Here is a 53930-nt window from a genome sequence, read left to right as displayed (position 1 = left end):
TTTAAAACCTTGAGTATTTTATCGTAATTTGCTTGAAAGTTGTGCATATGAATTATAGTGTCGTAACTACAATTTACTGCCTTTTAGCAGTTTGCGCAACTTTTTCTAAATGCACAACGGGTTAATAGAATATTTTTTTAAAAAAATGTTTGCAGAGCCAAAAGAAAGTTTTAAATTTGCACCCGCAATGACGCATTGGTCTATGGTGTAACTGGCAACACGTCTGGTTTTGGTCCAGAAGAGTCTAGGTTCGAGCCCTAGTAGACCAACAGCTACAAGCCCTGAGTATTCAACTACTCGGGGCTTTTGTTTTTTTACTGGTACAACATTGGTACAACAAATAATCAATTTCTTCTGTTGGTTTACTAGCATTCGATACGCTGCTTTTTAATCATTTATGCTGTTAATAAGTTTTCTGAAGGATTGTTGTATTCCGATTGGCAACCGACAGAAATTAGACCGTATTTTTAGCCATTCTTTTTCATCAACAGATGGTTCTTGTAAAAGTTGAGAATCACTAGTTTGATCATCAAACCCATCGAAAAAATATTCCATAGAACAATTCAACGCTTTTTTCAGCTCGTACAAGCGACTACTTGAAATACGGTTCTTTCCTTTTTCATATTTTTGGATTTGCTGAAACGTAACACCTATGGCTTTAGCTAACTCATCCTGAGACATTTCAAGCGAGTTACGCTTTATTCTAAGCCTTTTTCCAACATAAATATCCACTGGATGTTCTGACATATGTGATCTCCTCCTGATTTTTGTTAAGGGGAGATACATCCATAAAATGCCGGATGTCGTCAAAACCTGCCACTCACGTTACAGGTGCGATGCTTTTAGCGTTAGCCTGGACAGCACATCGCCATCCGGCTGCTTTGAGAAACCGGAGTTTAGGCAATACTGACCGTTCGCGTAACTCTAAGAGCCGCGTGAGTGAAATAACAAGGGTTGACGATCCCCACAACCCACTATATGCGAGCTGCATTGTTACTATTGAGTATATTCAATCAGAACTCAAGCAAAATATGATCTTCAGGGCTGTACTGATGGATAACTTATTACTCCGCGTTTTGTAAGCGCTCCGTAGCAAGTTACCCACAGCCACAGACAACATAGGTGTTTTCATTATCAGATGATTTCCGTTTGTTTTAACAAGACCATTACGCTATCCTCTTGCTAATTAAAATACTAGCAAGGCCATGACGTATGAACCTTCAAACCATACTTAATGACATCATTAAAAATGCATTTCCAGAGCTTATGGATGAAGATATCGCCATAGAATGGAAAAATCTGGAGGATGCATTGATGGATCAGGGCGGCTTGACCGGACATGGATATTTTATTGAAGTCGATGAGTCGCTAAAAAAAGCAAATGAAGCCATCATCGTTGGCGGCATCGCTCATGAACTTTGTCACATATTGGCTGATTTAAAGGTAGGGAAATGGCAAATACTACTGGACAGAGTAGCCTATCGAATCTTTAAGAGATACCGAACGTTAGATGAGAGAAATACCGATCTTCAAGCGATAATTCGTGGTTATGGATCATCGGTGTTGTTGTTTATGAAATACTCTGAAAATAAAGGTTATAATTATTACAAGGAAGATGGGTTGTCTATCCGCGAGATTGAGGCGATTCTGAATAATGGTCTTAAATAATATTCATTTGTCCAAGCTACAAGGAGTTTGGGGACAAATTTTATGTACGCTCCTCCCGCGAGTAATGGAGGTTAGAACTACCACCTTGGTTCCCTACTCATATCGAGTAAAAGTATCTTAGCAAAAAAGTCGTTTTAAGCCTCGTACAGAGGGGTAAATAATTGACTACTGTTTTGCTACAAACACCACATTAACCCTCTCAACGGCAAGATATGTGGCTTCAGTTGGCCTTAAAAGTTCCCTCACCTCTCGATCAATTCCTGCTAAGCCCTTGAGTTGTTTCCACGGATTCGATATTGGTTGGTTTATACTCGATTTAGTTACATACTCCAGCTAAATATAACTTATGAGCGAATAGCGAATGCATTAATGGTATTGCGAAGCAATGGGAGAGCGAAGCGAGGGTCGGTGCTATGTGTGCCAGGTCACACAAGTTAATATCTAATGGCGTTAGCCATTCACTTTTATTAAAGATTTTTATTCTAAAAATTGTTGTATTTAATTAAGTTATCCACATCTAGTTTCTTGTTCTTTATTCTAAAGTTTGTTCTTGTTCTTGTTCAGGGAGCAAATTATAATTAAATATCAAGTGCTTATTTTGTTGAAAACTACATTTTGTCACTCTAAACCTACTTTTAGTCACAGTTATACTACATTTTGTCAGCGCTAAACCTACTTTTAGTCACTCCAAACCTACATTTTGGGATCGTTAAAAGTAAGTTATCCACAATTTAGAGCTATTAAAACTACATTTTGTCACAAGAGTTTTTATGAGTGTCTTGAGATTAATGTGAAACTACATTTTGTCATATTAGAAATATTAAAGGCAGAATGAGTTAAAAACACTTGTTTTTCAGTGTGTTATATGGATGTCGTTTATTGCTTAAAACTACATTTTGTCACATATCGTTGATTACTTATTCCATCATTCAAGCTAAAACTACATTTTGTCACTAGACAGTTCTTTATCTAGGTTTTCTAGCTATTTAGTGTCTATTTATGTATGTAACAAATAACTACCTACTACATTTGGTATTGAGAATCAAACTAGAAAATTCTTTAAAACTACATTTTGTCACAGAATTTTAGTTGTAAAAACTTCTTGCTACATAAATATAAAATGATGTAGTTTATGATTATGTCTGATCAACTAAGAACATTAGATGTGAAATCGACTTCTGGAACCATTGTAAAACCAGGGGAATTAGTTGATGTGGTTGAAGTCACTCCCCTCACCCTTAATGACCGTAAGATATATAATCTTCTAGTAGATAACGCGAAACAAGATATTGCTAAACCAGTATTACATTCAATTGATAAAGAGGCATTAAGATTATCTCGAAATAGTGATGAACGGGTTGATAGTTCAATTATGCGTTTAATGGGAGCAATTGCCCATATCAAAACAAAGCAGAATGGCGAATCAGCTACACTTAGAGTTCAACTACTTGGGAAAAATATTGAACACGAAAGAAATGACGGCAAGTTCTATTATTCGTTTGATCCTGATTTAAGAGACGCATTGAATGATAGTACAGTTTTTGCAAGATTAAAGAAAAATGTAATGCTTTCTTTCACAGGAAAGTATGGTCTAGCTTTATACGAAATGGTTGAAAAGCGAATTAATATGAACAAATGCCAAGAAGAATTTTCCGTTCAAGAATTTCGAAACCTTTTGGGTGTTCCAAAGGATAAATTAACAACTTGGTTTAACCTTAGAACAAGAGCTATTGAGCCTGCTGAAAAGGAAGTAAATCAGTTATCACCAACATTTCGGGTTAAAATACAGGGTATGTCTACTCCTGGAAAAGGTCGAGAAATCACTCATATTGTATTAAAATGGTGGCATACTGCACCAGACGGTCAGGATGAATCAGTCAAAGAACTTACATATTCTAAACAAGGCCGTAAGGCTCGTCGAAATGGAACGGTTGAACAGTTAATTGAGGAACAACAATCAAAACTGTCACACTTATTATCAGATCAGGCAATAGAAACTGCTCGCAAAATTTTAATAAATCGTGGCTATCGTGATGGTGTTCAGCAAGCGATTATTATTTGGGAAGAAAAATTTCAAGGTCAAGCAATCCCTGAAAATCCCAATGGGGCATTCATTCAATTCTGTAAAAAGATTATTGTATACTAATCATAAGCGAAATAACTTTAGTTACTTATGCCACAAATCATACTATATTAACTCATTTCTTATTAACTAATATGATATGAATTAATTTCCTAGGAATACATATCATATTAACTCACAACGTATGAGTAGTGTGTTATTCAACAACACCTGAACTAGATTAAGATAGTGTTTTTATGGTTGGATCAACTGTTTCTGTACAATAGGAGTATAACCAGTAAAACTTAGTTGTGCTTACTATGAGATAATAGTTCATATGATATGACATCATTTATTATGAACACATATATTATGAATTCATAGAATATTAATTCATTTATGGAGTAAAACTATGACAACCATTGTTTTTGCAACCCCCAAAGGTGGTGCAGGTAAAACTACTTCGGCGTTTATTCTAGCTTGTGTATTTGCGGACAAAGGAAAAAAAGTGACAATTATTGATGCTGACCCAGAGCATTATTTAACTGAATGGGAGAAGGATGGAGGTAAAGTGCCAAATCTTTCTATTGTTACAAATGACAGTGAGAAGGAGCTTATCAATCAAATTAAAGAAGCTAAGGGAATAAGTGATCTGGTGATAGTGGACTTGGAAGGAACTGCGAATCTTTCCATCTTATACTCCGTCGCATATGCCGATTTAGTCATAATTCCAACACAAAGATCAAAATTTGATCTACGTAAAGCAGCAGAAACAATAAAGGCGGTTGGTTCAGTTGCCAAACAAGCAAATCGTAACATTCTTTCTGCATTACTCATTACACGAACCCCAGCTGCAATTAAGTCACGTGGTTATCGAACAATGGCAAAGAATATTCGCGAGAAGGATATTACAGCCTTTCAAATTGAAATTAATGAGTTAGAGGCTTTCAAGGCAATATTTGATTATAGTAAAAGTCTATCTCAATTAAATTCTTCTCATGTTAGTAATTTAGAATCAGCAAGAAGGATTGCAGCATTGTTTGCAGCTGAAGTGGTACAAATTTTAAAACAGGATAAAACGCATAATCAAAAAAAGAAGGAGCTTGAAGCAGTATGAGTGACCTCAAAGAAAAATCAGATACCCCGATAGACCCTTTAAGTGGTTTAGATTTTGAATTACCGTCATCTAATTCAGATCCATTGGGACTACCACAAATGAATTCGGAACCTAATATTCCAGAAGAAAAAATAATTTCCTCACTTAATCAGGATGAAAAGTTCAGAAGTAGGGAACCCTTAAAAAAGGCCATAAAGAGCAAGCCAAAAACCTACTCTCTATTTCCCAACGATCTTGCCGTTATAAGAGATTCACTCAAAGAATATGAAAAACTAGCAGGTAAAGATTATGATGAACAACCATCGGCATCAGATATAGTGCGTTCAGCATTAGAAGTTTTCAGTCTGCTAACTCCTCAAGAGAGGATTAGATACATTACAGAGAACTATAGAGGTAATAAAAAATAAATTCATAGCATATTAATTCATATCATATGAACATTTGTCTTATTGATTGACCAACCACTCATTCAGATCAACGTAATCAGCGTATAGTGAATGCCTATGATCGATTTGATAGGTGAGGGAACTGAATTGTTTTCTGGCATCATTGGCTTTGGTATCTAGCCACGTAATGATGGTTCGGTAGTTCTGGCTTTGAATGAAATCAATTGTATCTGGTATGAATGATATGGAATTTAGCACCAACACGTCATTGGGTAGATGATCCTGCTTGCTCATCACTATGGCAGACATAAAATCGAAGAAGCCCTCGAAGATTTCAATGGTGGTGTGATCCTTACCTTTGAAGGTAGTAAAGTATTTAGGTGAGCTGCCGAGCTTGGCGTATTTATTCCTAATCTCAAAACCGCCTTTGTCATTTTCAAAGCCAAGTGCAAAATACATCTTCTCATTTTGATGCAGCATGTAATTTACTTCACTTACGATAGATCGTTTGGCAACAGGTTTTTGTCCTACCTGATAAGGTGCTATCTGGTTCGTATTCAAAGGTGTTAATTCCATAGTTGCAATCCGCTTAGGAATCTTACGTGATGATAAATACTGAATGAGGGCAGGGTGCTGTAACGGCTTGACGGATTCAATGGTAATACCTGATTCACGATCTATGTGAAATGGTATTGCCTTTATAATATTGCTGGTATCCGTATCAAAATAGGGTTCCAGATAGTCAATAATGTCATTCAGGTCGTATTTGCTCTTGTATTCCTTTACAAACTCAATGACATTCCCTCCTTTACCGGGGCCAAAGTCATACCACATATAGCCATTCTTACCACGTTCTACCTTAAAGCTTGGTGTTCTCTCCTTGTCACGGAATGGTGATAAATACCAATATTGCCCCCCATTTTTTCGTATGGACACTGGTTGATGCCCTTCTTTTGCAAGGAGTTGCACCAGATCCACTGACTTGGCTTTTTGATACTCTTCTTTAGTTCTAAATTTCATAATCCCTCTGCTTTATCGATTAAACGCAATCATTATTCCAAAGAGGTGAGGGGGCTATAACACACCCTCATCCGCCAATGAATAATAGCCCTCTCTTGTGATAATCATATGATCTAGTATCGTAATTCCTAGTACCTCTCCTGCGTGTTTCATGCGTTCGGTGAGTTGTTTATCCTGTTCACTAGGCTTCAGAGTACCACTTGGGTGATTGTGACATAGGATGATACCTGAAGCATGAAGCTTTATCGCTGTGCAAAATACTTTGGCAGGATCAGCCAGCGCATAACGAATACCTCCCGTAGATATGGTGATAATTCCTAGTACCTGATTGGCGCCATTCACATATAAAGCTTTGAAGGTTTCAAACGCATCGATAGTCCCATGATCCCAACTTTCTTTAAATAATCTGTAAGCATCCTTTGACCATCCTATCTTAATACGATCATTGGCTTTAACTCGGTTGATATAGGAAAGCTTCACTTCGCTTACTACGCTTAGGTTTGTTTTGTTTGTTTTCATGATGTTCTGTTTTCGTTAGACATTTTTCTGCTAATGCGAAACAGGGCAGGGCGTGGTTTGCGGTACAACATGATCCTATTCCAAATCAACACCGCTCTCCACGGCGTGACCTAGCTTTGCAGCAAAAATGTCCTAACGGAACATGTAATTAAAAAAAGGGGATTGGTGTATCCCCTTATAATCGTGTAGTCCATCATCAATGGGTACGTATATACGTATCCACTTTGATAAAATGGGTACTGCCACTCTCAACAGATTTCTTGCGTTTGGTAATATGAATATTCACACGCGTTCGTCCGTTGTGTTGATATTGATAAGGAAGTGATTCGCTTTTCAATATCTCCAGTAGTTCTTTCACATCGATAGACCAAACCAGTGTGGTTGGCCCAAACTTCCAATGTGGCTTGGCATTGCCGATAAAAATGTCATCCGCCATATGTTAATAATTAATCATTAAACAATAAAAGATGGGATTAAAATGTAATCCCCTTAAATCAAAACGGTATATAGCGCATTACGCTGTAACCGGTTCCTTAGCTTGCGTTTTAGACCCCCGCTTGTTTCGAGAACTCGTCTTTTTCGTAGTGGTTTTCCCTTTCTCCGAATCTGACGTATTCTCAGGAGTATCTTTAGCAGTTTCTGTTTCAGCTTGAGTATTCTCAGTCTGATTTTCAGAAGATGCTTGATTCTCCGATGAAGTCTCCTCACTTGCTTCCGTGTTAGGATCGTTGTCATTATCTGCTTTACGTGAATCTGGAATAAACGTGTTTACTTCCAATGAGTGGGAACGTCCGTGTTTATCTTCTTTTCTCCACTCGATTACTTGAATATTCAGACGTTGTTTGCCTTTATATTCATAGACATACTTCTGAACTTTTTCGCTATTCAGCAGTTCAATTAATTCATCTACGACAATACTGCCGTTTAAAATTGAGTTACCAAATTTTTCAGATGCAGTTAAGCTTGATAAAAAAATCTTCTCCTTTGACATGATAAAATGATTTAAAAAATTACACATTCAGTGAATGTAAGACTTGCAACGTACCGTAATTGGATACACCATCGTCTATTCATAAGTGCTAATAAGCAGCTATAAAACAGGAATGTTTAGGTTGGAGTAATGCCTGGCATTACTATAGCATATCAATCTATGATTGATGCAAGTTTACAAGGCGCAATCTATCGGGGAAACAAAAGGAGTTCAACAGTTTTTTACTGTGAAACGTAAGAAAATAATTAGCTGTTGAATTTAGGATTCGCTTGAAGCATTTCGTGTGCTTTGTTTATAATCTCGCCGGGTGTAATTTCAAGAGCTTTTGCAATTTTTATCAGATTACCCACTTTTGGAGATGACACTTTACCTGCGTCATAACGCTGAAATACATTACGTTCCAGATTAGATACAGCGCATACATCGCTCTGGGACATGTCCTTCTCTTGTCGATAATAACGAATAGCTTGTCCTATGGCTTTAGCGATCAATATTTCTTGACGTTTCTCGCTCTCTTTTTCTTTATCTGTCTTTTTCACCATGCGCTCAAATTTAGACAGAAATGCATTGCTAAACTACTTACATATTGTTGCCTTATAAATATAAGGCTTATGTTTGTAAGGCTTATATTTAGTTGTATATTTGTATTGGAATAGTGACCTTAAAATCATCCATCTATGAAAATTACATGCTATCAACGCCTAACACACTTTTACGTCATACTCTTACTAGTATGCATCTCCTGTACTAAAGAGCACCACGAAAAGACACACGCTTCTATAGATTCGCTTGAATCATTAAAAGCTGCCTTTGATGAAGATCGGATTACCCATTTGCATTATAGGACATCGAAACAAAGCAATATTCTGAATGATGAAATCATGACGATGAAGCTGATTTATGATGAGGTTGGGGAATTATATTACCTACAATTAACCTCTCAGTCTGCGGAAGGAGAGCTACATCATGCAAAACTTACACTGGATAAAACCGTACAGGGCAGTATCGCAGAAGATATGCTGTTTGCTCCGTGGGTGAACACGATCATTTCTATTGATGGTAAGAAGCATCATGGATTACATCCTTACAGTATGCTATTTGAATCTGGAATTTCCAGTTCGGGCTTACACATTCTGTCGGATTCATTGCGTATTGATTTCCATTAAACCCGTATACTATGTCCAGATTATTGCACTTATTACAACCCGTATGTTATGTTTGTCTGTTGGCGAGCCTTATAGGTTCAACAGCAACCTTATCCGCTCAACAATCTATTACACCTTCCCAGATTGATACGTTACTCCTCTCTAGTACACAGAAAAACAAGATTATTCATATTAATGGAGGGCCATTTGGCAAAGGTCGTGAGATGCTTTCTTTTATCGATTATCTGAACAAGCATAAACCCTCTCATCTGGAGATTACAGTGATTTTAGTGACAGTGAATAGTCTGAGGGTTCATCACAAGAAATTGTTGCAGTGGCTAGACGAACGGGATATCCATATTAATTACTATGTCATGCATTTCAGTGATTTTCTGGAATCAGGTTTGTATCGGTCTATACCCACAACCTATATAGTAGATAATCAGGGTAATATGTGCCGATTTGTAGATATAACAAATGTTCATAAGAAGAACATTCTGCATCACGTAAGTAAAAATGTGCCTAAAACCATTAAAGCGATAGATAACATCTATAAACATCCATCCAAATAGCCCCCAAGCTATGCATTCATACGTGAATGTCGCCAAAGCCTCCTGCTCCCCATTGCAGGGGGCTTTTTTGTAGTTTGGCGTGATGTTTGTATCCTTTATGTTGAACGTAAATATTTGGGGTTATGAATGATAAGCAAAAAGATCACGATAAGAAAAAAGGCATTGCTCAACGGCTTACAGAACGAGGAGCCAGAAGCAAGCAGGAGCGCGTAGAACAAATCAAACGCACAACGGCACGTTATAAAGAGCATGTGTCCAGAGAAGCACGTAGTATGAAGCATAATATTTCAGAAAAGACACAAGCTTTAATGCGCCAAAAACAAATGCAGGCACCAAATCCGGCACCTGCAAAAGAAAAAGGAAGGGAACGTTGATCTAACGTTCCAGCATCTTTTGATCGAAGGTAACACGGAGATAGGTCTAATCTTAGTTAATTAAACTCAATTTTTTAGTTACCTTTCTATATCTCTGATGTTAACCACTTCTACAGCAGGAGTTTCTTTAGGAGCAGATATTTCATCTAAATCGACATCTCTTAGGTTGGCTATTTCTACGGAGTTCTCATCTATTTCAAAATTGTCTGAATTGGTTACCTCAACATTATTAGCTTTCATACTCCCAAATTTTTCTTCTAATGCATTTGTCATAATATTCTCAATACCATCAGGAGTTATACTCTTGAACTCCGTATATAATTTTTCCACACCTTCGCGGTATTCTTCAAAACTTCCTCCATTATTACGAGCATCCACTAAATCAAATAACTTAGCGTTCATTTGTTCAGTAGCTAAATTCATCGCTTCAGTTGCTTCTGTAAGCTCTTCAGAAGAAAGAGCTTTTTCAAAGGCTTTTACTTCCGTTTTGAATTCTTCACTATTCTTTATTGCCTGCATAATATCATCAAGTGAAGTTGTTTCTTGTGATTCCGTTATTTCATCGGCTTGCACAATCTCTATAACATCTGTTATTTCTTCATCCAATCTATCTTGCAAATCGGGAATGTTTTTTGGGGGTAACATTGTATATCTCCTAACAGTAATAATACATCTCTAAGGATATAATTAAAAGGTTAATAAAGGGTTAACTACGTTAATTTTTGTCAGACCATTCTATCCCTTGGTTTTTCTTATAATATTCTGGACGAATCTCTTTAACCTTCCACTTATTCTTTTTCTTTAATGATTTTTTCAAATCGTCCAAGCTAATATATTCAAATAGGTAGGTTTTAAGAGGTGATGTTTGAATAAGCGATATGTTATTTGAATCGTCTTTCTTGGAAGCAATATAGATACTCAGTTCATAATTATAAAGTTTCCCCGCAAGCCCCATAAAAGGAGGCAAAACATATGATACGCTACTTGATGTAAGTGTATTTTTCTTTTTCGTTAACGCTTGTATTCTGTTAATGTAATTATTCGAGACTAGCCCCTTGTCTTTTAATATGTTGATATCATTAATCTCTAGAATTGTATATTTTATCTTCGATGCTTTTTTTCCATATTTCGACTTCTGTTCGAGTTTTATATAGAAACAAGGATAGCCATAGGTTGCTATACTATCCGCCATTTTCTTATCAACTAGCGCTGCTTTATAAGCAATATTAAAGTTGACATGAATAGGAGTATTATATGCTAGATATGTTTTTCCTAATGGGTTAACAAGATTAACCGTTTTAGATACTAAATTTTTCTTGTTCTTAAATCTTACTCTGAATAGAGGTTCAACCTTATTTTGATAGGTTGGATAACTCAACTTAAAAGAACCTAGCCATTCCCGATAATCATTGGTTATCTTACCTCTGCTCTTGCGCACAATGTCATTAGAATCATATTGTTCTCGGTTATTTTCTTTTTCAATCCTTCTTTTCCGTTCTCTTTCTGCTTGTTCTCTTAAGAGTTGCTTTTTATTTTTTTCATACTCTCGATATTTTCTTTTTTCTCTAGAATAATTAGTTTTATACGTTTCTAACGATTTAGAGTATTGATGTTGTAAGAAAGCAATTCCAGTTAATTCAAGTGCTCCCTCGAAAGCATCACCCCAAGAACCATCATTTTCTGATGTTCTGAGTGAGGATTTTTTAACATAACGTAAGCCCTTACATTTTCCGCATCTCCCAGTACCCACGTTATCTTTATCGCAATAACTACAAGCACATTCTGAACAAAAAACACCTAGACCATTTTTATCTCTATGTGTTATTGTTTTCCCATCACATTTCCAACAGGCAACACGTCCAAAACCAAAACATCTATCACAAATATCTTGCGCAGAAGAATATAGTGAGATGAAGCATATTAGTAAAACAATTCGTATTTGATTATTTGTTACCCCTTTCATTATGTGAATTATTAAATATTAGAAAATAAAATACCCCAGCTTCAGATGTTTAATCCGAAGTGGGGTAATTAATCTCTTTAAAATTAATTATAACTGTTTGATTATCAAAATAAATAAGGTTAAATCATCGCTCCAGCATCTTTTGATCGAAGGCAACTCTAAGATAAGTCTGGTCTTCATTAAAGATGCGGCCTGACGATACAAATATCGACTCCACCACATAGTTGTTCCTCGGCCCTCCGGTAGCGAGCAGCCGAAATTCTTTCTCCGGCAGGATATAACGGTAATCTTCCGATGCATTGGCGCTATGTTTACCTGCACCCATTCCTGTATTAAACCCCATACGCATTTCGTAATCTTTACCAACCAGGTTAGAGAATAATTTCAAGGTTTCTGGATTGGTGCTACTTAGCATATAGATATTCCCGCAATTATTGATGAATTGATCCAGTAAATGATCCGATTGTGGCCCAAGCCTTACCTTGATAGCGGCCAAACTTTGTGATGCATAGATGCACATGGCTTGCTGACTACGACACACACTGGAAAATGCCACGGTTTGCTTGTTAATGGTCAGTTGTGCTTCGTCGGTAAAACAAAACACGGCTCTGTTGTTTTTGGAAAGGTCACGCTTCATCACATCTTTCTGCCATAAATACATCAGCATAGATGTCACCAAATTACCTTGCTCATGATACACAGAACTTGGTAAATCAATGATGATGATCTTTCCATCGAAGGTCATATCCATCGAGAAGTTGGATTCTACATCATCCAGTAATTTGGCCATGAGTCCGATAGAAGCGGGGAAGAGTGTTGCGTGAATACTGGCTACAATGTTTGAAGAAGTGCGTTGATCGACTTGCGTCATCTCGTCCAAAAAGTAGGATACGCACTGATCAAACTCTTCATTATCTTCACTCTCAGGGTTTTCCATTGCCAGATTAAGGTAATACATAAATTGAGAATGGGAGATGAAGTTATCATCACTGATATCATCGGTATTTTTGGGCATCGAATGGAGTATCTGGATCATCTTCTTGACCGATAAAGATACCTTCGCGTAAATCAGCAAAGTAATGGCTGCCAAACAAAACTTGTCTACATGGGTTTGCCAGAATGGGTCTTTGGAAACGGTGGCAGATTTGTTCACCATTTCGCTGAATGTCCGAAACATCTCCAGCACCGTAATCGCCTCATTGGAACCTTCCGGTGTTTGCTTTCTGGCATATTCCAGCCAGTTTAATCGAAATTCACCCAGTGCATTAATGATGATACTGTCGGATAAACGATTGGCATAGGTAATGGGTTTCAGGATACTAGGTAAGTCATCTTGCTTGGCAGTATTAAAAAGTCCTCCCATAACCGGTGAAGCGGTCATAGCCCCGGTAATCAGCGATGACAGAACTCCTGAAGTCTTTCCTGATCCCGGACTACCGAGTATTATGGTGTTATTGGCAAGATCCCTGGCAGTGATATGTTCTTGCCCATATTGTTGAATGACAGCATCCAGCGGTCGCTCAACGAGTGGTTCTAACTGTTGTTTCATGGCTTAGGATTTTAGTCGTTATACATTAGATCAATAAATTGGGAGAATCGGATAAATTCCAGTTCCGGCGGCATATCCACTGCATGACTCTGCCTAAATAACCGTATGATCTCTGCTGTGGTCAGAATGGTTTCTCGTACGCTTGGCAGGAGCATGATTTGTCTATTTCTTGGGTTATAATAGGCATCTCTGGTTCCTTGTCTGTAGGTGAGCTGGTATCTGAGTCCTTGCAGATAATTGGCGAGCTGACATACCGTATATGTTCTCTGATGTCTCATAAGCGTGTGTTTTAAACGCCCTGCAGGTGCAGGGCGTAAGTTATATAGCCTTTCATTTTGAATCCGATTTTCTGGTTGGCTGAGATACGGTTGCCCGCTTTGATGGGCTGGCACTGGTTTTTCTTGAACCAGACTTGGTATCTTTCATATTTTCCTGAGTCAGATTCCCTAAAATAAGCGCATCATTTTGGTCATGTTTCAGGTCATCGTGATTTTTGATGATAAACACTCCCGTTACACACATACAGATGGCAATCAGCTTTATGAACATGCCTAAGTTGGGAATATATTTACCGATCATCATCGCTACTACGAATACGAATAGCGGTTCAATAAACGCGTTGATACGTTGCGGGTTCTGCTTGAAGTACGGCAAATTGAGTTTACTGATCCAGTCAAATACGTACCCATCGCCCGGTGATCGTGTGTATCGATAGGGAATGGTACGTGCATCCATCTCTGCACGTATCAGGTGATAGATAGATAAAGCTACATAGGCTACTCCCAGAATCAAAAAACTGGAGAGATCAATCTTTTGCCCGATAAACGGAATTTCTGCATACCAACTGGTAAATCCTTCAATAACAAGTAGAATCAAAAAGGTAAATAGGGTGCTTTCCGGCTTAATGATGCGACAGCCAAAATTGCGTCTTACGAAAACGTATCCAATCATCGATATGAGGAATGCTATACCAAGTAACTTGCTATTGGTTACGTTGAGTACCACGTTCTCTAAATGATTTGGTTCATCACTATGAAGTTTAAAATTAGGTTTCATGATTTCTGTTTTTTAAGGTTAAACACGAATAATCGGGAGGCAGTTGCTCCCTTCCACTGGGTATGTGCCGATTGGATCGGTGTTCCGGTGGTTTCTACCAGTAAGGTGTTTCCTGATAGATGGGCTTTATAGGCAACCCCGTTTGTTTTAGGGATACGGCAATGCTGTACTGCGCCCGTTAATACATCAACAATCCATAACTGTCCGCATAATCGATCTTTCAGAATAATATGGCTCTTGTTATTACCTATGATGCGAACCGCTACTTGCTGTTTGCGACACGGATCAATGATGGGAAAGGGTTTCCAGTTGACGGTATTATTCTCAGATAGATATAGCTGGTCACGATAGGTCACAGCCATATGCTTGTCGAGCAGTGCAAACCCTCGTATAGCGATCTTATCATTGTTTCTAAAGGGCTGAGGACATTTCCACCAGCCTCCAGCACTTTTAGAGACAAACACCCCTTCAGAGCCTTGTACCCACACGCGAGAGGTTTTATCGACGACCAGGGATTCCAGTGAACCTTCAAATACTTCCTGCGCCGAATTATAGTCTTCCTGGGGTTTGATACTGGTGCGCCATATATTGTTAAACCCTAGTGAGTAAGCTACACACAAAGAATCATCTATGACTGCATGAACCCCTTCCTGAGATGTGTTAGCTATACGTGTCCATCGCTTCCCGCGATCGGATGACCAACGTAAATAATGATGATCTTTCGGACTGCCACTGGTTTCAGGAATCATCCGTATATACCAGATGCCTTTCACCGCACCCTTTTTGAACCTGTTGGCAATATGAAACCGGTTATTATTGACGGGTTGATACGTATTGATATCCAGCAGTTCCTTTCCGGTATTAACAATCACCTGACCACTATCGATGACAATTCCTCTAACGGGTAGATGCGCTCTGACCAGTGTTTGCGCACCAAATAGCTGATTACATATGGGTTCTGGTGTTAACCGAACTTTGAGTAATTGCGAGGCTTTTTCCTGTTGCTCATGAGCCTGTTTGGTGCCGGATACGTCACTTAGAACACTATCTTCAGGCAAATGTGCTGTAACATACAGATCCTCGCCCAACGGCACAAAATTGCGATAGTGATAGACTTCAGGCAAAAACACTTGCTGTTTTTTACGAGTTCTCAGATCCATTATAAAGTGGTGTCTGAGTCCCTTGGCAAATATCAATCGATGTCCATCCAAAGAACGGATCATTACCATACTGAGATTATCATGCTTAGTGGCACTTACTGCAATCTCTCTCCATTTCTTTCCGTCAAATTGATGCAAATAGTGGGCTGCTACGGAAATCAGTAAATAATGCTCATTGGCAAGGATGCGTATGCGACCTTTCAGATTTCCATCAAGCTTGTGGGTAATATTAACAAAGCTTTTGCCTTGATCCTGTGACATATAAAGTTTTCCAGAGTCACATACGACATAGAGCGCCCCCTGAAACCATCCAATCCCGTCAATGCGATGCAGACGCTTGTCACCCAGCGCCGTCGCTACTCCGGTTTGCAACTCCTTTTTGTAAAGGGTAGAATGATAATTGCCAGTTTGAGTCGCGCCATAAAGCACATCATGTTTGGTATCGACTGCAAACAGGGTGGCGCGTGTACCGCCTTTACCACTGATACGTTGCCAGTTTCTTCCGTCCTTGGTGCGATATACTACCCGATTCGCATACATGGATTTTCTATGATACGGGTTGATGACTGCATAGATATAATCACCGGCTTTAAACATCTCCCACACCATATGATGTAATGTCTTGATATAATGATGATCCGAATAAAAATATACGGCTTCATCGGTTCCAACGACCAGATCACCGGAGTTTCCAATCGTTTGCACACCCACTAGTGGCCTATCATCCGGTCTGTCCTGAACCACATAATTCAATAGTTCCGATGTTTTTTTTACTAATGCAGGTGAGGGGGCGGCACTCGCCGCCACGCTCACTAGCAATGCGATGGCACTGATTCCTAGAATCAATGCTATCCATGTGAGTTTTTTCATCCTGTATTAGTATTTAGGTTCCGCTCCAATTCGAAGAAAGAAGTTTACATAGAGTTTTGTGGCAATGTCCCTTGCACACATGGCAATGGCACGTTCGTAGAAGGTTTTTCTTGTTGGTGCTCTATCTGGTTGATTATCTAAATACTTTTTGTATTTCCCCTTCACAATATCTGTGCTTCCAGATCCTTTTTGCCAAACCGTTACCCACTCATAAGTATGTTCACTCACTGTTGAGTAAACCACTTTTTTGCTTCTTAGATCAATCACTTCCACATTCACTTTTGCGCGTGTATTATAGCCTGATGTATAGGTGATAATGGTTGCCTTCTTGGTAATGGTTTTTCCATTCTCATCCATAACTTCTTTACTATATTCCTGCTTGTCGGATGTTTTGCCGCGTGTAATCAGTTCCAAGCCGTTGGTCACCATTTTGACATGGTAATCTGCGCTTTTGGTATTGACCATTTCGACAAACGGCAAACGATTGAATCCGGTATTCTGAATCAACTGGGCTTTGACATCTTCATCAAGCGTACCGCCAAATCCACCATGACCGTGATAATGGGCTGAAAAATACACGGTGCTGGTCGCTTTCTTCTTTGCTGACTCATATTGCTGTTTTGCATCTTTAAAATCGGTCACATAATACTCACTGATTTTGTACGCCATTGCTGCACGTTTATAATCTTCTTTGTCGTTGCTTTTGGCTCCTTGCTGTTGGTAGTAGTTACCTCCAGCATAATAATCATTGGCACTATACTTACGATATGTAGAGAGGGTTCCGGCCAGTTTTCCGAGCATATGATGATCTACCGGATTAACGGTGATCTTTACTTTGGGATGATCGAGCTTCTGTAACATAGCATTTACATGATTCATGCGATTTGCATACCACATGCGGTAATACATGGCCTTACTGCTTTTCCAGTTGATGTACTTAGGAACATTCGGGTAATCGTTCAGATTCTTTTCAAACTCTTTTTGAGCGCGGGCATAATTACCAGAAGTCAACACGTCTAATGCACGTCGTTCAGCACGCTTCTTCGGTTTCATTTCCAGTGCTCTTGCTGCGTAACCTAGCCCTTCAATAAATTGTTCTTTCTTGATAAAGCGTCTGGCTTTTCTGGCACATGGTTTAGAGGCTTTACAATGTGGCCCCCATGCCTGATTCCAGACTGCTGGGTGATCGCTATAGGATAATTGAGGGATGACATCGACGGAAATGGTCTTTTCCTTCCCAACCTCCTTAGAATGGCTCCCAGGTACTTCAACCTTTTGACCATGAGTCGTTCCGATTGCAATGAACAGGGCAATTGCTACTATGATTCGCGCTTGCCCATATAGTGATAGTGTTTTCATGTTATTGTTTTTTAAGTGTAGTTAATATGGTTCCAATGGATTGATTAAGTGCTGTAAGCCGCTTTTTGGACTCTAGAAGTGATTCATCTTGGGACAAATCGGGTAATCGTTCAAACAGGCGGACGATCCGTTGTGTATGGCCTTTGAGTTTGATCAGGCTGATGATGGTGTTTTCCATCTCCTCTTCTTTAGAAAATGCCAGTTGATCGGCAAGCCCTTGATGTTCCATAGCAGCATTTTCGATAAAGGCATGGAGTGTCTTGTAGAGTCGCTTCTGTTTCTTATGCTTTTTCTTGGTTTCCAAATCCTTTAGATCATGCATAATGTTAGAAATCTGCTGTACTTTATGACTGAATTGATAGATTTTGGTACAGTAGTGACATTCATTTTCTCGTTTGAAGGCTTCAGCCACTTCCTTAATCGAGAAATTAATATCCTGTGCATGGGTAGTTACCGTCGTTAGGATAATGACCCCAGTCATCAGGATGGATTGCTGTAATCGTTTTGTTTTCATTGTAGTACGTGATTTTAATTAGACATTATTTTCACCCCACAAGAACCCTGATTTTGAACAGAATAGGAGTACATTAAAAATTTGTTAAATGTTTCATTGGCAAAGAAAAACGAATAGCGTCTTTATCTATTGAAAACACTGATAGTGAGGGGGTTATTTGCGGAAAACCGTAATTGTTAATGCAGATAAAAAAGTGTTGATCCGTATGATAAATGTTTCATTTTGTGTAATTTAGGTGTCATAACATTAATCATTAACCAACGTGGGACGTTCTAAAGGCAAAGAAATTCCCCCACAAATGCTTGATGATCTGTATCAGGCATTTACAAATAATCATCTGACTAGCTTAACTCAGAAAGCCGACTCAGTGAACCGCGTTGTCCATGAACTCCTTAAAAGTGGATCGTCCTATCAACGGGTGATCTTGAATAACGGGAAATGGTGGCAACGCAAGCGGTTTGCAATTCGGGAAGAAGAGATACCCGATACATTCATCACGGCTAAAACGATAGGTCTAGTAGAAAACCGTATACCTGTTGCTATCAAGACATTGTTTATACTGGCTGCTTATTGTGGTTATACACTGGCTGAAGCCAAACAAGCTATTAGAGGTAAAGATAGTAGTGAGATTCCCTATACCAAGCATTTAGCCGGTGCGTGGCATGTCTACTTCCATGATTCTTCCAAAGACGCGCAAGATCATATGATGCGCGGATTATTGTGGCTGCATCCTGCCAAACGTAAAGCCTATGCGTTTAAAGCATCCTTTATGGTCAAATGGAGTGACGAACCGTTTGAGGGAACAGGGCGTATTGAGAATCAAACGCTGGTACTAGAGTTTAACCGCGACTATCCATTCTTTTATGTTTGTGCCAAGCTGCCTGAGAAAGCTGGGCGTAAGCCTGATGGACAATGGTTGCTCAATGCAGGAGCAGTGAGTACGGGACTGGAGCTTCCGGTTATGGCAAACGTGATATTGCTCAAGAATATCAAGATTACGGATGAAGATGAGTTATTCAGTAAGCCGATTAAGTCTGTGTTCTATCAAGAGCTAGATAATACGCCAGAACATGCCACAACCAATCAGCGTTTGGTCAATGAGGCGATTATCTACCTTTCAAGGCATCAGGACAGACCGGTATTTCCATTTTTGCCAGATACGGTCACGGAACTTGCAGAGCGCAATGCACTCGCTTTGAAGAGTGAGACACGCCACAATTACACCACACTCAAGCGTAAACTCTATGAACCCAAAAATGATAAGACGTGGTATTCATTTTCGCGAGTGATTTCGGATGAGCATCGCATTGCGATTTTCCAGTGGGGTTTTAGCTTTAATGATGCAGAACAAACGGTGAATGTGAAACGCTGGCGTATAGACCGCCCAGATTACGGCGAGTATGAAGGGGAGGTGACACTAAAGAACGATCATTTATATATACATATGCGGGATATTGACCGTACCAAGCGTAAAAGCATCATTGCGCCGTTACCCAAACAGGAGGAGGTGGATAATTTATACGGAATTAGCTCGACCACCTTCCCCACGGGTAACAGTATGGATTCAAAGAATATGGCGATACGTGAGCTGTTGTTTCAGATTCCAAAAGACCAATTCAAGGAATATGACCTGACCAAAGGCCATTTGACCTATGACGAATTTGTACAATTTAAGGGTATCACGGACGAACAGAAGCTATACTTATCGAACCGCAAATATTCGACCTTATCCTTTCCGCATCCGCAGAACCCACAGAAGCATTATTATCGACTGAACAAGGCAAGGCAGTTTCATGGCGAGTATTTCCTGATCCTCCGTAATGATTATATCACCACAAAGAGCCTGTTCCTGATGACATTGACCATCGACAAATTATCCAATGTGACACTCACTATCAAACTGTCTGATAAAATACCTCAAAGCAAGTATCTGGGAACGGTAGAGTATTATGCCAATAATCTGCATATGCATCTGGAAATAGACACACCGGAGAATCGTAAGCAAAAGATCGCCAATCTGATCTTTGATAGTGTGGCGGTGGACTCGGAAGAAGCACCGGATTTCTTTTCAGGGATTAGTATCACCACAGATCGTGAGCTGGAGGCAGAAGCCTATCGTTTTGTGATGATCAGAAAACACATATTCCGTAACAAATACCCATTTGAGCCATCTTTGATCGATATAGAAAATACGCCACCTATTGAGCTGAATATTATCCTACAGGAACATCTACATAAAACCGTTGATGAGTTTTTCTATCAACATGCATTGGTGTGATTATTTAAGGAGTTTAGGGGTATCATCCTGCTCAACATCAGGAGTTTCGCGTGGTGCTGAAATCTCATCTACATCCTGAGCGCGTTCAATGGTGATTTTTTCAGACACTTCTTCTTTTTTACCGTAACCTTCACCATCACGATATGCTTCCCAGCTATCATAGCCTTTGTTATCCTTGAAAGCGTAATCAGTATAGGCATTATCTAGTATTCTTGCTCTTTCATCCAGTGGAATCCATTGGTCAACTACATCTTCTTTTTTACCGTAAGCTTCCTGTATATCAGGAGGTAGCCTGTCATAGCCAAACGCATTGAGTTTAATATGTTCCACACCATCTATATAAGTGTAACTGGCAATGACCATTTTTTCCTCAATATTTCCGTTTTTATCCATGTAAACATTGATTTTAGCCGCTTCATATTTCTTTTCATTTTCTTCTAACGTACCTTCACGGCGCAAGAGTTCTTTTTCCAAAGCTTCGTCAAGTATTGTTTTAGCATCATCGGGTATATTATCTAAAGTGGCTTGGGATAATCCTAATTCCCTTATTTCTTTAACTTGTTCGCTTTTTTCTTGTATTTCACTTTCTATAGCGATTTCGCGAGCCTGTTGTTTTATTTCCTTATCTAGCATTGTCTCATCCGAAATTGTTTTTATGTAATAACCTTACAGTCAAAAAGTTAACAATTGATTAACAGAGGGGATATTCCCTAATTAATTGTAAAGTGCTAATTTTAAGCATTATCCCCCGCATTAAAGGAAAACCAAAAAACTTCATATTATGTTACTATCAAAGGCTTTGGCGAGCAGCCATTTGTTAGTGCTATGCTTTGCATTATGCACTTATACAACGATTCATTCACAACGTAAAAAGGATCTTCCACCTCCTCTTAAATGGGTGAATGTAACTTCAATTAATAAAGAATATTTCCGTGTCAAAAACACCTTACCCATTCGTATAGGAGTATATATTTCTTCACCTGAGCGTACCATATATTTTATGCCATATGAAGAAATAATGTTCTCAACCAATTATCTTATAAATCGTCCTATATTCAGATTAAAATATTCAGATGAAGCGTTATCGTATCAAGAAAGAATATATGAACGTGAGTTTAATCAACTTCAGAAGGATTTAGAAGAGGTCGGAGATTGGGCAGATATTGTCGATGAAGTATCCAAACGTTTAGCTAGTCAGGATAGAAATATAAATAACAATAAAGAAAATAATGCTCCAACTACAGGAGATGCTTTAGAAGTGTTAGGAGTTGTCAAAGCTGTTGAAATTGTTGCTAATTTGGAGAAAAAATATAGAATCATTCGTGAAATGAACCTTGCTTCTAACGGTGCGAATAATAGATTCAAAGCATATTTCCAAAAAGTAAATTTACGAGAGATTGTGCTTAATCAGCGTAACAATTTTCAGGAAATCAATCGTAAAAACCTTGTCTATGTGGGTGCAACGGTTTGGAAAAACAGACTTGGGGATAATTGGAGAAGTAAGGGGAGGTCGCGTGTACCTGACCTTTTATATGGACGTAGATTATCGAAAGGTTTTAAGATAGGAGGAAAAACCTATATTTCACCATATGCTTTTGTGCGTTTAGACCAGAATACTTACAATATGGACAATTCAGATAAGACATTCTTTCTATCATCTTCATATGTCGGTGGAGGGGATGGCAGAGAGTTTTCTGAAATTGTCTCAGAAGAGGACATTGCATTACAGATGACTCAGGCTAGTTCAGGACTTTTGGTTAGGATGAATGTTCTTGGTAGATACACATTTGATGTAGGGGCTGGATACAATTTCTTTGAAACCAATCTCTTAAGGTTTAATGATGTAGATCATCTGTCAAACGGTTCTGTCAGAGAGGACTCATACAAAGATACGGTTGATTACAATGCAACACCTATTTACGGAATGTTTCGATTAGGTGTCGATATTAATCGAGGTGCAAAATTTGGGTTAGGTGAAGTGTATGTACTGACCCAATTCTGGCAGAGCGACTTAATGCCAAACGACGGGTATCAAATCTTTCAGACTGCCAATCAGGCTGACAAACTCCCCATTACAGATGGTAAACAATTTCTTTACACGATTAATGTTGGACTAGCATTCAATTTTTAGGTTCAATAGCCTCTCTTTTTCACACGTCATAATCCATAATTGAATTACCCCTTTAACATTGTAATTCATTATTCACATCAAAATAAGTAAGTATGAAAATTGCAGCATTTAACGTCGAAAATCTGTTCGACAGACCCAAAGCATTCAACGAATCTAACACGATTAGCAGAGAAGTCATTAATGGGGTGAGTGAGCTAAATACTATTTTTGAGCAAGCAACCTATTCAGCAAGTGACAAAAGACGCATCAAAACGCTTTTAAAATCATTGGGAATGGAAAAGAGCGATCAGGGAAAATTCGCTATCCTGCGCAAAATCAGAGGTAGAATTGTGAAACGCCCCAGACAGAAGCCAATAGAAGTAGTTGCTAACGGACGGGCAGACTGGATTGGTTGGGTGGAACTAAAAACTGCACCCGTTAATGAAAGGGCAGTATTGAATACGGGCAGGGTCATAAAGGATGTAGACGCCGATGTGCTTGCGGTGATTGAGGCAGAGGATCGTGTATCTCTCGAAAAGTTCAGTGATATTATTATCAAAAAGGTAAATGGTAAGCCTTATGATCAGGTTATGTTAATAGATGGTAATGATAGAAGGGGTATTGATGTAGGTGTAATGACCAAAAAGCCATACCCTATACAATCCATCAAAAGCCATATTTATGATAAAGCATCTGATGGCAAAACCATTTTCAGCAGAGATTGTCCAGAATATGGGATCACAACACCTTCAGGAGAAACCATTGTGGTGATTCCCAATCATTTTAAGAGCAAATATGGGGGTAATAATGCACAGTCTCGGAACAAACGACTATCACAGTCAAAACGCACCAAAGAAATCTATGAAGAACTCATAGCAAAAGGGTATGAGAATGTGATCGTGCTTGGAGATTTGAATGATACACCTGATAGTAATGAGTTGGAACCACTATTGCAAAACACAGATTTGAAAGATGTGGGAGAGCATCCTACTTTTGATACTGGAGAGTTTGAAGGAGTGGGAACTTATGCGTTGGGAAATGATAGTAAGAAAATCGATTATCTGTTGCTATCACCAAATCTCTTTTCCAAAGTAACATCCTGTGGTCTTTTCAGGAAAGGAGCATGGGCAGGAAAAAGACGTAAAAAATGGACAACATACGAAAACATCACCAAGCCAATTCACGTGGCAAGTGATCATCACGTTATCTGGGCAGAAATTAATATATAGGATTCTTATGGATGGAAGGGGGATGATCAATCCCCCTCATCAAATAGTGCAAATAGATCAGTTTAGATGCCTACAGTGCGGAGCGTTTCTTCTTCAACCTTACGTTCTGCTTCTGCTCGTTCTTCAGCAGTTCTGGCTTTTTGATTCTGCCACATTTGGTAGATAGTACTTTGCTCTTTTTCGATAGGAACAATGCTTGGTAGCTCATAGATACGAATCTTTGGATTGATCTTCCAACCTTGCTGATAATCATCGGGATTGAGGCTATTATGTTGTATCACTTCTACTTCACAGCCATGAAGCATCATATTGATACTCGCCATCTTGCAGCAGATTGGGTCTATATCCTCAGCATAGGTATAGTTGCCAGGGAAATGTCCGTGAAAGGCAATCAGGAAACGCCCTGAGCCACATGTCGGATCATTGATGGTGAGTCCTTTGCCAGTTAAATCCTCATCTTTGCCATGTTGCATGAGAATCATTAAATCAACTACATGTTCTGGTGTAAAAAACTGGCCTAATCTAGATTTCTTACTTCGGCTTTCAAGTGCTTCATAGAAATCTCCAAACAGGTCAAACCATTTTCTAAATGTGCAATTGCTGCGGCTTCATTATGAAAATAAGGTTTGCTTAAAATGGACATTATTATGGTATCTCCTTGAAATATAAGGAAATACTATACTATTAATATGGGTTTATAAAGTATATAATCGTCTAAAATTTAGAGGATCCCTACTTGTACGCATAGCTTCAGTTAAGTTGAAAAAACCATCTGTTCCATTTGCAATCTCAGTACTCCCTAAGTTCCATTCAGCAATTAGATTAGAGCCACCTATTTATCCAGTTTCAAAAAATCTGGATTGTTTTTTACTTACATACTAACAATAACTAATCGTTGAGGCCACTAGCGAGACGCTAGCGGGCTAAGCTCTGTAGTTAAAGAATCTGTAGAGATATATAACAACAGTAGACCTCATTTGAGTTTAAATTATAAAACACCTAATTTTATACACAACAAAAATGCAGAGCTTTTAAAAGCTCTGCATTAAATATCATTCAATAATCGTCAACTTATTTTAGGACGACTCATTTACTTGGTTTTACATTAAAAGGAGGACTTTCCGTATTAAACATTATTTCACTTATATTTTGCTTATGCCTTAAAAAGGCTTGAATATAGAAGTTTTCTTTTTTCCATATCATAAATAATGGTTTTTCATCAAAAGTCCCTTCTATTAGGTCTCCTTCACTTTTTCTAGCATGTTGGATAACATTACCAATATCATCTTTTATGGAACCCTCGCTTATTATTTTTCTATTTGAGATTACATGTATATGATCAGGTTCGCCATACTTTTCAATAAACGAGTCATAAAATTGACGATTGATAACTTTATCAAAATGAATCGTAATAGATTTAACAATATCACTTTCATCAGTTTCTAAAGAGAGTACATGTGAAAGCATACCATAAAAATTCATATTAAAATTTTGGCTAAAGTATAATTGAGCTTTAATTTTTTCAATATTACTTTCTTTAAAATTGGTACTAACAGCTTTTTTTACTTCAGAAAGATGTTCCTCTAATAGTTCTTCAAATTTAATAGTATCCACAGAATGAGTATTTAGATTGAGTGTGAATATAAATAATATAGTTATAAAACTTTTCATGTTTCTAAATTAATAAAACTTTTTATCAGTCACAATCAAAAGGATTGCTTATCCCCAAAACACTCGTAATATAAGGCGCTGGACTAGGTATAGAAAAAGGTTCTGCCGTGAAACTAAAACTACCTCCTACTATTGCTAATTGAGTTCTAAGTGCATCGTTAAAAACATCTTTTAAGCCAAATTCTGAAACATCAGGATTATTAAAAAAGTAAACATCTGCTTCCTTTATTGCAGCTGTAACTGCTATTGCGGTAAGGTTAGCAGCTTGACCATTAGTAATTACATTTGGCATGGTGAAATAAATTATTGATGTATTAATATCAATTTCACCGTAATACGGACTACCATTAGGTCTAATGCCTGCAGTATAAAATCTATGGTCGAAATTTTTTACTGCACATCCTTTTTGTAAGGCTCCAGGGGGTTGAGCATATTCAAAACTTCTACAATCCGCCCCTAATAGTGGATTTGCACTGGGGTTAGCCATTAATACATTAATAGCATTTGTGACAAAAATCACCTCCTCGCTCGACCAAGTTCCCGCATTAGTATGGGATGAGTAGTAATTGTATAGATTTTCAGTTTTATTTCTATTAGTAATCAACCAATCTTTTTGCTCTTGATTTAAGGTAAGTGCTTTAGAAACATCATACACTTTCTTTCTAAAAGCAAAGTCAAACGGCTGATTGTTTAGCAATGCCCTAGTTCCTTCAATCACATAAGGACGATCAAGCATCGATAAAAAGCGTACTCCATTTTGCCATAGTTTAATCCCTATGTCGTTTGTAAAAAAAGCGGTAATATAAAACTCAGTTCCTATATTAAACGCTCTACTATCATAGTAAAACAACCTGGCAATTTCATCATAAGTAAAATAGTTGCTCAATTCAAATCCATTATCCCTCATAATATGATCTGTCATACGACCCTCAGCTTCTCTATTTGCATTTGGGGAAGTCTCTAGAGCGTGTAATACATTTTCGAACAATCGAAACCTTCTGTTAGAGGGATCACTGGTAATTTGAACCCTTCTAAACAACCTGTTAGGGTTAATAAAATAGTCTTCTGTAATAAACTTCTCACCAGGGCGATTAGGAGCAAAACCAATAGGAAAAATAGGATTTACCTCTGTATAACTAAGAAAGGTTCTTTCTATAAGGTATATTGAATTTAGGTCATATTGTGAGTATTTAAAATACTCCTTTAACTCCTTAACCACTTCTGGTCTTTCAGTTATATATTTGTTTGTAGCATAACCATAATTTGTTCTGGCAAGAGTAAATAATGCATCCTCCTCTGATAATTCATTATTTGATGGTGGTGTATACCCGTCCATTGGTGGGATGTTGCCTCCAGTTCTAAGAAAAAGGGTATTTAGGTGCTGTGCTTCGTGATCTGCCAAAGTATAATCAACGTTTGGATTTAAAAAAGGAGGCTTATTAGGTTCAATATGAGGCACGGTTGGGTCTTCTATTGCAATGCGAATATCATATGTGGTCATAAAACGTATGGCATCTTCATAATCTAAACTCTTGTAATGAACCAATAAGTTACCTGCTAAAAAATTGGCAATATACCCTTCGTTTAACATTCTTTGTAAGCGACTACTACGTATACTATATTCTGCTCTGGCAGCCCGTTGATTATCTCTAGTGACTAACTCTGTGTTTAACAAACTATTTACCTCGGCATCGGTCATGCTTCTTAGGAATTTCCCTTTATATTTTAAATCTCCATATACAGGATTGGTAGTACCTTCCCTTTTTCTGATATCCAGTATTTTTGAATTAAGATTAGCATTTCGTAAGGCTACTTCATCATAATTTGTTATAGCTTTAATCTGGTTGTCTAGTTTTGTAAAATATTTATTAGCAAGATTATTGGTTTCAACATCTCTAAAATGCTTTCTTTGAATCTCTTCAAAATTATAGTCAGTAGAAAGCCCATATGGAGAGTTGTATTGTGCAAAATAATTAACCCCTGTCCATGCAGTAGCTAATAAAATCTCTTGCTCATATAACCATTTGTCTTTTTCTGTAGTTGCATTTATTTGATCATTAAAAACAGTGAAATGAAAAGGGGCAAAACACAAACAACTTCTTTCACTACCACTATTCTTAGCCTCACAATCAATACAGCTGTCCGTACCGTCATCTGAGTATTGTTCTATTTGTGCATATGTAGCACTAGAGATCAGGCATACCATACCCAATATCATTATTTTATATATAAATTTCATAATATTATTTTGTATAGTTAGCTTATTCTTTAATTACAGTTTTAGTAAAATACTGCTCGTTTATCCTCATTTGCACAATGTATGTACCACTAGGTAGAGCACTACTATCTATAGTTGTAGATTGTAAGCTACTATTCGAGTTGTTTTGACCAGGTAAGTGTACCCGTTGTTGTCCAAACATATCATAAATAGAAATCTGGATTTCTGCGTCTTTATCTAAAGAATAGGTAATGTTAAATTGATTCCCAATAGGGTTTGGCGAGATCGTAGCCAAATTTTTATCCAATTCTAAAGAGGTTGATGTTTTTATGTCTGCTTCTGCAATAGCCGTTGATGCTACCGGCAAAGTTGGAGCTTCAGGATATAAAACCATTCGTATAGGTGTATGTATTTCTTCATTAAACTCTACAATTTTACTGGCAGAAGGTGTTTTTACTATTAATGCTTCTTTTCCATCAACGGTAGCTTGTTTAAAGTATAAACCTGTAAGACTATGAATTAATGTGTTTTTAGCAGGATGGTCTTGTAGTACATTTTTTAGTGGTGGGAGTTTAAGAGTTAAGCTTGAACCAAAACCGCTATAAAATTCATTAACGGCAGCATTAACCTGTGCATAACGAGCATTTTTCACCACCGTTTCTCCATTCATTATAAGTTCGTAACTGACATTTTTATATGTACCATGATCTTCTCTTTCTGTTATCGATAAGGTTACAGGAACATATTGTTTTACTCCTGCGGCAGTCCAATCATACACTATAAAATGCCCTTTAAAAGTGGTTGTCCCATTTCCTACAATTGTAATTTCTTTATTATTTGAAGCATAATTATCCAAAGAAGCCAAACGTTCCTCTGCCGAGATGGGAATCCAATCATTATTTTGATTTTGTAGTGTTTCTATTAAAGTAGTACTATTAAGAATGTTATTATCGGTAAGCATTTGTATTGCCAGTGCCTTATTTTGAGGTGCACCATATCCAAAATAATGCATGATCGCCAACCAATGTTTTGCCATTGGGTGATTACTAGCTTCAAAATTTGTTTTTGCTTTGGCAACCAAAGTAGCATTGGTAAAATCCTCGTTAGATACCAAGTTTTTTAAATAAAGGTACCCTAGGATATAATGCGCTATATCTTTTTTATAATCTTGAGCAACTAAGGCTTCAAGGTTATTAGCTATAGTTCCATAAGCAATAGAATGCCTTCCTCTATATCCCTTAGTTAATAGATTAATGCCGTGATCCAACATTGCTGGGGGATATTTATAATAAGACGCCCTAAAAAAGTGTAAATATGATGTTTCTTGAACGCTACCTCCAGGAAAAGTAGTATACCCCCCTCTTCTAAGGTGAAGTAATCCTGCGGCATATGCAGATGCAGGGCTGGTTCTCCCATAGGCAAGATCGGCACAAGGAGTAATATATTCAATAAGCTCGTCGATTAGTGCAATCGGATAGTCTTTAAAATCATTTTTAAAAGCGATTACGGCTTCTGCTTTTTGATCACATTCGGTTTTTGTAAGTTGTGCAAATGTGGGTTGCACGTAAGTTAGGGCAAGGCATAGCAAGCCCCATACAAGTGATTTGTTCATTTGTGAAAAATTTAAATGGTTTATTTACATATTGGGGTAACACCAGACCTAACATGACTATAAGGTCTGTTAAAGGAGAAACTCCTTTACGGTCAGAAAACCAAAACAACTTAATTACAGCGCTATAATCGTATTGTTTTGAGTTGTTATCGTATAGTATTAAAATATAGTTCTTCTAGCTAGTGTAATAAAGTATTGTTTTCATAAGTTGGATTTTTTAGGTTATTATGAGGTGTTTTTCGTTGCAATATTAGAGCACACCAGTTTCATTTTTTGACATTCTGTATGATGGAAATGTTAATTAATAGTTAAAGTCAAATGTTTCTTTAGAGAGTTTTTTGTCATATGGTTAGGTTTTAAAAAATTGATATATTATGTATATGTCTCAAGTGTTCGATTTGTTACATGCTTTTTTAAATTATTTGATAGTATTGCTTATAATTACCTTGTTCATTGCAATAATAAAGTATGCCAGTTTCATTTTCCGGTACTGGGAGAAATGACAATGTTAATTAATCGTTAAAAAGCATAAGGGTGCAGGAGTAATACAAATCTTGACTGTGGACAAGGGGAGAAATACAGTCATTATTACTCCTGTCCTTTATGAACTGAAAGACCTCTTGCATTTTTGCTTTCATGGTAAATAAACTAGGATTCATATGGTAGTCTTTGGTTTTTGCTTCATTCAAAATACAGGAGCAGTCTATTTATGTACTAAATAACTCTTAAAACCCTAATTGTAGGATGTGACTACTCCTGTTGCTCCTTACTCAGTTGTCAAATTTTTTCCAAAAGTTTATTGGATTCCATTTTCTGACTAGTTTCATCACTTTATCGCCTATTACGTGGATTGTTATGTTTATATCCACATTAATCGCCTCAAGCACTTCCTCAATAGCTTCAATACGAGCGTTATTGTTGAACATCTCAGACACTTTCTTCTGAACAATCAGCTTAGCAGCCTTATCCAACTCATTATATTTGGGGTGCTCATTAAGCATAGCTAGTATTGTTTCAAATGTTAAATCTGGTTGGAAGCCAGTTGAATAAGTGTCTTTGTTCATCAAGACAAATCGACGTGCTCTATGGATAACTTCGATAGCTTGATCGGATGAAAATCCTTTTTCAAACAGTCGTACAGTCCACCTATGAATCATTGACTCATAACATTCTTTGTTAGCAACACGCATCATAAACTCATCCATTTCGATCTGTATGGATTGAATAATGGTAGCAATGAAACGATTGCGGCGATTATTTAACTCTAGATTCTCTGTCATGACTAATTATTTTGGGAGTTGATTATTGTCTTTTTTTCCTGTGATACTAAGTTTTAAAAGAAACCGGTGTATCTTGATGATACGTTTCTGATTCAGTTTTCTGCCATATTTAAAGAACTTCTGTAAAGTGCCATTGGGAAAATCTAGACGATCATCCAGTCCCGCCTTGTTAATAATATCTTCATTATCAAGTAGCCACTTTTCTACTATTTCTCGTTTTGTTGCATTCATATTTACATCAATATTCAGGCTATCAATAGATAACACCAGATAGTGATAGAGAAACTAAAGTGGGGTGTATTCTCTAACTGTTAACCTTATGTTTTTTGACGATGTGTTTAAGGTTGTATGCTATATTAGTCAGATTGTTTGAAAGCGTGATTTTGAATTCCTAATTAGTAAAATTTTGCATACATTTGCTTTTGTCGCAGTTTTAGGACGTTACATCATACGTTTCATACGATTTTCAGACTAATTTCATACAAAGTACGAAAAAAGTTTTGTAAAATGCAAATTTATTAATGGGGGTTAAGTCACTTTTCGAACATATTTCAAAAAATGAGGGCATTTCAGTAGACGAAATAGCTAAAAAATTGGGTGTCGCAAAATCGACCATTTACTACAGTATCAACAAAAATGCCTTATCGTTGAAACTGCATAAAGCACTCAAGAAACATTATCCCAATTATCTGGAGGCAATGGATGATGAGTCTCTGGCACTAGACGATTATGATCCGGTAAAAGTGGCTGATTATGTCGTAGGGAATGAAGAAGAAATGCTTCAGGTGGATAAATTTCGATTATGGCTTCAGACCAAAGTACAGGATGGTGTGATCGAGGTATTGTCTATTAAGAAGTCAGGTAATAGCTAACACCACCACTTTTAAGCATAAATAGCCGATACTCTTTCTTTGATATAGCTTTCTGGGAATGTGATGTTCAAACCAAGTTCCAAGCGAGTTTTGATGATCTCTTTTATACGCTTCTCATTGGTTTCAGCTTTCTTCTCAAGATATTGCTCAATATCATTATGAATCTCCTCCAGCAAACCTTCAGGTATAAGTCCTTGGCGATATTTTTTGCGTATTATACGTTTCCTGTCCTTCCCCATTAGCGCAGTTTTTCTATTTGATCGTTATAATCTCTGATAAACTGCTCTTTATCTTCAGCAGATATGTATTTGCGTTTCACATCTCTTATGACAAAATATAACCAGGCATGCAGGTTTTTCTGACGCTTAATATAATAGCTGTTGATAAGTATAGAAATACCTGTACCCACCGAAGCAACCAATCCAATTGCCCAATAATACAACTCTTTGGGAAAATCTTGCCTATGCCAGAGTGTCCATGTCACAAAGTAAAGCGATATAAATAGGAACAAGAAGGCAGAAACGCCCACTATCCAACGTATTTGTTTATCAAGAATAATGAAAGGGTAGATATATACTAACAATAATGAAAAGTAGAGCATTGCTATTGGCTTGCCAATAGCGTACCAGAATTTACGAATGTTGGTGAAGCCAATAAATTTTTCACTGGCTTTCAGGTTCTCAACTTTAAGATCGTATTCTTCCTCGCTTAATTCCTTTTGTTCAAGTTGCTTTTCATATACTGCAAATTGAGCATGTTGTTTAGGGTAAAATATATGGATGAAAGGTGCAGTACAGGCAAATACAGCACCCAACATCATAATAATAATCTTAATTTTGCCTGTCATCTGGTTCTTCAAGTTCTTCTTTATCGATCATTTGAAGATCGACATCTGAATCAAGACCTATTTGCTCTTGAGTTATTTCGTTATTAACATTTTCAACTTCACATCCAATGAATGTAAATGCCAAAATAAAAAAAAGAATGTTCAATAAAAATGATTTCGTTTTCATAATTAAAATTTAAGGATTTATGGACTATAAACTTGGCTTGCAAGTTATTGATTTACAATTGTTAAACAAGGATTTTTAATTGTTGATAAGATCGATTTTTAGATTAAATTTAGCGCAAATAATGACCTAAAATGGGGCTTTTCTCCCACTTTTATCTCTAAAAATAGGGTTAAAAATGCAGATTGTAAGAAAATGGCACAAAAAACTGATTCAAAACGTTGATATTCAGAAGTTTAAAACCGTATTAAAGATGTGGTTTTACCGTAATTATTGAACTAAAAGGGAAGGGGTGGCAATAGCCCCTTCCCAATAGCTTTTTTGCATCTGATATAAAGTTTACACTCCCAATAAATCCATGGTAGTTCCATTGTCGAAGAGGAGGGTTTCTACTTTGTAGTCTGGATCGGAGAGATATTGGTTGTCGATGCGGATGGATTCGCCTGTGGGTGTGTAGTTCACCAGCAAGTCATTGCCGGTTTGAGTGAAAGTCACATCTGCTGCTACAATGCCGCCTGTTAGGTGGAGTGTGTCTGAACCGCTGCCTGTATAGTTTTGTTCGTAGATCCAGTCATTCCCATCGCCTGATGCCCATAAGTAAGTATCATCGCCTATTCCACCATAGAGCCTATCTATACCAACACCGCCGTCAAACACATCATTGCCAGCAAGGCCTTCTAACGTGTCGTTGCCTGTGTTTCCTAGCATCGTGTCGTCATATGCACCGCCATCGAGGTTATCATTACCTGTATCACCACGGATTTCATAACCTTGTTCAAGGTTGTAGGTCGTGCCATCTTGGAACCGGATGAACTCAAAGTGATAATCCACATCGCTATAGAGATGATTTTGTAATGTAATCGTTTCGCCTGTGGGGGTGTGCACAATTTTTACATCATGGCTCGTTGTGCCATACATATCTAGGTCGGCGAGCGTTATACCTCCGGTCAAAAATACTACATCATTGGTGCTGCCACTATTGCTAGCTTCTGTAAAGATGTCGTTACCATCTCCAGCCTTCCACAAGTAGGTGTCATTGCCGGACGAGCCTTTGAGATAATCATCTCCTAAATCACCTGATAAAGTATCATCTCCCGCGTCGCCACTGAGTGTATCATCATCTTTACCGCCATTCATCAGGTCATCATAGATGCTACCCTGAAGATGCTGGTTGCCAACACCACCTAACCACTGGACACCTGTTTGCAAATCATACGTAGCACCATCATCAAATCTCAATGTTTCAATATGATAATCTGTGTCGCTATAATGCAGGTTTTGTAAGGTAAGGGTTTCGCCTGTTGGAATATATTCAATGCGCAAATCGTGGCTAGTATAGCCGTATATATGCAGATCGCTAAATGTGATACCACCCTTTAGATATAGCGTATCCGTTCCGCCTGAATTGCTTTCGACTAATATATCATTGCCTCGACCAGCTTCCCAGATATAGGTGTCATCGCCTGCGCCGCCATACACCACATCGTCACCGAGATCACCGTAGAGTGTATCGTCACCAGCTCCTCCATTAACAGTATCATTATCCTTACCGCCACGCATGGTATCATTATACACGCTGCCTTGTAGATTTTGACTACCTACACCACCCAACCAAAGCGCCGCCTGATCAAGATTATAGCTTGTACCATCATCGAATGTAATACTCTCAATACGGTAATCCGCGTCACTATAATGCAAGTTTTGCAGGGTAAGGGTTTCACCTGTTGGGATATATTCTACACGCATGTCATGGCTTGTATATCCATACACCTTAACATCATTGAGCGTAATACCACCTGTTAATAATAATGTATCCGTTCCACCGCTATTATTCTCAATCAGCAGATCATCACCATCTCCAACACGCCACACGTAGCTATCATCGCCTACGCCACCATATAGCGTATCATTGCCTATATCTCCGTATAATGTATCATTGCCTGTCTCACCATCAATGATATCATCTCCCTGACCACCTCGCATCGTATCGTCATAGACCGTACCGTACAGTGCCTCATTGCTTGCGCTACCCTGCACCTTCATGCCTTGTATCAAATTATAGCTCGAACCATCATCGAAAGTAAGCGTTTCCACACTGTAATCTGTGTCACTATATAGCTGGTTTTGTAAGGTAAGGATTTCGCTGGTTGGGATGTATTTGATCTTGAGATCATGGCTCGTATAGCCATAAATTTCCAGATCGCTTAGCACAATACCTCCCGTGAAATGTAATATATCTGTACCACTTCCAGATACATTGGATTCTTGGACTAAATCATTGCCATCACCTGAGGCCCAGATATAGGTATCATTACCACTATAGCCCCATAATGTATCATCACCCAGACCGCCCACAAGCTGATCATCTCCTGCAACACCGTATAAAGTATCGTTACCATCTAGCCCCAGTAATGTATCATTGGCACTGGCTGATTTGATGTAGTTATCATTTGCATCGCCTGTATGAGTGGCTGTAGCATTCGGGTCAATATCCGCAAGCACAGACACATTGACGATTGCTGTGCTGCTTTCTCCACCGCTATCGGTGAGGGTATAGGTAAAGCTATCAGCACCCACATAACTCTGATTTGGTGTAAATGTAATCACACCATTACTCTGAATCGACACCGAGCCATGCTCCGGAGCTGTGTCTATGGATAGATTACTACCGGCAAAAGACGTATCTTCGACATCTGTATCATTGGCTAGCACATCAATATCTACCGTATCACCCATTAACACGGTCGCTGTATCTGCATCAGCCGTTGGGGCGTAGTTGGAAGGCTCGGGATTGACGGTGATGCTCACAGTAGCCGTATCCACATTTCCAGCCGCATCGGTAATGGTATAATCAAAACTATCGACACCATCATAAGTCGCATTCGGTGTGTAAGTAATCGTGCCATCGGTATTGACTACAACCACACCACTTGCTGGATCAGCATCAATCGTGATATTGCTGCCATCCAACGTCTCATCATCCGTATCGTTAGCAAGCACACTCAGTATTGTAGCGGTTTCATAGGCCACCGTTACCGTATCATTGACCGCATCCGGCGCATCATTAGCGGGTGCTGCGCCTACAGTAATGAACACTGTCGCTGTATCGGTTGCGCCACTATTATCCATCAATGTGTAAACAAAACTATCCGAGCCACTAAATCCCGTATCCGGTCTATAGGTGATCGTGCCGCTATTATTGATATTGACCGAACCATTAGATGGATTGGTGTCAATCGAAAGATTAGCTCTGCCAAAACTTTCATCTTCTGCATCCGAGTCGTTGAACAATACGTCAATCGTTACTGCATCTTCATAATTTGTCAAAACACTTTCATTTAATGCTCTTGGAGCACCATTTGGAACAATGTTACTCCAAGAACTACCATCCCAATACAATGTCTGGTCAGAGAATTGTAAAACTTCAAAACCCGTTAATAAGTCAGATCCGTCTGTTCCAACATTATCCGTCAATATAATGGTCTGAGAACTTACATTATTAAGCGTATAGTTTGAAGAGCTTGACGCATATACTACTCTATCTGTTCCAGTACCACCATGAGCAAAATCATCACCGCCACGTAATTCAATTATATCATCACCACCATTTCCATTGATAGTATCAGCAAAGTCACTGCCGGTTAATTCATTGTCATTATGATCACCTGCCAACTCCTGAGCCTCAGTTGCCAGACCAATAAAATCGGAAGTAGACAAGATATTACTGCTAACTACTCCCAATTGGAATTCGTAATGGTTATTGGTAAGCATTATATTATTTGCATCAAGCACTTCATATTCTAAATCATAGGTTCCACCATTACCCAAAGTGGTCAGTCCCGAGAACCCAAGACCCGTTACATCAATTTTATCTTCACCAATCGTAAAATCTAAAATGGTGTCAGCCATGAGAATTTGCTGATCTGTGTTGAATGGGTTGCCAAACGTACTATCGGCATGTTTTTCGTAAACGAATATATCATTGTCATTTCCACCTCTTAGATAGTCAGCTCCAAGTCCGCCAATTAAAATATCATTTCCATCGATACCATTAAGCCAATCAAATCCACCTTTTCCAACAATCAAATCATGATGAGGAGCGCCCCATAATATATTGCTCCCATTGTTTCCCGTAACCGTGTTGTATGGAGTTAATACAAAGTTCCAATTAAGATGATTATCTAGCCAATCTAGAATGGTGATGCTATTTGTCATCTTGTTTCCAGCAGAATCAAGTTCTGTTAAAACAAGATGAGGCCTAATTACGGTCGTGCCATCAGGCTGCACATAATCAATTACAATTCTCCCTTCAAAACTTCGCAAAACATCATCAGAAATTATTTGAACCATTGTACCATCAGAAGTGGGAAGTGGTGTTTCACCATCAATCAACAACACTCCACCATTGTCTTCGATGATAACATTGTTCCCAAAATTTCCAAAGAATTTATATGTATCATTACCATATGCACCTTCTAGAATCATTCCATCTGAGGCACTATAAACTTCAAATTCATCATCCTTTCCAGAGCCAATAATTTTCTCAGTATGATATAAATTATCCACATTCAGACTATCATTACCAAGTAGAGCATCTACTAATTGCTGCGCGAAATCCTCGATTTTAATTATCGTTGCGCTTTTCGTTGCTTCAGATTGAGAGGTTTTTATTTGTGCTTTTATTCGGTCATCATTCACTCGATAGTCAACAATATCAAAACCCGCTCCTCCGTCAATTAAATCGTTGCCTTCACTTGCAATTATGGTATCGTTACCCCTTCCAGCATGAACAATTTCTGAAGTCGCTGTTGAACTGAGGTAATCCCCTGTGTCAAGTACCGTACCCATGATAATTTGGTCGGAAAAACGAATGATCTGGTCATCCAATGTTGTATTACTAGCAATAGTTTCTATAACTTTTATGTAGAAATCATCGAACAAAACTTCGGCTCCAGTAGAGATAATATCTAATCCGTAAGCATTGTAAAGAAAGGCAATTGTATTTTGAATAACCCCTTCAATAACTGGTAATGCTTTGGCATCACCTACATTTGTAAAAAAGAGGTTAAAAGCATCGACAAGACCTGCCTCTCCTGTAACCTCAATGATAGCCTTTAGGGCTGCGAATAAATCATAAGTATCACCAAGATCAGTATCATTTAGATTTTGTTCATGATTACCATCATGCAGAAGATGCGATTTAAATGCATCAGCCTCTCCAGCACCAATAAAGAAAGGATTTCCAGCCCATACACCAAACTCTGCATGATTGTTTTGATCATTCTCTGGAATAGTAGGATTTTTATAAAAACCTGTAGCGGCAGCTACAGCATCATTGTTTACTATTTCCTTGAGTGAGGACAATATGGCTGTTGTACCATCAAAAATTTTGGGAATTTCATTTTCATAGTTTTTGGGGTCATTAAGGTTTTGACCACCTAACATCCCTCTAAAAACGCCATCTGCGATGGCATTGGAAATAGCTTGTACCCAAGTGTTTTTATTCGTATTGGGATTAGTTGAATACTCGTCGTTATACTCTTTTCCAAAGAACGTTTCATAAGTACTGTGAGTATAATCCCTTACAGCGGTGCTTGCTATTTGCGCTTCAGAATTGTTAATATTCACAACCTGTTTAATAAACAGCCATGTTCTTGTATACTCAAGATCATACGTTCCGTCAGGATTTGGAATACGTTGTAGATCTACTACATTTGGGGTAGTTGGATTAACCGAGATATGACGTAGCAGCGTTTCATAAATTGATAGGTAATCCCTGTGATGTAGATCATCTACAGTAGGATGATCATCAATTTCATCTCTGACCATATTTCTTAACTGATCTGCTGTGGTTGCATCGATTACTTTTATAATTGGATCAAACACCATTATTATCTCCTTCATTTTTTAGTTCATTCATAAGTTGTTGTGCTCTATGTTCCATTAGCATTGCATCTTTAATACCCATTTCGCATTCTTCTACATAGACATTCAGATCTCTGTAGTATTTTGTACGACCAGGGTGGGTGGCAGAAGGAGCGCTGTTAAATCTAAGTCGCGGCGTTAACATCACAGAGCAACCGCAAATGCCTGATGTATCGCTACAAGCTAGTTGTACTGGCAATTTCATAGTGGGCAAATAACCAAAATATCTATTGTTTATTCTAGGTACATTTTCCAACTCAAAGAATCCTTGTTTCTTGGGTAATGATTCTAGACTGAAATTTTCGTCTTGCCATCTATCCATAACGGCAACCATTTGAGGATCATTTAGTCGTTTGATAATACCTTTACGTAATTTTTTATCTAATTCGGTAATAGGTGGTGTTTCAAGTTTTTTTAATTGTCTATGATATCCTCTCACATTCGGCTGAATATAGTGCTGCAACATTTCTTCTAAAGTTCCTTTTTCATATGGTTCTTCATACGGTTGATCAAGCCAACGAACTTGAAAAGCCATTTGTGGCATTACAAAACGTTCAGATGAATTAGATGCTTCACTCTTCTTATCTTTGCGGTTTTGTCTTTGAGTGTCATATCTGTACTGAATCATATCTTTTCGTTCATCAGTATACTCATTATGATTGGTAAATCTAATGTCTTTAACAGGAATAATTTTCTCCCATTTATAGCGACAACGGTTATAATTATGACCATCATTAATCTTAATATATTCTTTCCTGCGAAATCCTTTGCCTTTTGGAACTAAAAAACTTCGTTCACCTACTTGTACTAACACTTCTTCCTCAAAGCACACAACATCGGGGTTTTTAGCAGGTCTGTCGAAAAAAGCTAAGACGCTAATAGCTACAGGTAAGCCATTTACTATCAATACACACATCACCAAAAATAAAATCTTCATACACCGCCTCACCATAGATTCCTTTCAATAAGAATTACGCTTTTCATAAAATCTTGTCAATAAAAGTAAAAAGGATTTTTCGTGCAGATGATTGTCTGAACTAAATCGCTTTTTTCCTAAATCGTTCGGTTTATGAGAATATATTCTCATTACCTGCATGTGTCAATGGGTCTATGTAATGGTATATGACGCAACAGGAATTATTTGTAACAGAAGTGGTGAAGCGCTTGTCAGAGGAGCGTAAACGACAAGGATTGTCCTATGAGCGTCTGGGAGAGAAGGCAGTTGTACACCGCACCACTATCAGCCTGATTGAAAGAGGCAAACAAACCCCCACATTATCCCTTTGTAAAAAGCTTGCTGATAGTCTGGATATAAAGCTGTCAGACATCATTGCAGAATGTGAATAACAACATCATAACATAAATTATGACAATCGTTGATGTTATGGTAATGTAGTTTTTCGTAATAGAAGGTTCGAAAATTTCTTTTATATTTGAGTACCCCACTTTTTAAAGGGATTATTTCCCATCATTGAGTTTAACACTAATAAAAAGAACCTATGGCATTATTCCAAGTAGGAAAAGATTTTGACACTCCTAGAAAAGCTGGTGCGGCAGAGTTATTCCAAATTGATACTTTAATTGATGAAAATGAAAACAACGTTACTAACATGATAGATGTTGGCACTTTTTTTCATGATAATAATGAGTTAAAAAGATACCTATCAAGAATTTTTGAAATAGCAGTTGAAGAAATCGAATTAGAAAATTTATAGAAGTTTAATATGCAATTAATAAAGTACAAAGTCCATAAGTTCCGATCGATAAAAGGTACGGATTGGATTGATATCGATCAATGGGCATGTTTCGTAGGAGTTAACGAATCTGGTAAAACTAATCTTTTATTACCTCTTTGGAGATTCAATCCTGCTGACAACGCAACCAAAATAGATTTGCTACATGATTATCCAAGAGACGAGTTCTCTGAAATTAATGGAGAAAAAAGTGAACGGCTAGATGAGCCTTTTATAGAGGTTCTTTTTAACATTAGTGCTTCAGAAGTGGAGACTTTTGAGAACTACTATTCTGAAAGGACAATTGCAACGGAGGATGACACTGCTTCTACTGAAAATAGTGAGGGTGAGGAGGACGCAAAAAGAGAACCTGAGAAGTACGGTATTACGAATTATTTGTTAATTAAAAAGGATTATAATGGTAACTTTTATATTCATCTAGCAAATGAGAATGGCGAACAAATGTCACCGGATATAGATAGTGACGTAACTAATGAAGTCTTTAAGAAAATTTGTCAGCACATACCTAAGTTCGTATACTATTCGGAGTATGGTAATCTGGATTCAGATTTGTATCTACCCCATGTGAAGGATAATTTGAATCGAATAACAGAATTAACAGACAAAGAAAGGATGAAGGCTAGAACCCTCAAGATTTTGTTTAGCCATTTAAAACTTGATCCTGATGAAATAATGGAACTCGGTAGCGAGAATTACCCAAATAATAACCCTGCACAAAAAACTCCTGAAAAAATCAAGGAAGAGTCTCGAAAAAAACAAGAGAGATATGCAAAATTAGATTCTGCTGCAACAAAGCTAACTAAGGAATTTCGAGAATGGTGGAACCAAGGAAATTATATTTTTAGTTTCAATGCAGATGGCAATTATTTTAGAATTTTTGTTAGTGACTCAGAAAGACCGGAAAAAATAGAGCTTGAATCGAGGAGTAAGGGACTTCAATGGTTTTTTAGTTTCTTTTTAGTATTTCTTGCAGAGAGTGAAGATAATCATAAAAACTGCATTTTATTGCTTGATGAACCTGGTCTAAGTTTACATCCTAATGCTCAAAGTGATTTAATATTATTTTTCAACCAGTTATCAAATAAGAATCAACTACTTTACACAACTCATCTGCCATTTCTTGTTGATCATAACAATTTAGATAAGGTAAAGGCCGTATACTCAGAGAATGGGCTTACTCAATCATCTAATGATTTAGGAAAAGCAGACAAAGAAAGAAAAGCAATACAACCTGTAAATGCTGCCATAGGCATCACAGCAGCTCATAGTTTATTAGTTGGATGTGATATTGTAATAGTGGAAGGAGTTTCGGACCAATTTTATCTTACAATGATAAAGAACCACCTTATTTCTAAAGGGGAGTTTCAGCCTAAGAAAGAAATGGTTTTTATTCCAGTAGGAGGGGCTAAAGGTGTCAAACCAGTGGTTTCAATTATTCAAGGCACCAAAGGTGAGCTACCTTATACGTTACTCGATTCAGACCAGACTGGTAAACAATTTCAGAAAAGCTTAAATAGTGGTTTTTATTCAAAAGAAAAAAATAAAGTAATCGAAACAGATACTTTTACTGGTAAAGAAGGTTCTGAGATTGAAGATTTATTCCCTATAGATCGTATGGTTGATTCTTTTGACAGAATATTCAGACCAGATGATGATATTGAAGTTGAAGATTTTGATTCTGAGAAACCTATAATACCCCAATTAGAAGAATTTGCTGAGAATGCTGGTATTACTTTGGAATTAGGTTGGAAGGTTGAAATTAGCAAAAAAATCAAGCAGCGGTTTGATGGCGATGTACCAGACGAAATAGAGAAACAATGGATTAAACTATTTGAAACATTAAAGTAGCGCTATAAATTTCAAATTAAATAGTTTGCAACATAAGGAGTGTTCTGGAAAGTGAGTAGGGGACTATATATCCATCCCTTTATCTTGGTCTTTTTCTTGTTTGTCTGAAGGGCGCTCTATAGGTGTATACTGTTCTATTCTAGAGCTTCTATTTTTCTCCTTACGTTCAGTCAACAATTTATCATACTCACGATTAACATACTTTCTTGCATTTCTATCTAATTTCTTCTCTCCTAACCGCATACGATCATATGGCACTTTATTTAGAGATGTTTCGGATATAGTGTAGTTCTTATCTACATTTTTTGCTACATAGTAGTCATTGCCTTTAATGAAAGCTTTTTGGTAAGAGGTCTTATCTTTTAAACTGATGTAATATTCCGATTCCTCTAATGCTAATTTTGGGTATTTCGCCTGAGTCTCATATCCATGCTCAAAGCCAATTTGGTACTCGTGATTATCTTCAAGTTTTTTTTTTCTCTCAGAAAATGAGATGAGTGCACCTCGGTCTTCTGAGTCTATATTTTTAGATGAATAACCTTTCCAAACCGTTTTACTAACCCTTTCTATTGTTTTATCTTCTAAATCAGCCATTTTCCTACGAAAAGCATGCTCACCTTCGACATAACCAAGGCTATTCTTGTTTTTACTAGAACGATTGCTAGAATTTAATGCCTCCCCAAGATAATGTATGTCTTCAGTTTTTTCTAAAGAACTCATGGATTGATAATATTTCATATGTTCCAAGTACCCTTTTTCAAAATCGGTATTGAATTGAATAGATCCTTTAATGCGTTCTTTTTTCTGCTCTAAATCTCTAAAATCTAATATATCTTTTCTTTCACTCATAATTGATAATCAACAAACTACGTGCCAAACAGGATGAGTGCTCACGTATTAAACCTTGCCATGTGTAACCCAATGGGGTATAGTTAGGTAATGAAAACGATTGTAGAAACGAGTGAATTTCAGAAACAAGCCTCAAAACTACTTTCGGATGATGAGCGACATGCATTAATAAATTTGCTAGCTGCTTCGCCTTGTATGGGTGATGTAATCTCTGGCACTGGCGGATTTCGTAAACTACGTTTTGCTAGACAAGACAAAGGTAAAAGTGGAGGAGTTCGCGTGATTTACTTCTACCATGAGGTGAAGGAGATTGTATTAATAGCGATTGTATATGCAAAAGGAACACAGGATAATCTGAGTGCGACACAGAAAGCAACACTACATCAATTTGCCACAGCAATTAAAGGAGCAAAATAATGGATAAAACACTATTTGAAAGCTTAGAGAAATCTGCAAATGAAATGGTAGATTATGTACAAACAGGTAAACCATCAAAAGGGATGATAGTACATCAAGTCAATGTGCCTGATAATGTCGATGTTAAAGCGATTCGCGAGCAGTTGAAGATGTCACAAGGCATATTTGCGAAAACCTTTGGTTTTAGTGTAAGCACACTTAGAAAATGGGAACAGGGAGAACGCACACCTGAGAGTTCTGCGCGTGTGTTACTAAATACTATTGCCTATAATCCAAATGCGGTTATTGAAGCGAACAGGGATTACTACTAGCATATAAAAACATTGTAAAAGCCCCAACTTCTTGTTAAATGGCTCTTCTGGAAAATTGCTTTGAATGCAAAAAGGAGGAAGCTTATGCTTCCTCCCTCGTTGTTTAGCACACAAGTATGCTAGGTGTTACGAACCGAGGGCAGAGTACGCAAGCATACTCTAGTTCGGACATAAATTGCTTTAAATCCTAGTGGTTACCCTTACACTATAGAATAATACGTACTATATCATTATTATGATGTCAAGATTTCTGCAAGGTTCTGTTGTGTAATGTAAAGTGAGTAGGGGGCTATATATCCATCCCTTTATCGTGATCTTTTTCTTTAAGCTGATTATCTACTGATCGTTGAACAGGGCTATATTTATTTATAGCTTGTTTGAACTTGTCTAGATTTACTGCCTTTTTGGATTCTATAGATTGGTCGGGTGTAGCCATTTTTTGATTTTTAGGCTCTTTACCCATGTTTTTATCCAGCATATCCATTAGATCTGTTATATCCATTGGTGGTACTCTAGCCCACAAAACTTCTCTTTCTTTCTCATAATAATATTCCTCTTCCTTTCTTAGAAAAGTAGCCCCATCTTTGTAGCCTTCTTCATATGAATTAGGCAATCCACGAGAATTCGATTCATAAATGTTGTAGTGCGCGAGTCTTTTGTGCGCACGATATTCCATCATACCCCTTGCATGACCACTTACGTATCCCTTCATATAGTCAGACAATTTTAGTTCTTTGGTAAGATGCTCACGCGCAGAAATTGATTTTTTAGAAAGTGTAGTTTCATCATTTATTTCTTTCAGATCCATGTCTCGATAGGAATCTTTTTGTGTGGTATGGATATTCTTGTCAACTTCTTTAAGAAGGAACTCACTACCTTTAATGTATCCATCTTGGTATGCCTCGTCACCAATATTTTTACTGTAATAATCCTTTTCAAGAACAGCTAAATCAGGAAAGCTCTTTTGTGTATTATAACCATGCACAAATCCGGTTCTAAAATCAGATTCGATTTGGAGTTCCTTCCGAATCATACCTTGCATAATAGGTTCAGGTTTTATAACGAGTGCTTTTTGTATTTCGTTTTTAATATGTGCATCTCGAACACTTCTCTGCAAATTCATTCTCTCCTTAACAAGTTGAATGGCACTTTGAGCACCTTCCTGATGACTCGGAGAACCTTGATCAATGTTATAATATTCATTCTTAGGGTAGAAAGGTTCTTCAAGCATCATAGCTCTTTCCTCTTCTAAATCGTCGATGATCCTATCATTAAGCGATGTTTTTATTTCATGTAAGTAAGCATCTTTAAACCCTTTGTTGAAATCATGTTCCTTAGACACATTTTGTTTTTGAGATAAATTTTTCATTAAGTTTGATATGTCCCTTCTCTCTTGCATGTTCTTTTTATAACAAACTACGTGCCAAGATGTTATTGAATAATTTGTAATTACGTGCTATACTTGTACAAGTTAGCCAAGATGGAGCAGAAAGATGAAAACCTTTAACATTGGAGAAGCAAGAGATAACCTTTCTCAAATCGTTGATATGGTACTGGCAGGAGAAAAGGTAGTAATTGGTAAACGTAATCATCCTTTGGTGAAGCTAATACCGTTGATTGAGGAGCAACCGATCAAGAAACGGGTAGGAGGGCAACTGCGAGGACAAATCCATATTGCAGATGATTTTGATGATTTGTCAGAGGATATACTTGAAGCCTTTGAAGGTAAGCACCCATGATCTATTTGATAGATACCCATGTGTTCTTGTGGTGGGTTCAAAAGCCAGAACATCTATCTAAAGCAGCATTTCAAGCGATTGAAGACAACAGTAACACTATTTATGTCAGCACAGCAGTCGCTTGGGAAATTAATATCAAGATGGCAAATAATAAATTGGAAGCACCAGAGAACATATTATCATACGTCGAATCCAATCGATTTATACCGTTAGATATCAATTATTCTCACGCAAATGCTTTATTAGAGTTACCTGAGATTCATACTGATCCGTTTGATAGAATACAAATAGCACAAGCGCATGTAGAAGATGTCACATTTGTCACCAGAGATACGCAGATTCTGAAGTACGATCTCATCAATACCATTAAAGCATGAATTCGTTAAATAGGGAATATTTACCCTTATATATCAATGAGTTGACTAAAAATACATAATGTTAATTATGGAAATTATTAGATATAGAATCAATAGTATAATTGACATCATTCCATGAGGAATCATCACTTGTCTCCAAAACATTATGCTCATAAACTTCTTGAAATTTATTTTTTTATGCGACTTACTCCAAGAGGTTGCAATTTGCAATGGTTCAATTTTAAAATCTTTCTCCCTCATAAATTTTTCAATCACTTTAATTCTGCAATAGTATGCAGATTGAAACGCCTTCCAGGATGCCTCTATTATCCAGAACATTATACTGGCAAATGAAGCGAATAATATAAGGTAATGATTTGTATTTTCTGCTAATATATCAGATCCAACTATTGCAGTGACAAGCGAAACACTCCAAGTTTTAATCGTTAATGATTTATCGTCAAATTTTTCAATTTCAGTCTGAAGATGGAAGTATTCCTTTTCAATCAAGTCTAAGCGAAGCTTATCATCATTCATCATTTAAGCAATTTTAGTTAAATTCTAATAAAGCTTCGTTATTAAAACCAATCCATTTCTCTATATCATTTTCATTTGTTATAGTCGGTAGATCATCCAAATTCTCTTCATAACCAATTTCAATAGCTTTCACCTTCCATTCGTAGCCCCTGCCGAGTTTGAAATTTTTTATGAATTTGAAATCGTTGTTCGTTTTAATTAGCTCTGTTGCTAGTGCTCTTACTTTATTAATATCAACAGAATCTCCATACCAGATCGAATTTACTTTTATTTCACCATCATCATCTTCAACAGGGCGTTCATTTAGATAAAAGTTCATCCTTTGAATAGTTTTTTCAATTTTAGGATCATCTTTTTTTCGTTTGTAATATCGAACAACAGTCGTTGAATTATCCGAGTATGTAATCAAATTTTCATACACATTTTTGAAGGCCTTAAGTGCTGTACTATCCAATTTAGTAGTGTCAACTTTCTCTTTAATTGTTTCAACATCGCCTTTTAAAACCTTAAAGACACTATCTTTAACCAGTAACAAATCTTCTCTTGTTTTAATTTCTGTGGTTTGCTCCGTAATTGTTTCATTTTTTTTCTCTATTGCATTACTTGATTTTATAGCAAAAAATGCTGATAGGCTAACTATTAAGATGGCAAAAATGATAAACCAACGTCGTGAGAACCGGTCTTCGTTCTTAATTTGTTTAATGTATTTTTCGTATTTATCTTCTTTAGTCTTCATATGTTTTTGTTGACATTTCTTCAATAGCTTTCCAAACAAGTTCCTTGATCCGAAGTGTTTCGTCATTTTGAATGTTGTTAACCATAGCTTGTTCTAGTACACTTTTAAAATATAGGAACATATCTATCCTCTTAAGCCTGTGTCTCATTTTTACTAAAGGAAAAGAGCCAATACCTCCGATTAGAGTACCGCCAAAGTTTAATATCACATCGGCATATGGTTCATCAAAATTGTATCCAATCAAAAGGCCATATAACAAAATACCTCCTCCTAACACGATACAGAAAATAGTAAATATCAATGACCATTTAAATAGTGCTTTTAACCATTTAACTATCTTTTCTATGTACTTCAGTTCTGCCATTTAACTTATACATTTTGTACTCTAGAGCTTAATCATTTTTGATGAAGGACCAAGACCGTTGGACTGTAGTAATGGAATTATACTCACCTTAGATTCGATGTAGTCATTTCTCCCTTTATAAGTTCGGAGAATGTCAAATGGAGGATCGACATCTCTTAGTAAAGTACCATTTCGTCTAAACAGTTCATCATCCTTGTTTTCCTGCATTTTTTTTGAAAGTAGACTGGTTAATTGTGTTAATACATTGATTGCTGTAGCATAAGTTGTTACAGCGCTTAGAAGGGCATTTACTCCAATGCTCGCTGCATCGCTTTTAATTATATCCTCGATTAATTGACCTAAATCCCTTATATCCTTGTCGCTTTCCATAAATAAGACTGAATATGCTAAAAATTCGCCTGGATTCTTTGGCCCATATACAAGATGACCATGACCATCAAATTGTATGATATCTCCCTTTTTCACATTAGGAAATGGTAGAATATTGAAATCAATGGCTGGGTTATTAGCACCCCCTTGATCAATAGCCATTGAGATAATATATGGTTCACTATACCTATGTAAGAACCAATCAGCATTTTTTAGAAGTGTAAACTCTTTGATAACAACCGCAATTTTGTCATCTTTTTTGTCGAAGTCATCAGACTTAATCTGTGCAAGAAAAACGTTTGACATAATGTTATGATTTAAAAGGTTAATTATTACTTTAAGCTTTTTCTCTGAGCATTATGGAGTCATAGTCGTTCCCTTACATTTTCAGAAATGTGCAATAAAAAAACCGCTTACAAACTTGTTGTTTGAAAACGGGGTAATTATATTTTAAACGATATGTGGGTTACATTAAGAGTCTTAAATATAAGTAAAAAATTTGATAAACAATGGTTTAGCTGTAAAAATACCCGGTAATGGGTAGGCTTTTTAATAAAGGGGAATTGCTTCCCCTTTAGACTCAATCTTCATCCGGCTCGATTTCGCCAACGTGAATCAGATCACATCTGGTCATACCTGGAGGATAGTCGCCAAGGTCATCATCATCCGGTAACTCTGAATCTGACTTACCATAGTTCTCTTTGTGTTCCTTAACCATTGCTAAAAAAGCGATGTTATCAGGGTTACTATAGGTTGCCTCTTCATCCAGCTCACCATCCTCACCACATACCTCATCGAGCCAATCCAGACTATCATCGTCTGGAGTTCTGTACAGGTTAAGGCAAGTAGGTTCATCGTCCAGATCATCCATACTAACAAAAAATGCACTGATTTCTTCAGCATCTTGTTCGATTAGATCAACCGGATCGCTATGATCTTCTTCTTGCCAATCCTCTTCACCAGCAAAAGCCAGAAAAGTATCGTACTCATCATTTAGCGCTCGTTTGTCATTATCATCTGCTTCAGATGACAGATACAAGCATAGAAGCGAAGTCGCTTCATTTACGGACACACAATGTGTAAATCGATTATTCATAGGTCGAAAGTTTAAGAGCAAACCGTATCAACCGATTACACCTAGAACAAGAAAAATGTTCCGATTACTCAACCATTTTTGTAGATAATTTTCTTGACAAAAAACCAAGGTCGATTGAACCAAGTTCAACAGAAATATGACAGTTTTTTTACAGTGTGTTTCCCTATCTATTTCAACGATTTATTCGTGTGTTTTGAACCTCATTTTCAAAATGTTACCCGATTACATCTGTACAACTGGCACGTGTTTTGTGATGTTTTCTATAACCCTCAAGCTTTGCTTAGGGGAGATGTCTGATCCATCGGAGATTCCTTTTTAGCGGCGCAGCCTCTTTTGGACAGGCAGGGGTAAAACACGGGGAACTATGCTACGAATCACACCGAGTAAAAACGCGGGGGCGGCCATTAAGTATTTCAGGGAAAGCCTGACCAAAGGGGATTATTTCTTCGGAGATAATCCCCCCGGATTATGGGGAGGTAAAGCAGCCGAACGAATTGGTCTTTCGGGTGAGGTTACGTTCGATCAATTCAAAGCACTTGCCTATAACCAGAATCCGGTAACGGGTGAAAAGCTCAACCCCCGGTTTTCAGAAAGGCGACGTGTAGGCTATGACTTTACATTCAATGCTACCAAGTCCGTATCACTGGCAATGGAGTTCAGTAAGGATGCATCGGTTAAGGCCGATATTAAGGATGTGTGGTTAACGGCAGTCAATGATACGATGAAGGAGATAGAAAGGGATATGCAGACTCGCGATCATTGGGCTAAAGCCACGCGAGATGTGAATACAGGTAATATGATTTGGGCTTCTTTTACCCATGATAAAAGCCGTCCTGTAAATGGCATTCCCTCCCCTCATCTGCATCAGCACGTTTATGTATTCAATACTACATGGTTCGACAAGAAAGATCGTTTTCAGGCGGGGCAGTTTGGTCAGCTCAAGAAAGATGCCCCTTACTATGAATCCATTTTTCATAATCATATGGCTAAAGGCTTGACGGATAAAGGATTTACCATAAATATCGAGAATGGGCGTGCGGAATTGGCTGCCCTTTCTCGTGATTTGATTGATCGATTTTCTGAGCGTACCAAGCAGATAGAAACCCACGCTAAAAAGAAAGGTATTACCGATGCCAAAACGAAAAGCGAAATTGGTGCAAAAATTCGTGAGTCCAAGGAAAAGCAAAAACCACCTGAAGTGGTCGCAGCGAATTGGGATGGACGTATAACCACATCTGACCGCAAAGATTTGGATGATCTGCGCAACGATGATAGCGATCCACCACCCATGTCCGCAATCGAGGCGCTGACTTTTGCCATTGAGCACGAACTGGAAACTAAATCGACCATCAATGAAAAGCGCCTGCTCCGCACTGCGATTAATCACGGACTGGGTAGGGTTACGGTTAAGGAACTGATGGAAGCCTATAGACCGCTTGGTGTTATGACTGGTCGCGATAAATATGGGGAGATGAAGGCAACTACCAAGGATATTCTTCGCGAAGAAGAATATATGATCCGCTATGCTAAAGAAGGTAAAAACAAGCATACTCGCCTAACAGACTTACAACCGGAAATACCAGATTACTTTAACAAAGGACAACGTGCAGCAGTTCTAACGATATTAGGTTCTAAAAATGCAGTTGAGATTCTGGATGGAAAAGCAGGTGTAGGTAAATCAACCGTGTTCCAGAATATTGCTAAAAATGTAGAGCGTGAAAATATAAATGTAATCGGTATTGCACCCACTCATTCTGCTACCGATAACCTCAAAAAAGATGGTATCAAACATACGGCTACGGTTTCAAAATTTGCCCATAGTGATGCACTTCAAAAGCAATTTGCAAATCAAGTCGTATTGATGGATGAATCGGCAATGGTAGGTACACAGCTTATGGCTAAAGTATTCCGCGGTGCTGAGAAATATAATTATCGGGTGATTCTGGCAGGTGATACCAAGCAACATGCCTCAGTTGCCAGAGGTGATGCACAACGAATTTTGACAGATATAGCCAAGATCAAACCGATTATACTGGATGAAATCCGCAGACAAAAACCGTTAGCTTACCGCAAAGCTGTGGGCTGGTTAAGTAAAGGTCAGGTTGATCTTGGGTTTAAGCAACTGGATAAGATTGGCGCGATTAAGGAAATAGATGATGATGAACGCTATAAGATGCTTGCAAAGAATTATGTTACCTCCCTTGAAAGCGGACAGACTGCGCTTGTCGTTTCCCCGACTCATAAAGAAAAAGATTTAGTGACTGCTGAGGTAAGACAGGCATTAAGAGATAAAGGATTGATTGGAAATGAAGATGTAGAAACCACTATTCATAAAGCGGTTAGGCGCTCGGAAGCAGAACGTAAAGACACACGTTATTATGATATTGGGCAAGGTATTCAGCTCACCCAAAATGTACGAGGTCATACTAAAGGTGAGCGCTTGAAGATTATTGGCAAAGACGATGACCATTTATTGGTTACGGATCGAGATGGCAATAAGAATAAACTGGCGGTCAAGGACGGTTCACGTTTCCATTTGTATGAAGAAAAAAAAGAAGGCTTTGCGATAAATGATACAATCCGCATTACGAAAGGAGGTGCAAGTATTGTTAATGGTATTGAGACGATATTCAAAACCAATGACCGTGAACCAATAAAAGCCCTCACCGACGATGGTGATTTCATACTCGCAAGTGGCAAAATATTAAGTAAAGAGTTTGGTAATATCGATCACGGTATTGTGACCACTTCACATAGCTCTCAAGGTCAAACCGTTGATAATGTTTTTATCGCTGTATCAGAACATTCCTTTGGTCAGGCAACCAACTTGCAGCAATTCTATGTGTCAGCCAGTCGTGGACGAAACAAGGTTGAGGTTTACACCAATGATAAAGAGGAATTACTGGAACAAGCTCGAAAAACGAGTGAACGACTGGCCGCGAGTGAGTTAATCGAAAAACGGAATGGTTTTTGGAATCAATCTATTAGTCAGGCAACCGAATATATCAAGCAGGTGAAAGCTTATATGGAAGATTATAAACGAAGACAATCACCACCTGATAAAGAGTTAGGCTTATCACGATAATACAAATATAAATATGGAACGATTACCAAAAAAATTCACGGATAGAATTGACAGGGAGCGTGGCTTGAACGTCATTCCTATCAAACAGGACGAAAAAAAAGAACCTGAGAATAAGGTGTTTGACCGTTCTACTATGGTTGAACAATCCTGTTTTAAACTGGGTAAAGGTGAGTTTAAATATCCGCATTCGATCAAGATTCATCTCAATGGCGGGGATACCACTAAATCGATGGATTACATGCATCTTCGTGATAAGCATTATGATCGCGATGCTGGCATTATCCTGTTTTATAACAATGCGACAGTCACGATTTATGGGGAAGATTTGGATGAACTCTATCGACATCTGGATAATCGCAAAGTAGCCGCAATTTCTGTCTATGAAAAAAGTTCTCTTCAAACAAAAGAAGCATCTAAGGAGAACACCAAAGTCGCTATCGTGACAGAAATTAATGTGAAGTATAAAGACAAAGACATAGAGCAAGAAATTGAGGAGATGCGTCAAAATGCGTTCAAGAATAAAAACCAATCCGGTAACGGTCACTCTCGATGAAAAAAGGTTCGGCGAATGGACAAGTGCCATTCGCCGAACCGTGCCAGATTGCTCCAGCACCATCGTCAAGGTGGAGTAAACACCTTGATTGTATCATAGTTGAGGTGAGAGAACCAAGCAAGCCCCCTCACCTTCAATTACTATTATTTATGGAGTTATTATTGTTTTATACTCCTCTAATCTGCATCAATGGTTAAGGTTTCAATTTCATCGAAAAACACATTAATGTCATCAATATGAGATAGATCAATGACATTGCGAGAAGGCATATATGCGTGCTCCTGCAATATGATGATTTTGGTAGTGATGCGTGTTCCTGCCCGTTCAAATACGACGGATGGTAATATGATTTCGTGGGTCATACTCACACTGCTTTCTTCCAGCAGGTATTTATCGAGTCGCTTTTGCATAGCTGCACCATTAGGCACTATTGCTATCACTCTCGCACCGTCTTTATGAGATAGATGCTTAACGGCTTTTTCGATATGTTCCATAGCAAGCTTGCCATTGGAACCAAAAGGCGGATTCATAGCGATACCGTCATATTTATTAACGATATGATGGGATTCAAAATCTTCAACCTTCACTTCGCCATGTACATTGATAGCCAGTTTGGACGAAAGCGTGTAGCTTGGTTCAATAAAGGTATTATCCGTATTCTCAGGGAAGAAACGGGCAATAGCTCCATGTCCTGCGCTTGGCTCTAATGCACAATCACCGCCTTCGAGATTGAGCCATTCAACCATTTTAAAGCCTAACGGTTCAGGTGTCGCGTAATAGTCGTTGCCTTCTTGCGACTTATTGGTTGAGGTCTTTTTACCTGTACCAAAATAATACGTTTTTGCCTTCTCGAACTCTGAAATAGACTCATACGCAAAATCGGCTTCTTTGCCACCTCTGCCTTGCGTTAGATAAGGTCGGTTGTCATTGGCGTGTTGATTGGAGATTCCTATGAAATTGACCCGGGTATTCCTGTTTAAATAGAGCATAGCAAAACAGTTCCCAAAAGCGTGTTTATTTCAGTGTTAAAACTACGATTTTTTTCTTTTTCTTCTCATCGATTCTCCTTTAAGCTCAACTCTGTGAGCAGAGTGTACCAATCGATCTAAAATTGCATCTGCTATGGTTTGTTCTCCGATAATCTGATGCCAGCTTATTATTGGGAGTTGCGAAGCTATAATGGTTGATTTTTTTCCGTGTCTATCTTCTATAATTTCCATAAATGCTTGTCTTTTATTGTTATCAAGTTCTTGTAGGCCAAAGTCGTCTAAGATGAGTAAATCTTGTTTTTCTATTCGATCGACTTCTTTAAGGTAAGAACCGTCTGCTTTTGCTAGTTTTAGTTTAGCAAAGAGTTTATTGATATTATAATACTTCACTCTATAT

Annotated in this window: 53 protein-coding genes and 1 tRNA gene; 21 read left to right on the top strand and 33 right to left on the bottom strand. The window is 37.8% G+C overall.

All coding sequences use genetic code 11. The features are described 5' to 3' along the window. Window positions 1–196: 196 nt before the first annotated feature. A tRNA-Gln gene (locus tag FOF46_RS26630) sits at window positions 197–269 on the top strand. 118 nt (window positions 270–387) lie between these two features. On the opposite strand, the gene FOF46_RS26625 is transcribed toward FOF46_RS26630, so the two are convergent. Next, complete coding sequence (locus FOF46_RS26625; RefSeq protein WP_143918581.1) at window positions 388–747, bottom strand: helix-turn-helix domain-containing protein; 360 nt, start codon at window positions 745–747, stop codon at window positions 388–390. A gap of 465 nt (window positions 748–1212) precedes the next feature. On the opposite strand from FOF46_RS26625, the gene FOF46_RS26620 reads away from it, so the two are divergent. The 4 genes from FOF46_RS26620 to FOF46_RS26605 all read left to right on the top strand — a co-directional run bounded on the left by FOF46_RS26620 (window position 1213) and on the right by FOF46_RS26605 (window position 5254). After that, window positions 1213–1668, top strand: coding sequence for a hypothetical protein (locus FOF46_RS26620; RefSeq protein WP_143918580.1), 456 nt, complete (start codon window positions 1213–1215; stop codon window positions 1666–1668). A 1132-nt stretch (window positions 1669–2800) separates the two neighbouring features. Next, a complete protein-coding gene (locus FOF46_RS26615; RefSeq protein ID WP_143918579.1) occupies window positions 2801–3814 on the top strand; it encodes a replication initiation protein in 1014 nt (337 codons plus the stop codon). Window positions 3815–4142: 328 nt separating this feature from the next. Beyond that, window positions 4143–4847 carry a ParA family protein gene (locus tag FOF46_RS26610; RefSeq protein ID WP_143918578.1) on the top strand — a complete coding sequence of 235 codons (705 nt, stop codon included), beginning with the start codon at window positions 4143–4145 and terminating at the stop codon, window positions 4845–4847. Beyond that, window positions 4844–5254: a hypothetical protein gene (locus FOF46_RS26605; protein ID WP_143918577.1), complete on the top strand. Its 411-nt coding sequence runs from the start codon at window positions 4844–4846 to the stop codon at window positions 5252–5254. Before FOF46_RS26610 ends, FOF46_RS26605 begins: the two co-directional genes overlap by 4 nt. Before the next feature lie 39 nt (window positions 5255–5293). Here FOF46_RS26605 and FOF46_RS26600 read toward each other — a convergent pair whose 3' ends face one another. The 4 genes from FOF46_RS26600 to FOF46_RS26585 all read right to left on the bottom strand — a co-directional run bounded on the left by FOF46_RS26600 (window position 5294) and on the right by FOF46_RS26585 (window position 8305). Further along, window positions 5294–6253, bottom strand: coding sequence for a CHC2 zinc finger domain-containing protein (locus tag FOF46_RS26600; protein WP_143918576.1), 960 nt, complete (start codon window positions 6251–6253; stop codon window positions 5294–5296). A gap of 54 nt (window positions 6254–6307) precedes the next feature. Continuing rightward, a complete protein-coding gene (locus FOF46_RS26595; protein WP_143918575.1) occupies window positions 6308–6772 on the bottom strand; it encodes a JAB domain-containing protein in 465 nt (154 codons plus the stop codon). A 514-nt stretch (window positions 6773–7286) separates the two neighbouring features. After that, on the bottom strand, window positions 7287–7763 hold the full coding sequence (locus FOF46_RS26590; protein ID WP_143918574.1) for a hypothetical protein: 477 nt from the start codon (window positions 7761–7763) through the stop codon (window positions 7287–7289). A 245-nt stretch (window positions 7764–8008) separates the two neighbouring features. Further along, window positions 8009–8305 carry a helix-turn-helix domain-containing protein gene (locus FOF46_RS26585; RefSeq protein WP_143918573.1) on the bottom strand — a complete coding sequence of 99 codons (297 nt, stop codon included), beginning with the start codon at window positions 8303–8305 and terminating at the stop codon, window positions 8009–8011. Between the two features lie 135 nt (window positions 8306–8440). Here FOF46_RS26585 and FOF46_RS26580 point away from each other — a divergent pair, with 135 nt between their 5' ends. The 3 genes from FOF46_RS26580 (at window position 8441) to FOF46_RS26570 (ending at window position 9854) form a co-directional block, all read left to right on the top strand. Next, window positions 8441–8929: a hypothetical protein gene (locus FOF46_RS26580; RefSeq protein ID WP_143918572.1), complete on the top strand. Its 489-nt coding sequence runs from the start codon at window positions 8441–8443 to the stop codon at window positions 8927–8929. 11 nt (window positions 8930–8940) lie between these two features. Beyond that, window positions 8941–9480, top strand: coding sequence for a hypothetical protein (locus FOF46_RS26575; protein ID WP_143918571.1), 540 nt, complete (start codon window positions 8941–8943; stop codon window positions 9478–9480). Between the two features lie 122 nt (window positions 9481–9602). Continuing rightward, on the top strand, window positions 9603–9854 hold the full coding sequence (locus FOF46_RS26570; protein ID WP_143918570.1) for a hypothetical protein: 252 nt from the start codon (window positions 9603–9605) through the stop codon (window positions 9852–9854). 78 nt (window positions 9855–9932) lie between these two features. On the opposite strand, the gene FOF46_RS26565 is transcribed toward FOF46_RS26570, so the two are convergent. From FOF46_RS26565 to FOF46_RS26535, 7 genes are all read right to left on the bottom strand, one after another. Continuing rightward, window positions 9933–10472, bottom strand: coding sequence for a hypothetical protein (locus FOF46_RS26565; protein ID WP_143918569.1), 540 nt, complete (start codon window positions 10470–10472; stop codon window positions 9933–9935). A gap of 97 nt (window positions 10473–10569) precedes the next feature. After that, entirely contained in the window at window positions 10570–11817 is a 1248-nt protein-coding gene (locus FOF46_RS26560; RefSeq protein ID WP_143918568.1) for a hypothetical protein, read from the bottom strand. Window positions 11818–11941: 124 nt separating this feature from the next. Further along, the gene (locus FOF46_RS26555) at window positions 11942–13366 is read right to left on the bottom strand and encodes a TraM recognition domain-containing protein (protein WP_143918567.1); all 1425 of its coding nucleotides are present in this window, start codon (window positions 13364–13366) and stop codon (window positions 11942–11944) included. 330 nt (window positions 13367–13696) lie between these two features. After that, complete coding sequence (locus tag FOF46_RS26550) at window positions 13697–14422, bottom strand: hypothetical protein (protein WP_143918566.1); 726 nt, start codon at window positions 14420–14422, stop codon at window positions 13697–13699. After that, complete coding sequence (locus FOF46_RS26545) at window positions 14419–16452, bottom strand: beta propeller repeat protein (protein ID WP_143918565.1); 2034 nt, start codon at window positions 16450–16452, stop codon at window positions 14419–14421. Before FOF46_RS26545 ends, FOF46_RS26550 begins: the two co-directional genes overlap by 4 nt. A gap of 6 nt (window positions 16453–16458) precedes the next feature. After that, a complete protein-coding gene (locus FOF46_RS26540; RefSeq protein ID WP_143918564.1) occupies window positions 16459–17811 on the bottom strand; it encodes a hypothetical protein in 1353 nt (450 codons plus the stop codon). A gap of 1 nt (window position 17812) precedes the next feature. Beyond that, window positions 17813–18325 carry a hypothetical protein gene (locus FOF46_RS26535; protein WP_143918563.1) on the bottom strand — a complete coding sequence of 171 codons (513 nt, stop codon included), beginning with the start codon at window positions 18323–18325 and terminating at the stop codon, window positions 17813–17815. A 262-nt stretch (window positions 18326–18587) separates the two neighbouring features. On the opposite strand from FOF46_RS26535, the gene FOF46_RS26530 reads away from it, so the two are divergent. After that, the gene (locus FOF46_RS26530; protein ID WP_143918562.1) at window positions 18588–20603 is read left to right on the top strand and encodes a hypothetical protein; all 2016 of its coding nucleotides are present in this window, start codon (window positions 18588–18590) and stop codon (window positions 20601–20603) included. Here FOF46_RS26530 and FOF46_RS26525 read toward each other — a convergent pair whose 3' ends face one another. Then, the gene (locus tag FOF46_RS26525) at window positions 20604–21236 is read right to left on the bottom strand and encodes a CAP domain-containing protein (RefSeq protein ID WP_143918561.1); all 633 of its coding nucleotides are present in this window, start codon (window positions 21234–21236) and stop codon (window positions 20604–20606) included. Between the two features lie 148 nt (window positions 21237–21384). Here FOF46_RS26525 and FOF46_RS26520 point away from each other — a divergent pair, with 148 nt between their 5' ends. Continuing rightward, a complete protein-coding gene (locus FOF46_RS26520) occupies window positions 21385–22734 on the top strand; it encodes a hypothetical protein (protein WP_143918560.1) in 1350 nt (449 codons plus the stop codon). 272 nt (window positions 22735–23006) lie between these two features. Further along, window positions 23007–23942: an endonuclease/exonuclease/phosphatase family protein gene (locus FOF46_RS26515; protein WP_208746821.1), complete on the top strand. Its 936-nt coding sequence runs from the start codon at window positions 23007–23009 to the stop codon at window positions 23940–23942. A gap of 62 nt (window positions 23943–24004) precedes the next feature. On the opposite strand, the gene FOF46_RS26510 is transcribed toward FOF46_RS26515, so the two are convergent. The 6 genes from FOF46_RS26510 to FOF46_RS26485 all read right to left on the bottom strand — a co-directional run bounded on the left by FOF46_RS26510 (window position 24005) and on the right by FOF46_RS26485 (window position 30954). Next, window positions 24005–24514 carry an N-6 DNA methylase gene (locus tag FOF46_RS26510; RefSeq protein ID WP_143918558.1) on the bottom strand — a complete coding sequence of 170 codons (510 nt, stop codon included), beginning with the start codon at window positions 24512–24514 and terminating at the stop codon, window positions 24005–24007. A gap of 514 nt (window positions 24515–25028) precedes the next feature. Next, window positions 25029–25613 (bottom strand): hypothetical protein, encoded by a 585-nt coding sequence (locus FOF46_RS26505; RefSeq protein WP_208746820.1) that lies wholly within the window; start codon window positions 25611–25613, stop codon window positions 25029–25031. A 25-nt stretch (window positions 25614–25638) separates the two neighbouring features. Beyond that, the gene (locus FOF46_RS26500) at window positions 25639–27852 is read right to left on the bottom strand and encodes a hypothetical protein (protein WP_143918556.1); all 2214 of its coding nucleotides are present in this window, start codon (window positions 27850–27852) and stop codon (window positions 25639–25641) included. Between the two features lie 22 nt (window positions 27853–27874). Next, window positions 27875–29443 carry a T9SS type A sorting domain-containing protein gene (locus tag FOF46_RS26495; protein WP_143918555.1) on the bottom strand — a complete coding sequence of 523 codons (1569 nt, stop codon included), beginning with the start codon at window positions 29441–29443 and terminating at the stop codon, window positions 27875–27877. A 770-nt stretch (window positions 29444–30213) separates the two neighbouring features. Then, the gene (locus FOF46_RS26490; protein ID WP_143918554.1) at window positions 30214–30723 is read right to left on the bottom strand and encodes a hypothetical protein; all 510 of its coding nucleotides are present in this window, start codon (window positions 30721–30723) and stop codon (window positions 30214–30216) included. Between the two features lie 6 nt (window positions 30724–30729). Continuing rightward, window positions 30730–30954, bottom strand: coding sequence for a hypothetical protein (locus FOF46_RS26485; RefSeq protein ID WP_143918553.1), 225 nt, complete (start codon window positions 30952–30954; stop codon window positions 30730–30732). Between the two features lie 290 nt (window positions 30955–31244). Here FOF46_RS26485 and FOF46_RS26480 point away from each other — a divergent pair, with 290 nt between their 5' ends. Continuing rightward, window positions 31245–31595: a TetR/AcrR family transcriptional regulator gene (locus FOF46_RS26480; RefSeq protein ID WP_143918552.1), complete on the top strand. Its 351-nt coding sequence runs from the start codon at window positions 31245–31247 to the stop codon at window positions 31593–31595. A gap of 11 nt (window positions 31596–31606) precedes the next feature. Here the strand turns inward: FOF46_RS26480 and FOF46_RS26475 are convergent, their stop codons facing one another. The 5 genes from FOF46_RS26475 to FOF46_RS26455 all read right to left on the bottom strand — a co-directional run bounded on the left by FOF46_RS26475 (window position 31607) and on the right by FOF46_RS26455 (window position 39482). Further along, a complete protein-coding gene (locus FOF46_RS26475) occupies window positions 31607–31834 on the bottom strand; it encodes a hypothetical protein (protein ID WP_143918551.1) in 228 nt (75 codons plus the stop codon). After that, window positions 31834–32442 carry a hypothetical protein gene (locus tag FOF46_RS26470; protein ID WP_143918550.1) on the bottom strand — a complete coding sequence of 203 codons (609 nt, stop codon included), beginning with the start codon at window positions 32440–32442 and terminating at the stop codon, window positions 31834–31836. The genes FOF46_RS26475 and FOF46_RS26470 overlap by 1 nt, the downstream gene beginning before the upstream one ends. Then, window positions 32426–32608, bottom strand: coding sequence for a hypothetical protein (locus FOF46_RS26465; protein ID WP_143918549.1), 183 nt, complete (start codon window positions 32606–32608; stop codon window positions 32426–32428). The genes FOF46_RS26470 and FOF46_RS26465 overlap by 17 nt, the downstream gene beginning before the upstream one ends. Window positions 32609–32944: 336 nt before the next feature. After that, the gene (locus FOF46_RS26460; protein WP_143918548.1) at window positions 32945–38509 is read right to left on the bottom strand and encodes an Ig-like domain-containing protein; all 5565 of its coding nucleotides are present in this window, start codon (window positions 38507–38509) and stop codon (window positions 32945–32947) included. Beyond that, window positions 38484–39482 (bottom strand): hypothetical protein, encoded by a 999-nt coding sequence (locus FOF46_RS26455; RefSeq protein WP_143918547.1) that lies wholly within the window; start codon window positions 39480–39482, stop codon window positions 38484–38486. Before FOF46_RS26455 ends, FOF46_RS26460 begins: the two co-directional genes overlap by 26 nt. Window positions 39483–39652: 170 nt before the next feature. Here FOF46_RS26455 and FOF46_RS26450 point away from each other — a divergent pair, with 170 nt between their 5' ends. The 3 genes from FOF46_RS26450 to FOF46_RS26440 all read left to right on the top strand — a co-directional run bounded on the left by FOF46_RS26450 (window position 39653) and on the right by FOF46_RS26440 (window position 42132). After that, a complete protein-coding gene (locus tag FOF46_RS26450; protein WP_143918546.1) occupies window positions 39653–39877 on the top strand; it encodes a helix-turn-helix transcriptional regulator in 225 nt (74 codons plus the stop codon). Between the two features lie 152 nt (window positions 39878–40029). Then, window positions 40030–40245, top strand: a complete 216-nt coding sequence (locus FOF46_RS26445) for a hypothetical protein (protein WP_143918545.1) — start codon at window positions 40030–40032, stop codon at window positions 40243–40245. A 9-nt stretch (window positions 40246–40254) separates the two neighbouring features. Then, complete coding sequence (locus FOF46_RS26440) at window positions 40255–42132, top strand: AAA family ATPase (RefSeq protein WP_143918544.1); 1878 nt, start codon at window positions 40255–40257, stop codon at window positions 42130–42132. Between the two features lie 63 nt (window positions 42133–42195). Here the strand turns inward: FOF46_RS26440 and FOF46_RS26435 are convergent, their stop codons facing one another. Next, the gene (locus FOF46_RS26435) at window positions 42196–42981 is read right to left on the bottom strand and encodes a hypothetical protein (RefSeq protein WP_143918543.1); all 786 of its coding nucleotides are present in this window, start codon (window positions 42979–42981) and stop codon (window positions 42196–42198) included. Between the two features lie 90 nt (window positions 42982–43071). Here FOF46_RS26435 and FOF46_RS26430 point away from each other — a divergent pair, with 90 nt between their 5' ends. Then, window positions 43072–43398 carry a type II toxin-antitoxin system RelE/ParE family toxin gene (locus tag FOF46_RS26430; protein WP_143918542.1) on the top strand — a complete coding sequence of 109 codons (327 nt, stop codon included), beginning with the start codon at window positions 43072–43074 and terminating at the stop codon, window positions 43396–43398. Further along, window positions 43398–43709: a helix-turn-helix domain-containing protein gene (locus FOF46_RS26425; RefSeq protein ID WP_167571957.1), complete on the top strand. Its 312-nt coding sequence runs from the start codon at window positions 43398–43400 to the stop codon at window positions 43707–43709. Before FOF46_RS26430 ends, FOF46_RS26425 begins: the two co-directional genes overlap by 1 nt. A gap of 289 nt (window positions 43710–43998) precedes the next feature. Here the strand turns inward: FOF46_RS26425 and FOF46_RS26420 are convergent, their stop codons facing one another. Continuing rightward, window positions 43999–45078, bottom strand: a complete 1080-nt coding sequence (locus tag FOF46_RS26420; protein WP_143918541.1) for a hypothetical protein — start codon at window positions 45076–45078, stop codon at window positions 43999–44001. A 124-nt stretch (window positions 45079–45202) separates the two neighbouring features. Here FOF46_RS26420 and FOF46_RS26415 point away from each other — a divergent pair, with 124 nt between their 5' ends. Together FOF46_RS26415 and FOF46_RS26410 are read left to right on the top strand one after the other, a co-directional pair. After that, entirely contained in the window at window positions 45203–45448 is a 246-nt protein-coding gene (locus FOF46_RS26415) for a type II toxin-antitoxin system Phd/YefM family antitoxin (protein ID WP_143918540.1), read from the top strand. Then, on the top strand, window positions 45445–45825 hold the full coding sequence (locus tag FOF46_RS26410) for a type II toxin-antitoxin system VapC family toxin (RefSeq protein WP_143918539.1): 381 nt from the start codon (window positions 45445–45447) through the stop codon (window positions 45823–45825). The genes FOF46_RS26415 and FOF46_RS26410 overlap by 4 nt, the downstream gene beginning before the upstream one ends. 45 nt (window positions 45826–45870) lie before the next feature. Here the strand turns inward: FOF46_RS26410 and FOF46_RS26405 are convergent, their stop codons facing one another. The 5 genes from FOF46_RS26405 to FOF46_RS26385 all read right to left on the bottom strand — a co-directional run bounded on the left by FOF46_RS26405 (window position 45871) and on the right by FOF46_RS26385 (window position 48906). Continuing rightward, on the bottom strand, window positions 45871–46344 hold the full coding sequence (locus FOF46_RS26405) for a DUF2270 domain-containing protein (protein WP_143918538.1): 474 nt from the start codon (window positions 46342–46344) through the stop codon (window positions 45871–45873). Window positions 46345–46354: 10 nt separating this feature from the next. Next, a complete protein-coding gene (locus tag FOF46_RS26400) occupies window positions 46355–47077 on the bottom strand; it encodes a hypothetical protein (protein ID WP_143918537.1) in 723 nt (240 codons plus the stop codon). Next, window positions 47067–47441, bottom strand: coding sequence for a hypothetical protein (locus FOF46_RS26395; protein WP_143918536.1), 375 nt, complete (start codon window positions 47439–47441; stop codon window positions 47067–47069). The genes FOF46_RS26400 and FOF46_RS26395 overlap by 11 nt, the downstream gene beginning before the upstream one ends. 21 nt (window positions 47442–47462) lie before the next feature. Continuing rightward, the gene (locus FOF46_RS26390) at window positions 47463–48116 is read right to left on the bottom strand and encodes a hypothetical protein (RefSeq protein WP_143918535.1); all 654 of its coding nucleotides are present in this window, start codon (window positions 48114–48116) and stop codon (window positions 47463–47465) included. Between the two features lie 274 nt (window positions 48117–48390). Beyond that, window positions 48391–48906, bottom strand: a complete 516-nt coding sequence (locus FOF46_RS26385; RefSeq protein ID WP_143918534.1) for a hypothetical protein — start codon at window positions 48904–48906, stop codon at window positions 48391–48393. Window positions 48907–49270: 364 nt separating this feature from the next. On the opposite strand from FOF46_RS26385, the gene mobF reads away from it, so the two are divergent. Beyond that, a complete protein-coding gene (gene mobF, locus FOF46_RS26380) occupies window positions 49271–51991 on the top strand; it encodes a MobF family relaxase (protein ID WP_143918533.1) in 2721 nt (906 codons plus the stop codon). A 13-nt stretch (window positions 51992–52004) separates the two neighbouring features. Continuing rightward, a complete protein-coding gene (locus FOF46_RS26375) occupies window positions 52005–52544 on the top strand; it encodes a hypothetical protein (RefSeq protein ID WP_143918532.1) in 540 nt (179 codons plus the stop codon). Between the two features lie 176 nt (window positions 52545–52720). Here the strand turns inward: FOF46_RS26375 and FOF46_RS26370 are convergent, their stop codons facing one another. Both FOF46_RS26370 and FOF46_RS26365 read right to left on the bottom strand, forming a co-directional pair. Further along, window positions 52721–53533 (bottom strand): class I SAM-dependent methyltransferase, encoded by an 813-nt coding sequence (locus tag FOF46_RS26370; protein WP_143918531.1) that lies wholly within the window; start codon window positions 53531–53533, stop codon window positions 52721–52723. Window positions 53534–53575: 42 nt separating this feature from the next. After that, window positions 53576–53930, bottom strand: a 355-nt coding sequence (locus tag FOF46_RS26365; protein ID WP_167571955.1) for an ATP-binding protein, incomplete at its 5' end; no start/stop codon positions are given.

Source organism: Aquimarina algiphila, from assembly GCF_007489275.1.
Lineage (GTDB): Bacteria > Bacteroidota > Bacteroidia > Flavobacteriales > Flavobacteriaceae > Aquimarina > Aquimarina algiphila.
The sequence above is the reverse complement of the archived record's forward strand: the minus strand, read 5'-3'. Positions and strand labels throughout refer to the sequence as shown.

Coding starts and splice junctions, on each gene's coding strand:
- FOF46_RS26625 (WP_143918581.1), bottom strand. CDS start 747: ATGTCAGAACATCCAGTGGATATTTATGTTGGAAAAAGGCTTAGAATA.
- FOF46_RS26620 (WP_143918580.1), top strand. CDS start 1,213: ATGAACCTTCAAACCATACTTAATGACATCATTAAAAATGCATTTCCA.
- FOF46_RS26615 (WP_143918579.1), top strand. CDS start 2,801: ATGATTATGTCTGATCAACTAAGAACATTAGATGTGAAATCGACTTCT.
- FOF46_RS26610 (WP_143918578.1), top strand. CDS start 4,143: ATGACAACCATTGTTTTTGCAACCCCCAAAGGTGGTGCAGGTAAAACT.
- FOF46_RS26605 (WP_143918577.1), top strand. CDS start 4,844: ATGAGTGACCTCAAAGAAAAATCAGATACCCCGATAGACCCTTTAAGT.
- FOF46_RS26600 (WP_143918576.1), bottom strand. CDS start 6,253: ATGAAATTTAGAACTAAAGAAGAGTATCAAAAAGCCAAGTCAGTGGAT.
- FOF46_RS26595 (WP_143918575.1), bottom strand. CDS start 6,772: ATGAAAACAAACAAAACAAACCTAAGCGTAGTAAGCGAAGTGAAGCTT.
- FOF46_RS26590 (WP_143918574.1), bottom strand. CDS start 7,763: ATGTCAAAGGAGAAGATTTTTTTATCAAGCTTAACTGCATCTGAAAAA.
- FOF46_RS26585 (WP_143918573.1), bottom strand. CDS start 8,305: ATGGTGAAAAAGACAGATAAAGAAAAAGAGAGCGAGAAACGTCAAGAA.
- FOF46_RS26580 (WP_143918572.1), top strand. CDS start 8,441: ATGAAAATTACATGCTATCAACGCCTAACACACTTTTACGTCATACTC.
- FOF46_RS26575 (WP_143918571.1), top strand. CDS start 8,941: ATGTCCAGATTATTGCACTTATTACAACCCGTATGTTATGTTTGTCTG.
- FOF46_RS26570 (WP_143918570.1), top strand. CDS start 9,603: ATGAATGATAAGCAAAAAGATCACGATAAGAAAAAAGGCATTGCTCAA.
- FOF46_RS26560 (WP_143918568.1), bottom strand. CDS start 11,817: ATGAAAGGGGTAACAAATAATCAAATACGAATTGTTTTACTAATATGC.
- FOF46_RS26555 (WP_143918567.1), bottom strand. CDS start 13,366: ATGAAACAACAGTTAGAACCACTCGTTGAGCGACCGCTGGATGCTGTC.
- FOF46_RS26550 (WP_143918566.1), bottom strand. CDS start 14,422: ATGAAACCTAATTTTAAACTTCATAGTGATGAACCAAATCATTTAGAG.
- FOF46_RS26545 (WP_143918565.1), bottom strand. CDS start 16,452: ATGAAAAAACTCACATGGATAGCATTGATTCTAGGAATCAGTGCCATC.
- FOF46_RS26540 (WP_143918564.1), bottom strand. CDS start 17,811: ATGAAAACACTATCACTATATGGGCAAGCGCGAATCATAGTAGCAATT.
- FOF46_RS26535 (WP_143918563.1), bottom strand. CDS start 18,325: ATGAAAACAAAACGATTACAGCAATCCATCCTGATGACTGGGGTCATT.
- FOF46_RS26525 (WP_143918561.1), bottom strand. CDS start 21,236: ATGCTAGATAAGGAAATAAAACAACAGGCTCGCGAAATCGCTATAGAA.
- FOF46_RS26520 (WP_143918560.1), top strand. CDS start 21,385: ATGTTACTATCAAAGGCTTTGGCGAGCAGCCATTTGTTAGTGCTATGC.
- FOF46_RS26515 (WP_208746821.1), top strand. CDS start 23,007: ATGGAAAAGAGCGATCAGGGAAAATTCGCTATCCTGCGCAAAATCAGA.
- FOF46_RS26505 (WP_208746820.1), bottom strand. CDS start 25,613: ATGAAAAGTTTTATAACTATATTATTTATATTCACACTCAATCTAAAT.
- FOF46_RS26500 (WP_143918556.1), bottom strand. CDS start 27,852: ATGAAATTTATATATAAAATAATGATATTGGGTATGGTATGCCTGATC.
- FOF46_RS26495 (WP_143918555.1), bottom strand. CDS start 29,443: ATGAACAAATCACTTGTATGGGGCTTGCTATGCCTTGCCCTAACTTAC.
- FOF46_RS26490 (WP_143918554.1), bottom strand. CDS start 30,723: ATGACAGAGAATCTAGAGTTAAATAATCGCCGCAATCGTTTCATTGCT.
- FOF46_RS26485 (WP_143918553.1), bottom strand. CDS start 30,954: ATGAATGCAACAAAACGAGAAATAGTAGAAAAGTGGCTACTTGATAAT.
- FOF46_RS26480 (WP_143918552.1), top strand. CDS start 31,245: ATGGGGGTTAAGTCACTTTTCGAACATATTTCAAAAAATGAGGGCATT.
- FOF46_RS26475 (WP_143918551.1), bottom strand. CDS start 31,834: ATGGGGAAGGACAGGAAACGTATAATACGCAAAAAATATCGCCAAGGA.
- FOF46_RS26470 (WP_143918550.1), bottom strand. CDS start 32,442: ATGACAGGCAAAATTAAGATTATTATTATGATGTTGGGTGCTGTATTT.
- FOF46_RS26465 (WP_143918549.1), bottom strand. CDS start 32,608: ATGAAAACGAAATCATTTTTATTGAACATTCTTTTTTTTATTTTGGCA.
- FOF46_RS26460 (WP_143918548.1), bottom strand. CDS start 38,509: ATGAAGGAGATAATAATGGTGTTTGATCCAATTATAAAAGTAATCGAT.
- FOF46_RS26455 (WP_143918547.1), bottom strand. CDS start 39,482: ATGGTGAGGCGGTGTATGAAGATTTTATTTTTGGTGATGTGTGTATTG.
- FOF46_RS26450 (WP_143918546.1), top strand. CDS start 39,653: ATGACGCAACAGGAATTATTTGTAACAGAAGTGGTGAAGCGCTTGTCA.
- FOF46_RS26445 (WP_143918545.1), top strand. CDS start 40,030: ATGGCATTATTCCAAGTAGGAAAAGATTTTGACACTCCTAGAAAAGCT.
- FOF46_RS26440 (WP_143918544.1), top strand. CDS start 40,255: ATGCAATTAATAAAGTACAAAGTCCATAAGTTCCGATCGATAAAAGGT.
- FOF46_RS26435 (WP_143918543.1), bottom strand. CDS start 42,981: ATGAGTGAAAGAAAAGATATATTAGATTTTAGAGATTTAGAGCAGAAA.
- FOF46_RS26430 (WP_143918542.1), top strand. CDS start 43,072: ATGAAAACGATTGTAGAAACGAGTGAATTTCAGAAACAAGCCTCAAAA.
- FOF46_RS26425 (WP_167571957.1), top strand. CDS start 43,398: ATGGATAAAACACTATTTGAAAGCTTAGAGAAATCTGCAAATGAAATG.
- FOF46_RS26420 (WP_143918541.1), bottom strand. CDS start 45,078: ATGAAAAATTTATCTCAAAAACAAAATGTGTCTAAGGAACATGATTTC.
- FOF46_RS26415 (WP_143918540.1), top strand. CDS start 45,203: ATGAAAACCTTTAACATTGGAGAAGCAAGAGATAACCTTTCTCAAATC.
- FOF46_RS26410 (WP_143918539.1), top strand. CDS start 45,445: ATGATCTATTTGATAGATACCCATGTGTTCTTGTGGTGGGTTCAAAAG.
- FOF46_RS26405 (WP_143918538.1), bottom strand. CDS start 46,344: ATGATGAATGATGATAAGCTTCGCTTAGACTTGATTGAAAAGGAATAC.
- FOF46_RS26400 (WP_143918537.1), bottom strand. CDS start 47,077: ATGAAGACTAAAGAAGATAAATACGAAAAATACATTAAACAAATTAAG.
- FOF46_RS26395 (WP_143918536.1), bottom strand. CDS start 47,441: ATGGCAGAACTGAAGTACATAGAAAAGATAGTTAAATGGTTAAAAGCA.
- FOF46_RS26390 (WP_143918535.1), bottom strand. CDS start 48,116: ATGTCAAACGTTTTTCTTGCACAGATTAAGTCTGATGACTTCGACAAA.
- FOF46_RS26385 (WP_143918534.1), bottom strand. CDS start 48,906: ATGAATAATCGATTTACACATTGTGTGTCCGTAAATGAAGCGACTTCG.
- mobF (WP_143918533.1), top strand. CDS start 49,271: ATGCTACGAATCACACCGAGTAAAAACGCGGGGGCGGCCATTAAGTAT.
- FOF46_RS26375 (WP_143918532.1), top strand. CDS start 52,005: ATGGAACGATTACCAAAAAAATTCACGGATAGAATTGACAGGGAGCGT.
- FOF46_RS26370 (WP_143918531.1), bottom strand. CDS start 53,533: ATGCTCTATTTAAACAGGAATACCCGGGTCAATTTCATAGGAATCTCC.